53 protein-coding genes (1 of these 53 cut by a window edge) are annotated in these 57,671 nt (G+C 50.2%); 43 read left to right on the top strand and 10 right to left on the bottom strand.

Annotation, left to right across the window (positions count from 1 at the left end):
- Nucleotides 1-94: 94 nt before the first annotated feature.
- From BUB81_RS03440 to BUB81_RS03390, 11 genes are all read left to right on the top strand, one after another.
- On the top strand, nucleotides 95-1,027 hold the full coding sequence (locus BUB81_RS03440; RefSeq protein ID WP_073318179.1) for a branched-chain amino acid transaminase: 933 nt from the start codon (nucleotides 95-97) through the stop codon (nucleotides 1,025-1,027).
- A gap of 23 nt (nucleotides 1,028-1,050) precedes the next feature.
- Complete coding sequence (gene ilvD / locus BUB81_RS03435; RefSeq protein ID WP_073318176.1) at nucleotides 1,051-2,901, top strand: dihydroxy-acid dehydratase; 1,851 nt, start codon at nucleotides 1,051-1,053, stop codon at nucleotides 2,899-2,901.
- Nucleotides 2,898-4,442: a threonine ammonia-lyase, biosynthetic gene (gene ilvA / locus BUB81_RS03430; protein ID WP_073318173.1), complete on the top strand. Its 1,545-nt coding sequence runs from the start codon at nucleotides 2,898-2,900 to the stop codon at nucleotides 4,440-4,442. The genes ilvD and ilvA overlap by 4 nt, the downstream gene beginning before the upstream one ends.
- 219 nt (nucleotides 4,443-4,661) lie before the next feature.
- Nucleotides 4,662-5,651, top strand: a complete 990-nt coding sequence (locus BUB81_RS03425) for a glycoside hydrolase family 43 protein (RefSeq protein ID WP_139241486.1) — start codon at nucleotides 4,662-4,664, stop codon at nucleotides 5,649-5,651.
- Nucleotides 5,652-5,886: 235 nt separating this feature from the next.
- Nucleotides 5,887-6,888 carry a GDSL-type esterase/lipase family protein gene (locus BUB81_RS03420; protein WP_175555761.1) on the top strand — a complete coding sequence of 334 codons (1,002 nt, stop codon included), beginning with the start codon at nucleotides 5,887-5,889 and terminating at the stop codon, nucleotides 6,886-6,888.
- A 28-nt stretch (nucleotides 6,889-6,916) separates the two neighbouring features.
- On the top strand, nucleotides 6,917-8,488 hold the full coding sequence (locus tag BUB81_RS03415) for a rhamnogalacturonan acetylesterase (protein WP_073318167.1): 1,572 nt from the start codon (nucleotides 6,917-6,919) through the stop codon (nucleotides 8,486-8,488).
- Nucleotides 8,485-9,339, top strand: coding sequence for a sugar phosphate isomerase/epimerase family protein (locus tag BUB81_RS03410; protein WP_073318164.1), 855 nt, complete (start codon nucleotides 8,485-8,487; stop codon nucleotides 9,337-9,339). The genes BUB81_RS03415 and BUB81_RS03410 overlap by 4 nt, the downstream gene beginning before the upstream one ends.
- Before the next feature lie 381 nt (nucleotides 9,340-9,720).
- A complete protein-coding gene (locus BUB81_RS03405) occupies nucleotides 9,721-12,723 on the top strand; it encodes a TonB-dependent receptor (RefSeq protein WP_073318147.1) in 3,003 nt (1,000 codons plus the stop codon).
- 95 nt (nucleotides 12,724-12,818) lie between these two features.
- Complete coding sequence (locus tag BUB81_RS03400; protein ID WP_084526180.1) at nucleotides 12,819-14,954, top strand: beta-galactosidase; 2,136 nt, start codon at nucleotides 12,819-12,821, stop codon at nucleotides 14,952-14,954.
- Nucleotides 14,955-14,956: 2 nt separating this feature from the next.
- Nucleotides 14,957-15,271: an L-rhamnose mutarotase gene (rhaM, locus tag BUB81_RS03395; protein WP_073318145.1), complete on the top strand. Its 315-nt coding sequence runs from the start codon at nucleotides 14,957-14,959 to the stop codon at nucleotides 15,269-15,271.
- A 64-nt stretch (nucleotides 15,272-15,335) separates the two neighbouring features.
- A complete protein-coding gene (locus BUB81_RS03390) occupies nucleotides 15,336-15,713 on the top strand; it encodes a hypothetical protein (protein ID WP_073318142.1) in 378 nt (125 codons plus the stop codon).
- Here the strand turns inward: BUB81_RS03390 and BUB81_RS03385 are convergent.
- The gene (locus tag BUB81_RS03385; RefSeq protein ID WP_073318139.1) at nucleotides 15,700-16,473 is read right to left on the bottom strand and encodes a DUF1961 family protein; all 774 of its coding nucleotides are present in this window, start codon (nucleotides 16,471-16,473) and stop codon (nucleotides 15,700-15,702) included. The two genes, BUB81_RS03390 and BUB81_RS03385, sit on opposite strands and share 14 nt — an antisense overlap.
- Before the next feature lie 222 nt (nucleotides 16,474-16,695).
- On the opposite strand from BUB81_RS03385, the gene BUB81_RS03380 reads away from it, so the two are divergent.
- From BUB81_RS03380 to BUB81_RS03345, 8 genes are all read left to right on the top strand, one after another.
- Nucleotides 16,696-19,416, top strand: coding sequence for an exo-rhamnogalacturonan lyase family protein (locus BUB81_RS03380; RefSeq protein ID WP_073318136.1), 2,721 nt, complete (start codon nucleotides 16,696-16,698; stop codon nucleotides 19,414-19,416).
- 292 nt (nucleotides 19,417-19,708) lie between these two features.
- Nucleotides 19,709-20,815, top strand: coding sequence for a beta-galactosidase BglB (bglB, locus tag BUB81_RS03375; protein WP_073318134.1), 1,107 nt, complete (start codon nucleotides 19,709-19,711; stop codon nucleotides 20,813-20,815).
- 23 nt (nucleotides 20,816-20,838) lie between these two features.
- Entirely contained in the window at nucleotides 20,839-22,335 is a 1,497-nt protein-coding gene (locus BUB81_RS03370) for an MFS transporter (RefSeq protein ID WP_073318131.1), read from the top strand.
- 1 nt (nucleotide 22,336) lies between these two features.
- Complete coding sequence (locus BUB81_RS03365) at nucleotides 22,337-23,737, top strand: oligogalacturonate lyase family protein (RefSeq protein WP_217653441.1); 1,401 nt, start codon at nucleotides 22,337-22,339, stop codon at nucleotides 23,735-23,737.
- Nucleotides 23,738-23,859: 122 nt separating this feature from the next.
- Nucleotides 23,860-24,624 carry a 2-dehydro-3-deoxy-D-gluconate 5-dehydrogenase KduD gene (gene kduD, locus BUB81_RS03360; RefSeq protein ID WP_073318128.1) on the top strand — a complete coding sequence of 255 codons (765 nt, stop codon included), beginning with the start codon at nucleotides 23,860-23,862 and terminating at the stop codon, nucleotides 24,622-24,624.
- A gap of 21 nt (nucleotides 24,625-24,645) precedes the next feature.
- Nucleotides 24,646-25,494, top strand: a complete 849-nt coding sequence (gene kduI, locus BUB81_RS03355) for a 5-dehydro-4-deoxy-D-glucuronate isomerase (protein ID WP_073318125.1) — start codon at nucleotides 24,646-24,648, stop codon at nucleotides 25,492-25,494.
- A 56-nt stretch (nucleotides 25,495-25,550) separates the two neighbouring features.
- Nucleotides 25,551-26,327 carry an IclR family transcriptional regulator gene (locus tag BUB81_RS03350; protein ID WP_073318121.1) on the top strand — a complete coding sequence of 259 codons (777 nt, stop codon included), beginning with the start codon at nucleotides 25,551-25,553 and terminating at the stop codon, nucleotides 26,325-26,327.
- Nucleotides 26,328-26,340: 13 nt separating this feature from the next.
- Entirely contained in the window at nucleotides 26,341-27,294 is a 954-nt protein-coding gene (locus BUB81_RS03345) for a sugar kinase (protein WP_073318118.1), read from the top strand.
- A 4-nt stretch (nucleotides 27,295-27,298) separates the two neighbouring features.
- Here the strand turns inward: BUB81_RS03345 and BUB81_RS03340 are convergent, their stop codons facing one another.
- Nucleotides 27,299-27,802, bottom strand: coding sequence for a WbuC family cupin fold metalloprotein (locus BUB81_RS03340; protein WP_073318115.1), 504 nt, complete (start codon nucleotides 27,800-27,802; stop codon nucleotides 27,299-27,301).
- Complete coding sequence (gene plsB, locus BUB81_RS03335; protein WP_073318113.1) at nucleotides 27,783-30,266, bottom strand: glycerol-3-phosphate 1-O-acyltransferase PlsB; 2,484 nt, start codon at nucleotides 30,264-30,266, stop codon at nucleotides 27,783-27,785. Before plsB ends, BUB81_RS03340 begins: the two co-directional genes overlap by 20 nt.
- A gap of 390 nt (nucleotides 30,267-30,656) precedes the next feature.
- Between plsB and BUB81_RS03330 the strand changes: the two genes are divergently transcribed.
- Complete coding sequence (locus tag BUB81_RS03330) at nucleotides 30,657-31,214, top strand: hypothetical protein (RefSeq protein ID WP_073318111.1); 558 nt, start codon at nucleotides 30,657-30,659, stop codon at nucleotides 31,212-31,214.
- Nucleotides 31,215-31,319: 105 nt separating this feature from the next.
- On the opposite strand, the gene BUB81_RS03325 is transcribed toward BUB81_RS03330, so the two are convergent.
- Nucleotides 31,320-31,730: a DUF2177 family protein gene (locus BUB81_RS03325; RefSeq protein ID WP_073318109.1), complete on the bottom strand. Its 411-nt coding sequence runs from the start codon at nucleotides 31,728-31,730 to the stop codon at nucleotides 31,320-31,322.
- A gap of 308 nt (nucleotides 31,731-32,038) precedes the next feature.
- Between BUB81_RS03325 and BUB81_RS03320 the strand changes: the two genes are divergently transcribed.
- From BUB81_RS03320 to BUB81_RS03265, 12 genes are all read left to right on the top strand, one after another.
- Complete coding sequence (locus BUB81_RS03320; protein WP_139241485.1) at nucleotides 32,039-32,587, top strand: hypothetical protein; 549 nt, start codon at nucleotides 32,039-32,041, stop codon at nucleotides 32,585-32,587.
- Nucleotides 32,580-34,001, top strand: coding sequence for a PepSY-associated TM helix domain-containing protein (locus BUB81_RS03315; protein ID WP_073318105.1), 1,422 nt, complete (start codon nucleotides 32,580-32,582; stop codon nucleotides 33,999-34,001). Before BUB81_RS03320 ends, BUB81_RS03315 begins: the two co-directional genes overlap by 8 nt.
- Before the next feature lie 166 nt (nucleotides 34,002-34,167).
- Entirely contained in the window at nucleotides 34,168-35,475 is a 1,308-nt protein-coding gene (locus tag BUB81_RS03310) for a GGDEF domain-containing protein (RefSeq protein ID WP_139241484.1), read from the top strand.
- Nucleotides 35,476-35,492: 17 nt separating this feature from the next.
- On the top strand, nucleotides 35,493-35,822 hold the full coding sequence (locus BUB81_RS03305; RefSeq protein ID WP_073318100.1) for an antibiotic biosynthesis monooxygenase family protein: 330 nt from the start codon (nucleotides 35,493-35,495) through the stop codon (nucleotides 35,820-35,822).
- A gap of 142 nt (nucleotides 35,823-35,964) precedes the next feature.
- Entirely contained in the window at nucleotides 35,965-36,948 is a 984-nt protein-coding gene (locus BUB81_RS03300) for an alpha/beta hydrolase (RefSeq protein WP_073318099.1), read from the top strand.
- A gap of 75 nt (nucleotides 36,949-37,023) precedes the next feature.
- Nucleotides 37,024-37,659 carry a thiopurine S-methyltransferase gene (gene tmpT, locus BUB81_RS03295; protein WP_073318097.1) on the top strand — a complete coding sequence of 212 codons (636 nt, stop codon included), beginning with the start codon at nucleotides 37,024-37,026 and terminating at the stop codon, nucleotides 37,657-37,659.
- A complete protein-coding gene (locus BUB81_RS03290) occupies nucleotides 37,656-38,183 on the top strand; it encodes a YcxB family protein (protein WP_073318093.1) in 528 nt (175 codons plus the stop codon). The genes tmpT and BUB81_RS03290 overlap by 4 nt, the downstream gene beginning before the upstream one ends.
- Before the next feature lie 95 nt (nucleotides 38,184-38,278).
- Nucleotides 38,279-38,902 (top strand): transcriptional repressor LexA, encoded by a 624-nt coding sequence (gene lexA / locus BUB81_RS03285; RefSeq protein WP_073318090.1) that lies wholly within the window; start codon nucleotides 38,279-38,281, stop codon nucleotides 38,900-38,902.
- Nucleotides 38,903-39,329: 427 nt separating this feature from the next.
- Nucleotides 39,330-40,451, top strand: a complete 1,122-nt coding sequence (gene coxB, locus BUB81_RS03280) for a cytochrome c oxidase subunit II (protein ID WP_245819116.1) — start codon at nucleotides 39,330-39,332, stop codon at nucleotides 40,449-40,451.
- Between the two features lie 9 nt (nucleotides 40,452-40,460).
- Nucleotides 40,461-42,074, top strand: a complete 1,614-nt coding sequence (gene ctaD / locus BUB81_RS03275) for a cytochrome c oxidase subunit I (protein WP_073318087.1) — start codon at nucleotides 40,461-40,463, stop codon at nucleotides 42,072-42,074.
- A gap of 10 nt (nucleotides 42,075-42,084) precedes the next feature.
- Nucleotides 42,085-42,660 carry a cytochrome c oxidase assembly protein gene (locus BUB81_RS03270; RefSeq protein ID WP_073318084.1) on the top strand — a complete coding sequence of 192 codons (576 nt, stop codon included), beginning with the start codon at nucleotides 42,085-42,087 and terminating at the stop codon, nucleotides 42,658-42,660.
- Between the two features lie 17 nt (nucleotides 42,661-42,677).
- Nucleotides 42,678-43,559: a cytochrome c oxidase subunit 3 gene (locus BUB81_RS03265; RefSeq protein WP_073318081.1), complete on the top strand. Its 882-nt coding sequence runs from the start codon at nucleotides 42,678-42,680 to the stop codon at nucleotides 43,557-43,559.
- A 3-nt stretch (nucleotides 43,560-43,562) separates the two neighbouring features.
- Here the strand turns inward: BUB81_RS03265 and BUB81_RS03260 are convergent, their stop codons facing one another.
- On the bottom strand, nucleotides 43,563-43,772 hold the full coding sequence (locus BUB81_RS03260; RefSeq protein ID WP_073318078.1) for a DUF2909 domain-containing protein: 210 nt from the start codon (nucleotides 43,770-43,772) through the stop codon (nucleotides 43,563-43,565).
- On the opposite strand from BUB81_RS03260, the gene BUB81_RS03255 reads away from it, so the two are divergent.
- Genes BUB81_RS03255 through BUB81_RS03230 form a run of 6 tightly spaced genes read left to right on the top strand, consistent with a single transcriptional unit; the run spans nucleotide 43,771 to nucleotide 48,281 of the window.
- Entirely contained in the window at nucleotides 43,771-44,550 is a 780-nt protein-coding gene (locus tag BUB81_RS03255) for an SURF1 family protein (protein WP_073318075.1), read from the top strand. The genes BUB81_RS03260 and BUB81_RS03255 overlap by 2 nt on opposite strands.
- Complete coding sequence (locus BUB81_RS03250; protein WP_245819105.1) at nucleotides 44,516-45,088, top strand: hypothetical protein; 573 nt, start codon at nucleotides 44,516-44,518, stop codon at nucleotides 45,086-45,088. The genes BUB81_RS03255 and BUB81_RS03250 overlap by 35 nt, the downstream gene beginning before the upstream one ends.
- Nucleotides 45,089-45,097: 9 nt before the next feature.
- Nucleotides 45,098-46,075, top strand: a complete 978-nt coding sequence (locus BUB81_RS03245) for a COX15/CtaA family protein (RefSeq protein ID WP_073318072.1) — start codon at nucleotides 45,098-45,100, stop codon at nucleotides 46,073-46,075.
- 9 nt (nucleotides 46,076-46,084) lie between these two features.
- A complete protein-coding gene (gene cyoE / locus BUB81_RS03240) occupies nucleotides 46,085-47,017 on the top strand; it encodes a heme o synthase (RefSeq protein ID WP_084526174.1) in 933 nt (310 codons plus the stop codon).
- A complete protein-coding gene (locus BUB81_RS03235; protein ID WP_073318069.1) occupies nucleotides 47,014-47,667 on the top strand; it encodes an SCO family protein in 654 nt (217 codons plus the stop codon). The genes cyoE and BUB81_RS03235 overlap by 4 nt, the downstream gene beginning before the upstream one ends.
- On the top strand, nucleotides 47,667-48,281 hold the full coding sequence (locus BUB81_RS03230) for a GNAT family N-acetyltransferase (RefSeq protein ID WP_073318067.1): 615 nt from the start codon (nucleotides 47,667-47,669) through the stop codon (nucleotides 48,279-48,281). The genes BUB81_RS03235 and BUB81_RS03230 overlap by 1 nt, the downstream gene beginning before the upstream one ends.
- A gap of 9 nt (nucleotides 48,282-48,290) precedes the next feature.
- Here the strand turns inward: BUB81_RS03230 and BUB81_RS03225 are convergent, their stop codons facing one another.
- Complete coding sequence (locus BUB81_RS03225) at nucleotides 48,291-49,376, bottom strand: polysaccharide deacetylase family protein (RefSeq protein WP_084526172.1); 1,086 nt, start codon at nucleotides 49,374-49,376, stop codon at nucleotides 48,291-48,293.
- Nucleotides 49,377-49,472: 96 nt separating this feature from the next.
- Here BUB81_RS03225 and BUB81_RS03220 point away from each other — a divergent pair, with 96 nt between their 5' ends.
- Nucleotides 49,473-50,735, top strand: a complete 1,263-nt coding sequence (locus BUB81_RS03220; protein ID WP_084526170.1) for an MATE family efflux transporter — start codon at nucleotides 49,473-49,475, stop codon at nucleotides 50,733-50,735.
- On the opposite strand, the gene BUB81_RS03215 is transcribed toward BUB81_RS03220, so the two are convergent.
- Together BUB81_RS03215 and nfuA are read right to left on the bottom strand one after the other, a co-directional pair.
- Nucleotides 50,713-50,937 (bottom strand): hypothetical protein, encoded by a 225-nt coding sequence (locus BUB81_RS03215; protein ID WP_073318061.1) that lies wholly within the window; start codon nucleotides 50,935-50,937, stop codon nucleotides 50,713-50,715. The genes BUB81_RS03220 and BUB81_RS03215 overlap by 23 nt on opposite strands.
- A 21-nt stretch (nucleotides 50,938-50,958) precedes the next feature.
- Nucleotides 50,959-51,537 (bottom strand): Fe-S biogenesis protein NfuA, encoded by a 579-nt coding sequence (gene nfuA, locus BUB81_RS03210; RefSeq protein ID WP_073318724.1) that lies wholly within the window; start codon nucleotides 51,535-51,537, stop codon nucleotides 50,959-50,961.
- A 121-nt stretch (nucleotides 51,538-51,658) separates the two neighbouring features.
- Between nfuA and BUB81_RS03205 the strand changes: the two genes are divergently transcribed.
- Nucleotides 51,659-54,325 (top strand): M14 family zinc carboxypeptidase, encoded by a 2,667-nt coding sequence (locus BUB81_RS03205; RefSeq protein WP_245819104.1) that lies wholly within the window; start codon nucleotides 51,659-51,661, stop codon nucleotides 54,323-54,325.
- An 86-nt stretch (nucleotides 54,326-54,411) separates the two neighbouring features.
- Here the strand turns inward: BUB81_RS03205 and BUB81_RS03200 are convergent, their stop codons facing one another.
- The gene (locus tag BUB81_RS03200; protein ID WP_073318059.1) at nucleotides 54,412-55,194 is read right to left on the bottom strand and encodes a ComF family protein; all 783 of its coding nucleotides are present in this window, start codon (nucleotides 55,192-55,194) and stop codon (nucleotides 54,412-54,414) included.
- 30 nt (nucleotides 55,195-55,224) lie between these two features.
- On the opposite strand from BUB81_RS03200, the gene bioH reads away from it, so the two are divergent.
- The 3 genes from bioH to BUB81_RS03185 all read left to right on the top strand — a co-directional run bounded on the left by bioH (nucleotide 55,225) and on the right by BUB81_RS03185 (nucleotide 57,428).
- Nucleotides 55,225-56,040, top strand: a complete 816-nt coding sequence (gene bioH, locus BUB81_RS03195) for a pimeloyl-ACP methyl ester esterase BioH (RefSeq protein ID WP_073318056.1) — start codon at nucleotides 55,225-55,227, stop codon at nucleotides 56,038-56,040.
- Nucleotides 56,041-56,175: 135 nt separating this feature from the next.
- Nucleotides 56,176-56,508 carry a hypothetical protein gene (locus tag BUB81_RS03190; RefSeq protein WP_073318053.1) on the top strand — a complete coding sequence of 111 codons (333 nt, stop codon included), beginning with the start codon at nucleotides 56,176-56,178 and terminating at the stop codon, nucleotides 56,506-56,508.
- A gap of 5 nt (nucleotides 56,509-56,513) precedes the next feature.
- Nucleotides 56,514-57,428 (top strand): putative metalloprotease CJM1_0395 family protein, encoded by a 915-nt coding sequence (locus BUB81_RS03185; protein WP_073318050.1) that lies wholly within the window; start codon nucleotides 56,514-56,516, stop codon nucleotides 57,426-57,428.
- A gap of 62 nt (nucleotides 57,429-57,490) precedes the next feature.
- Here BUB81_RS03185 and BUB81_RS03180 read toward each other — a convergent pair whose 3' ends face one another.
- Nucleotides 57,491-57,671, bottom strand: partial view of a Tex family protein gene (locus BUB81_RS03180; RefSeq protein ID WP_073318719.1) — the end only. It continues 2,153 nt past the right edge of the window; 181 of the gene's 2,334 nt are visible here — the last part of the coding sequence; its start codon lies beyond the right edge, outside the window; it ends in the stop codon at nucleotides 57,491-57,493.

Below are 57,671 nucleotides of genomic sequence, written 5' to 3'. Positions count from 1 at the left end.
TATCATTTGACGCGGTATTAATTTGAGCGGTTTGCCCCGTGCAGGCTGCGCTTACAGAGTGAAGACAACACTCGTATTTTTTTAAGGAAACGTCATGGCTAAGCAACTTGCTGAACTTATTTGGTTTAACGGTAAACTCATTCCGTGGAAAGAAGCTACTGTGCATGTAATGTCACATGCAATCCACTACGGCTCATCGGTATTTGAAGGTATTCGTGCCTACAACACGCCGGATCAGGGTACCTGTGTTTTCCGTCTGAACGAGCACAACCAGCGTCTGTTTGATTCAGCAAAAATCTATCGCATGACGATCCCGTTTACCCTTGATGAAATCAATCAGGCGACCATCGACACCATTGCTAAGAACAACCTGAAGTCTGCCTATATCCGTCCTATCGCGTTTTATGGCGATATTGGTATGGGGTTGCAGGTGCCATTTGGTCAGGAAACTGAAGTCACTATCGCGGCGTTTGAGTGGGGTGCGTACCTGGGTGAAGAAGCACTGAAAAACGGTGTGAACGCGGGTATCTCTTCATGGAACCGTTTGGCAGCCAACACCATGCCTACTGGTGCGAAAGCCGGTGGTAACTACCTGTCTTCGCAGCTGATTTCAATGGAAGCGCGTCGTCACGGCTACGGTGAAGGTATTGCACTGGACCGCAACGGTTACATCAGTGAAGGTGCGGGTGAAAATATCTTTGTTATCCGCAATGGCGTGATCAGCACCACACCGAAAACAGCGGCTATTTTGCCGGGTATCACGCGTGACACCGTGATCACACTGGCGAAAGATCTGGGTTATGAAATCCGCGAAGAAAACATTCCGCGTGAAGCCATGTACCTGGCCGACGAAATCTTAATGTGCGGTACAGCCGCGGAAGTGACCCCTGTGAGCAGTGTAGACGGCATCACAGTGGGCAAAGGCGGTCGTGGGCCAATCACGAAAGAAATCCAGGACATGTTCTTTGGTCTGTTCAACGGAACTACCGAAGACAAATGGAACTGGTTAACACCGGTTTATAAATAATTACCCCAACGGGACGAAACGCTATGCCTAAATTACGATCTGCAACCACAACTCAAGGCCGCAACATGGCGGGTGCGCGCGCGCTTTGGCGTGCTACCGGCATGAAAGATGGAGACTTTGGTAAGCCTATTATTGCCATTGCGAACTCTTTCACTCAGTTTGTGCCTGGCCACGTTCACCTTAAAGACATGGGTCAACTGGTCGCTCGCAGTGTCGAAGCTGCCGGGGGCGTTGCAAAAGAATTTAATACTATTGCGGTCGATGACGGTATCGCAATGGGGCATAGCGGTATGCTTTACAGCCTGCCGTCCCGTGAAATTATTGCTGACTCGGTTGAGTACATGGTAAATGCCCACTGCGCAGATGCGATTGTGTGTATTTCTAACTGCGACAAGATCACCCCGGGAATGCTAATGGCGTCAATGCGCCTGAATATTCCGGTGGTGTTTGTGTCGGGTGGTCCCATGGAAGCCGGTAAAACCAAGCTGTCAGATCAGCTAATCAAACTGGATCTGGTCGATGCCATGGTGGCGGCAGCCGACGACAAAGTGTCTGACGCCGATACCGACGAAATTGAACGCTCTGCGTGCCCTACCTGTGGTTCATGTTCAGGTATGTTTACTGCCAACTCCATGAACTGCTTAACGGAAGCGCTGGGCTTGTCACTACCGGGCAATGGCTCAATGCTGGCCACGCACGCTGATCGTGAGCAACTGTTCAAGAAAGCCGGTGAGCTGGTAGTGGAACTGTGTGAGCGTTGGTATAAAAACGACGACGCCAGTGCGTTGCCGCGCAACATTGCGAATTTCAGCGCGTTTGAAAATGCCATGAGCCTGGACATTGCCATGGGCGGCTCTACCAATACCATTCTGCACTTACTGGCTGCAGCAATGGAAGGCGAAGTGCCATTCACGATGGACGACATTGATCGCTTGTCTCGAAAAGTACCGCACTTGTGTAAAGTGGCCCCTTCAACGCAGAAGTACCACATGGAAGACGTTCACCGTGCCGGTGGCGTACTGGGTATTTTGGGTGAACTGAATAAAGCGGGCTTATTGCACGGCGACTGTTCTCACGTGTTAGGTAAAACTATTAGTGAAGTGATCAGTGACTGGGATATAACGAACCCTGAAAACGCCGATGCGATTAAGTTTTATCGCGCAGGCCCAGCGGGTATCCGCACTACCAAAGCGTTTAGTCAGGATTGCCGTTGGGATGAAGCTGACGCCGATCGCAGTGAAGGCTGTATTCGTGATTTAGAACACGCTTACAGTAAAGACGGTGGACTGGCTGTACTGTATGGCAACCTGGCAGAAAATGGCTGTATCGTGAAAACGGCGGGGGTCGATGAGTCCATTCTGAAATTCACCGGTCGCGCGCGTATTTTTGAAAGCCAGGACGATGCGGTTGCGGGTATTCTGAATGATCAAATTGAAGCGGGTGATGCGGTCATCATTCGCTACGAAGGGCCGAAGGGTGGCCCGGGTATGCAGGAAATGCTGTATCCCACTTCCTACTTAAAGTCTAAGGGCTTAGGTAAAGCTTGTGCGTTGATCACCGATGGCCGTTTCTCTGGCGGTACGTCAGGCCTATCGATTGGCCACTGTTCGCCGGAAGCAGCGAGTGGCGGAGGTATTGGTTTGGTGCAAGAAGGCGATACCATTGAAATTGATATCCCTAATCGCACTATCAACATTGCCATTACCGATGTTGAGCTGGATGCGCGAAGAGCCGCAATGGAAGCCAGCGAGCGTCCATGGCGCCCTGTGAGCCGTCAGCGTGAAGTGTCCCTGTCGCTGAAAACCTTTGCTATGTTAGCCACCAGTGCCGATAAAGGCGCGGTGCGCGACCCGTCGAAACTGGAAGATCTATGACCGTCAGTGATATCGACTATCTGAAAAAGATCCTGCTGGCACCGGTATACGATGTCGCGGTAAACAGCGATCTGGTGTTGTTGTCGCGATTAACCGCCGAACTGGGCAACGAGGTATTCCTGAAGCGGGAAGATCAGCAACCGGTTAAGTCGTTTAAATTGCGCGGTGCTTATAATCGTATCGCCAATTTAACCGAAGCGCAGTTGAACGCCGGCGTGGTAGCGGCCTCCGCAGGTAACCATGCCCAGGGCGTGGCGTACTCGGCGAACATGAAAGGCGTTAAGGCAACGATTGTCATGCCGGAAACTACACCGGATATTAAAATTGAGGCGGTGCGCCGTTTTGGTGGTCAGCACGTTAATATCGTACTGCACGGTACTAACTTCGACACCGCCAGCCAACATGCTCGTACGCTAAGTGCTGAGCATGGCTACACGCTTATCCCGCCTTTCGATGACCCGGATGTGATAGCGGGACAGGGCACAGTTGCCAGAGAGTTGCTTGAGCAAAACCCTAACATCGATACCTTGTTTATCGCTGTTGGTGGTGGTGGTCTGGCAGCCGGCATTGCGGTGTACCTGAAGCAACTAAAACCAGACATTAAATTGATTGCGGTCGAGTCAGAAGAGTCGGCGTGTTTTGCTGCAGCAAAAGCAGCAGGCGAGCCGGTCAGTTTACCTACGGTGGGTATTTTTGCCGACGGTGTCGCGGTAAAACTCATGGGCAGCGAAACCTTCCGCCTGTGTAATCAGTACATCGACGAAGTGATGACGGTCACCAATGACGAAATCTGTGCGGCGATCAAAGATATTTTTGATGACACCCGTGTGATTGCAGAACCTGCTGGCGCAATGTCGATTGCAGCTATTCGCAAATACGTGAATGAGCACAATATTTCCGGCCAGAAGCTGGGCGGTATCCTGTGTGGTGCTAATACTAATTTCCATACGCTGCGTTATGTGTCAGAACGGTGTGAATTAGGTGAACAAAAAGAAGCGGTGTTTGCAGTCAAAATCCCGGAACGTCAGGGCGCGTTTAAGCAGTTCTGCGAATACCTGGGCGGCCGTACGATCACCGAATTCAACTACCGATATGCCAGCGAAACGGAAGCGCATATTTTTGTGGGTATTAAGTTGCGCGGTGGCCGCAAAGAATTCGAAGCACTTTCTGCTGACTTAACCAGCAAGGGCTACGAGTGTTTTGATCTGTCAGACAACGAACTGGCAAAACTGCACGTACGTCACATGGTGGGTGGTCGTCCGCCTACGATCCTGAACGAGGTTGTATTCAGCTTTGAGTTCCCGGAATACCCTGGTGCCCTGCTTAACTTCCTGAATACGCTGGGTGAGCGCTGGAACATTACCTTGTTCCATTATCGCAATCACGGTGCGGCTGAAGGCTTGGTGTTAGCAGGATTCGATATTCCACCAGAGAGCCGCGAAGCGTTCGACGAACATGTTGCGGCACTCAACTACGAGTATCAGGACGTCACCGCTAACCCCGCATACCGGTTTTTCTTGTCTGAGCCTGAGAAAGCATAATCAGGACGGGCGTGGTAAATCATGCGCCTATCTTTATTACCGAACAGTGAAGTATTGCTTCCTGTTCGGTAACTTCAATCAACATTCACGCTGCTTATAGTCAACTTAAATCATATCTGTTCATTTCTGAAACAAACTTATTATTAGTTTTGACAACTTTGTTAAATACGTAAAAATATTGCTATATTTAATTGTATTACAAATTGTTCAGGGACAGGTATGTGGCGCGGTTGTAATAGCGGTTGTATTAAAGGAATCAGTAAGTTACCTGGCATAGGCCTGGCTATGCTGTGTTGGTGCTTGTTAACAGCTTGCGGTTCGTCCGACAAACACACGGTCAGTTCCACCGATGACGAGGTACTGATATTTGCGTCCTTTCGCGGTAATGGTCAGGACGGTCTGCATCTGGCTGTGAGCGAAGATGGTCTGAATTGGCAGGCTCTCAATCAGGACGAAAGCGTCCTGACGCCCACGGTTGGCACGAAACTGATGCGCGATCCTGTCATTATTCAAGGCCCGGATGAACAGTACCATATGGTATGGACCTCAGGGTGGGAAGACCCAGGCATTGGCATTGCGCATTCTGCTGATTTAAAAAACTGGAGTGAGCAACAATTCTTGCCTGTTATGGCGGATTTCCCGTCGGCAAAGAACGCCTGGGCACCTGAAATATTCTACGACGAGCCAACCCAACGTTATTGGATCTACTGGGCTTCAACGCTGCCAGGTCAATATCCCGATACAGAGAAACAAGCAGACAAAGGCTGGGATCATCGCATTTACGCAACCAGCACCAAAGACTTCAAAACCTATACTCCTACTCAGTTGTTTTATGAACCCGGCTTCAATGTAATCGATGCGGCAGTAGTAAAAACGGCTCACCACTACGTCATGATCGCCAAAGAGGAAACCCGTTATCCGCCAGCGAAGAATCTGTTTGTGACCCGAGCCGATGACATAGAAGGTCCATGGCAACCCCGCTCTGCGCCTTTTACGCCGGACGGCGTATGGGTGGAAGGGCCTGCCATTGTGTTTTGGCAGGGCTGGTTTTACGTGTACTTCGACCAATACATTGATCACAGCTTTGGTGTCATGCGAACTCAGGATTTTTCAGAGTGGGAGAACCTGACACCTCAACTCAATTTGCCAACGGGTACCCGTCACGGATCCGTGCTGGTGGTACCCCGACGTTTGGTAAACAACCTGTAACCCCACAGGTACGCTTTCAGTTTGTTTCAAATACGGGACATTTTTTTGATATATGGAGCTTAACGCTGTGACGGTATTTGAGGGTTTTCGCTCGGGTGTTAAGGTTTTTACATCTTGTTAATTAGGGTTTTACATGATGTGGCGAAAACCGCTTCAATATTCAGCTTCTTTGGTCGCAATTGTCAGCAGTCTTACGGCATGCAGCACGGGAACCAAAGCGCCTTCTGAGCTAACAATGAATTACAATGCCGCTGAGTTGAAGGCTATGTGTTTGCCTGCGTCGGGTGATACACCCCTGGCATGCCATTTTCCGGAATCGGGGACTGACAATGCACCACTCCACTACGCGTTTAAAATTACCCACAGCAACGTGAACGATTTATCGGTGTACGCGGAATCACGTCGTCTAATGTTCGATAGTGAACTTAGCGGTGCAGCAGTGAACAGCGGGTCACAGGTACTTAGCTTTACAGTCAACACGCGCCAGCCTGACGGTCAGCCTATCCAGCATGACACCTACGAAGGCTTGCCGGGTGCCACGTTGTGGCTACCCAATGGGCTGGATGGCATCGAAAACATTGAGGTTACTCCGGTCACCCCCATTCAACAGGTGTTTGTAATTGGCGATTCTACGGTGTGTGACCAAAACCCTCAGTGGGACAAGCCTGCCATGAATCGCTTTAGCGGTTGGGGACAAGTACTGCCAGCGTATTTCAACGACACGGTATCGATTGTTAATTATGCCGATTCTGGTGAAGGCACTGAAGCGTTCAATACCCTTGATGGCGAGTTACTCAAGCCAATTGCTAATCAGCTAACCCGCAACGATGTGGTACTGATACAGCTGGGTCACAACGACAAGAAAACACCCCAAAACGTGTATGAGCAGCGCCTTGAAGACCTTATACACTTCATTCGTTCAAGGGATGCGCAGCCGATACTGATTTCGCCAATGATCCGCAATCATGGGATTGCCCTGGAAAAACAGCATCAGTGGCCTCAACTGGATATTCCCGCCGCGCTGGCTGGTATAGCGAAGCGGGAAAATGTGCCCTACATCGATTTGCTTACCCTGTCCAACCGCTGGGCAGCGCCACTGGGCCAGGCGAAGGCGCAGGCCTATTTCGTTTCCAAAGACCGCACGCATACCAACGAAGCAGGTGCGCGGGTGTTTGCTGATCTAATCATTGATGCAATTAAGCAACAGGACTTACCGCTTGCGCAGGCGTTGCGCTAGAGCGGCAGGAAAAAGGACAACAATCATTATGAAGTCAATGTTAATTAAGGCGCTGTTTCTGCCTTTGTTATTCATCAGTGGCGTAAGCGTGGCAAAAGAACACGCAGAACTGAAGCCTGCCACTATTTTCATCGCGGGAGACTCCACAGCCGCCAGCTATAGCAACGCCGATCATCAGGGTTGGGGTGAACCCTTTAAAGCTTACTTTGACAGCAAAACGGTAACGGTAGATAACCGCGCTCGTGGCGGACGAAGTACACGTACGTTCATGGCGGAAGGTTTGTGGCAGGCGTTGATTGACGATGTGCGCGCAGGGGATGTGGTAATTATTCAGTTTGGCCATAACGATGGCAGTCCGGTAAACGACAACCGCCGTGCGCGAGGCACGCTGCCGGGTATTGGTGACGACTTCGTTGATATCGTTAATCAGCTAACAGGTAAGCAGGAACGTGTATTCTCTTTTGGTCATTACATTCGTCAAATGGTGGCTGAAGTACAGGCGAAACAAGCGATACCCGTGTTAGCGTCTCTGACAGTGCGAAACCTGTGGCAGGGTCACAGAATTGAGCGTGGCTCGGGCCAGTACGGGTATTGGACATATCAATTGGCCTGGGAACTGGGTACACCCTTTATCGATTTAACCAATGCAGCTGCAGACGAACTGGAGTTACTCGGTAAAACGGCAGCAGCGGCATTGTATCCCAAAGATCATACTCACTATCACAATGAGGGGGCTGACTTGCACGCCCGTTTGGTCGTGGCTGCACTCAAAGGCATGCGCCCTACACTTGCAGACGACTTGTATTCAGACAAAGGCAAGGCGGTTACGGCCTATGACTGGACGTTTGTGCGCTTGCCGGTGGTACCTGATGCCCGTCGCCGCAGCGTATTTATGGTCGGGGATTCCACCGTACGCAACGGCTGGGGCGATGGTCGCGATGGCCAATGGGGCTGGGGCGATTTTGTTGCCGACTGGCTGGGTCATCCGCCTGTTAATTTTGTAAATCGCGCGGTCGGTGGGTTGTCCAGCCGCACCTTCATTACCCAAGGGCATTGGCAACGGGCCCTGAATATGATGAATCCCGGCGACATCGTGTTAATTCAGTTTGGTCACAACGACGCAGGGGCATTAAATGACGACAGTCGCGCCCGCGGCACAATTAAAGGTATTGGTCACGAGCAGCAAACCATCGACAACATGCTGACGGGCCAACGTGAAACCGTTTATTCCTACGGTGCTTACCTACGCAAAATGGTTGGAGAAGCCCGAGCCAGAGGCGTTATCCCGGTTATTTGCTCTCCGGTTCCCCGCAAGGTTTGGCTGGACGATAGCAAGCGCATTGCAAGGGCTGAAAACAGCTACCCCCAATGGGCCGCGCAGGTAGCCCGACAAAGTCAGACTCCATTCATTGATTTACATGCGCTGGTTGCAGCGCGCTATGACGAACTCGGTCCGGAAGCAGTGGATGAAATGTTTGGCGATGCACGCACACATACCAGCAAAGCCGGTGCGATAGACACGGCTGGCATTGTTGCGCGTCAACTGGCGCCCATGCTTGGCCTTGATGTTGTAGAAGCTGTATCGGTGGAGGCAAAATGAGTCAGATCAATATTGGGGTGCGCGCCCATGACTACGGCCAAGGCAGCGTGAAAGAGATAGCAGAGCGCATTGGTCAATACCCGGTGAACTGTGTGCAGTTGGCGCTGCCAAAATCTTTTCCGTTCATTTTAGAGCAGCCCGGTCAAATCAGTCCGGGATTCGGCAACTATGTTCGTGATGTGTTCGCCGAGCAGGACATTAATATTGCCGTACTGGGGTGCTATATCAACCCTATTCATCCTGACCCGGTAGAGCGCGAGTTGTCTCTTCAACGTTTTGAAGAACATCTCCAGTTTGCGCGGGACTTTGGTTGCGCCATCGTTGGTACCGAAACCGGTTCGCGCAATGCTGATTGCACCTATCATCCTGACAATCACACCCAGGCCGCATTCGACGAATTGGTCGTTAGCGTAAAGCGTCTGGCAAGCGTTGCTGAGCGTCATGGCGTATTTGTCGGCATCGAAGGCGTAGCGCATCACCATACCATTAACACTTATGAGCGCATGACCGCCTTGCTGGATGCGGTTGACTCCCCGAATGTCAAAGTCATTTATGACCCGGTGAATTTCTTTCCACTTACGGAATGCGATGAACAACAGCGGTTAATGGACGATGCCTTCGACGCGTTTGGCGACCGTATTGTTGCCATTCATTGTAAGGACTTTGTTAAAGAAGACGGCCAAAAAGCCGGCGATCTTCCGTCTGGTACCGGCGAGATGGATCACGTGCATTTATTCAGTCTGTTGAAGCAAAAAAAGCCTCATGTGCATGTGATTTTAGAGAGTACTAATCAGCAAAATGTGGGGCAAATTCTGCACTTTATCGCAGAGGCAGAGATCCAAACTGACTAATCATGCGCACAAGCCATTGGAGAAAGGTTTGTGCGTACTTCACCTGAAATGTGGCAATGGATGAAGGTAAAAATCCCCGTTTTATAAGGGGTATAGCAATATAACCATAATGATTTTATGGAAATGCAGGAAAGCGAAATAGAACAAAAACAAGGACGAGATCAACAAATTTTACGATGGATTTACGGTTTTATCGAAGCGATAAATTCAAATATGAAATTTTTTGATTATAGGTGCTGAATCGTGACTGAATTTGAAGGTTTTCGTGTTGACGGAATACACCCCCAGTCACTAGCATGCAAAACAGATGTAAACAAAAGATTAAAAATATGTTTACTCGGGTTGGTGCAAACCAGTCTTTGAATAGAGAACGAGGTCACAATGAAAAACGTCACGGAACGCAACATCACATACACGCAAGGTTCACTACCTGCAACGCGTAAGCTTATCGCGAATAGCATTTCTACTATCCTGCTTACCGGCGCTTGTTTTGCAAGCGCGCCTGTTTGGGCTCAGGAAGCGTCAACGGCTACCAAACCTGCCGCGCAAGCAGCAGAGCAGCAAGAGAATGCAGAAGAAACGACAGAAGTTATCGAGGTTAAAGGTATTCGATTCAGTCAGCGTAGCGCTCTGGATCGTAAAAAAATGGCCGGTACTATCACTGACTCGCTGGTAGCAGAAGACATTGGTATGTTCCCAGACAAAAACGTCGGTGAAGCCTTGCAGCGTATCCCTGGTGTTCAGCTGGACCGTGATTTTGGCGAAGGTCAGCAAATCAGTATTCGTGGTGTAGAGCCAGGCCTGCTTCGCGTAGAAGTAAACAACGTCACTGCACAAGGTTTTGGTGGTAGTCGTGCGGTAGACTTCCGTGACATGGCCGCTGAGCTAATTAAATCACTGGACGTAATCAAAGGTTCAGAAGCCCGCCTTACAGAAGGGGGTATCGGTGGTACGGTTCAGGTAAATACCCGTAAGCCAAACGAATTCAAAGAAAACTTCCTGTCAGCTTCTGCTGAAGGTCAGTTTAACGATTTGATTGATGATCCAAGCAACAAATTTAACGTTACTGGCGTGTATAAATTCAACGATGATCTGGGTGTACTGGTAAACGTCACAAAGTCGACTAAAAACACAATGATCCATGCGTTGAGAAACACGGAATGGGCGAGATTTGCAGACTACGATAATTCTCCAGAGAAGACTTATAACGACGCCGCATTTGCAGATATTACCGATCAGGCAGATTGCGTTAACTCATCTGATCAAACAGCATGTGAAAGACAGTGGTATGACTTTTCTCCTCGGTTACCTCGATATGGTATATGGGGTCGTGAAGAGGACCGCCTGAGTAGCAATGTTGTTGTTCAGTATCGATTCACCGACAACCTACAGGTTCATGCTGGTTACACTTACAATACGCGTGATAAGGAAGCCAGAGACTTAAACTTGCACCTCGAATCTCAATCTGCTGCTCGGGTCGATCCTGATTCAGTAATTGTAGATGATCAACATAATGTCACTTATTTTGAGACACGCGCTGCAGGCGTTACCAACCGTACTTTGCAGTTTGGCTGGGACCAGACGACACAAATGTACGAAACAGGTTTTGAATACGATGGTGATGCATGGCGTCTTGAAGGCCTGGTTGCGCACTCGAGTTCAGAGCAGGATATCGATTCAAAAGATACACACGTAACAGCAAGCGGTATAGCAGGTGTTCAAGTTGATCTAAATGCGAAAGGTTTGCCGGAGTGGGATTTCAACACCGGTTATTTCTATAACCCAGATGACCCGACTGATACGTCTGACAAATTCGACGTTAATGATCCGGCCAGTTATCGCTCACGTGCTCGCTATAAGTATGCACCGTCACATGACGAATCCGAAGAAACCATGGCTAAACTCGATTTCAGCTACATTCCGGATTCAGATTTTGTAACCATGATTAGAGCTGGTGTGCAGGTTCGCTCACAAGGCTATGAAAACGCAAATTATCAGTACAACATCATTCGTGATGTAGGCCGTACTTATACTAACCCGGAAACGGGTGAGAGCATGGAATGGACCATGGATGACCAAATTGCCCTTATCACGGGTAATACCTTTCAGTCTCCTCAATTGTTCGACGGCTATAGCCTGGGTGTAAATACCATTGGTACGTATCAGGCAATCAATACCTATCCGTTCATTGAAGATATTCAGGCGGTAGCAAACGACTTTACTACCCGTGAAGATTTGGATGTTCGCTCCGGTAACTACGATGTTCAGGTAGACACACAAGCGGTTTATCTGCAGGCAAACTTTGAGACTGAACTGGCTGGCATGCGTTTATGGGGTAACATAGGTGCCCGTTATATCGAAACGCAAACGGCAGCGAACGGTGATGTTTTTGAACGTATTATTGTTGACCAGGTAGATGAAGACGGCAACGTCTTGGTTGATGAAGTAACTGGCGAGCCATTGCCAGGCGTGGAAGATACCGATCACCCTGATACGTTCAACGGCCGTAAAACCGTTGAGGAAGACTACAATGACTTCCTGCCAAGTTTGAACCTGAACTTAGGCATTATTGAGGATGAATTAGTACTATACATGGGTACTGCCAAAGTAATGTCGCGTCCTAAAATCACCGACCTGAACGTGAATGCGAGCTGTACTATTTACCGCACATCGCGTAACGAGCTGGACGATTTACGCGATTACTGTACAGCAGGCAACCCTGCACTGCAGCCATACCGTGCAAATCAGTTCGACGTAGCATTGAACTGGTACCCGGATGAAAACTCCATTATCTCTGGCGCGTACTTCATAAAAGACATCACCAGTTGGGTAATTAACGCGGAAACCCGCTTTGACATTGATTTCTTTAACGACGGTCGCAACTTCGACGTTCGTCAGAAAATCAATGGCTCAGGGGTCACCACTAAAGGGATTGAGCTGCAAGCGTCAACCATCTTCACCTGGTTACCAGAGCCATTCAATGGTCTGGGTGGTGCAATCAACTATACCCGCATGAGTGCAGATGATGTTGGCCTATTCAACGCGTTAACTGGCGAAGAGTTGCCGTTCCCGTCGCAGTCTGAAAACAGTTATAACCTGACTGCGTTCTACGAAACTGACGACTGGAGTTTCCGTATGGCTTACAACTACCGCGACGAGTATCTGGTTCGCGCAGCGGATAACTCGGGTAACCCGGTATTTGTAGAAGACTCAGGTTATTTGGATGCCAAGTTTATCTATAACTTCAACGAAAACTTCCGTGCCTATGTAGATGGTCGCAACCTGACAGGTGAAGTGAAAGCTTACACCGCTGGACCGCGCCGTCTGTCTGACCTGCAATGGTCTGGCCGTGAGTACTCAGTGGGTGTGATTTACCAGTTCTAACAAGTAAATCCGATACCAACGATTTGTCGGCAACGACTACTTAGTAAGCAGGGGTGCGATGTCGGCACCCCTTTTGTTTTTGAAAGGATATCTTCATGTCATCAATTTCCCGACGAGGGCTATTTTCTTTAGCAGGTAAAAGTGCTGCGCTGGGAGCAGTCAGCCTGCCTCTTGGCAGTCTTGCCGGGCCAGTAAATGCCGCTGAGCCTGCGCCTTATTATCGTCAGAACAAACTGATTCACGGTGTCGCCTATTATCCTGAACTCTGGCCTGACGCCGATATTGACGCCGACATTGCAGAAATGCAGTCACTGGGCATTAATGTGGTGCGCATGGCCGAATTTGCCTGGTCCACCATGGAGCCTACACAAGGCAATTTTGATTTCTCGGTGTTCAAAAACGTCATGGACAAAATGCATGCCGCGGGTATTCAGGTTGTGTTGTGCACCCCAACCGCTACCCCGCCTGTCTGGCTAACTCACGGGCATCCGGAACGATGTCATAAGAACGACAAAGGGGAAATCATGAGTCATGGCGCGCGTCAGCATGCCAGCTATGAACATCCGGCCGTGCGCAAAGCCTGTTTTACCATTATTGAACGAATGTCGCGCGAATTAGGGCGTCATCCGTCGGTGATTGCCTGGCAGCTCGATAACGAAATGAAAGCGCATGTTAGTGAAGACTACAGCGATGCAGCCATTGCTAACTGGCATAAGTGGTTGAAGAAGCGGTTTAAGCATATCGACGCGTTGAATAAAGCCTGGGGCACGCATATCTGGAGTCAGTACTACACGGCGTTTGAACAAGTCCCTGCGTCAGTCACTACACCGTTTTTGCACAACGCATCGCTTATCACCGCGTACAAAATGTTCTGCCGGGAAAGCGTGGCTGACTTTATGGTGGCCCAACGTGATTCTATCCGAAAATACTCAGATTTACCCATCACTCACAACGACAATCCGGCGTTTAATATCCATCATGAGCGCTCTATGTTGGCTCAGGACTTTGCGTCTTATGATGCTTATCCTACGGCGGCACAGTGGTCTGCTCTGGCCTTTCGTTCAGACTTATACCGCGCGGCTATTCCGGGTAAACCCTTTTGGCTAATGGAAACCAGTGTCGCCCACAACGGTTGGCTGGGCAACCATCAACCCATGCACCCGGAAGGCTTCCTGGCAGCGGAAGCAAGCCTGATCTACGCGTTGGGCGGTGAAGGCTTCTGTTATTGGTTGTGGCGACAACAGCGCACCGGTGCTGAGCTGCCCCACAGTGCAGTAAAAAGTGCCTGGAATGCGCCTTCTATTGGCTACGGTGAAGTGAAAAAAGTCGCCGCTGCCAAAGATCGCCTTGAGCCTATTTTACTGGACACAACCCTGGATGCGCCGCCAATTGCCATTACCTATTCAGATCACGCCAGGGCCATGATTGAAACTGAAGGATTGGATAAACGCAGTGGTTTTCCGTCACGCTATCGAGGTGTGATTGAAATGTGGCACAAACAGGTGCTGGATTTGGGCTATCACCGCGAGGTGCGCTTTGAAAACGCTGAGTTGGACGGCCTGAAGTTATTGATAACCCCTGCTATGCCCTATGTTAGCGATAGCTTTCTGCTAAGGGCAAAGGACTTTATCGAGCAAGGCGGTGTATGGATAGCCGGACCGGTTACCGGTACGCGGGGCAAAGAACATACGGTGCCTACCGATGCTGGATTGGGCTTACTGGAAAAACTGGCCGGTGTAACCACACAGTATGTCATGCCGCTCACGGGCACCGGCGCAACAGGCGAATTGTTAGGTGTAAGCAGTGAATTAAGTGGCTGGTGTGCCGCTATGACTGCCCACGAAGGTACACAAGTAGTAGGAACCCTTACCGCAGGTCGCGGCAAAGGGCTGGCTTTTGTCACCGAGCGCAGAATTGGCAAGGGTAAGCTGGTATTGCTAGGCGCAATGCCACACGGCGACAACAAAGACGGCATGCTCAATACCCTGATTCACCATTATGCCGGCGAGGCTGGTATTTCGCGTCTTGCAGATACGCCGTCAGGCGTAGTGATTGTGCCGCGCACGAATAATCGGGGGCAAAAGATCTGGATCGTTCTGAATATGCTGGCAGACAAACGCAGCGTATCGCTACCAAAGGAGGCCATTGATGTGTTCACGGGCAAGTCACTTGGCGGAACATTGAGTTTGGACGGTTATACACAGCATGTCATTCAGGTAACAGGAGTCTGATAATGGAAAAAATCGCGTTTGTAATGCAGTTAAATCCCGGTTGTGAAGCCGAGTACGAAAAACGCCATGATGAAATTTGGCCAGAGCTGGTAGATGAGCTAAAAAAAGCGGGTATCGAAGACTATTCTATTTTCCTGCATCCAGACACATTACAGCTCTTCGCCGTACTGTGGCGCAAAGATGATCACACTATGGATGCGCTGCCCGCTACAGCGGTAATGCAAAAATGGTGGGCTTATATGGGCGACATTATGGCGCACAACCCGGATAACAGCCCGGTGGTAACACCACTCACAAAGGTTTTTCATCTCGAATAACCCTTGTATAAATAATAAACAGTATGCGCTACAATCCGGGTATAACCCATATGGAGTGTGGCGCATGAAAAGTCTGACTAACCCTTTTTCGTTTAATCCGTTTATCTGGCACTGGCCACTCAGTGGCGATGTAAAAGACATCTCTCCAACAACGACCTGGTTTTCCCCGCAATACGAAATTAACCTGGCTGGCGACTCTGCAATTGAGAAAGCCGTGGTTACCCAGGTGGCCAGCTATGGCAGGCAACTGGGTAAGATCACACAGGCGGTACTGGAGCTGGCCGACGGTGAGTCGGGCGACGCGATTGCATCATTGCGTAAAATGGCTGACGACATCAATGCCATCAAGCAGCACACCCTGGCCGAGAAAATTGAAGCTGACTTGATGCGATTAAAGCAGCAGGACAACGCCGCTTACGAGGCGCTGCTTAAGCGTCTGTAAGCGTCCAGATGCGGAGTGACCGATACTGAAAGTCAGTCCATTTCATTTGCCTGAATCCAAGCCAGCCGTTGGTTAAGGCGGGGCCGGTATCAACCCCGTCAACAACCGGTTGATTGTCTGTGTAATCGATTACCAGGCGGTCATCAACGTACAGCTGAATATGGGCCTGACGCTTAATCAAACGAATCTGATGTACTTTCGTTGAGTCGGTTGGGATCCCTACCTGCCCCTGCTGTAGCAGGCTAAACGTATTGTTTTTACGCAGGTTAGCATGTCCCCTATCCGGGTTGTGCGCCGCATTGGCGTAATAGGAAATGTGGTAGCTGCGTATAGCGCCCTCGGTGTACTGGGTAAACGTCCCATCTCTGGCAGGCAAAGCCGGGTCGAAGATGTTTTCCCCGTTCTCTCCTTTTGCCGCAAAGAACACAATCACCAGCCCGGCTTCGTCATTGAGTGACTGTGCCTGCCACTCGGCAACAAAGCTGTCTGGTAGTTGCACTGGCGCCCAAAAAACGTGATGCATGGCCTGATCAGGCGAATACATACGCATCCAGCCATCACTAAACGTAACTTCACCCGGCCCTTCCATTATCCAGTCGGCAACGGCCTCAGGTGCATTCATTGGGTTGTGATATATCAACCTGCCTTTGTGCGGATTGTTCTCAGTGCTGGCCATTGCATTGGTCGACGCAGACTGACAACCAGCCAGGCTACCGATTAATAAAAATGCAGAAAATAGACGGCTAATAGGTTGTCGCATTTGGAATATCCCGTTGTTGTTTTTGGGCACTGTGAGCCAGTTTCATATCTGAATCAATCAAACCAATTTATTCATCGCAAAATACCGTTGTTTGATTCTTTTATGGTACAAATTAATCATAAATTAACAAATATTTAAAAAGTCGCTCAACTTCATTCATAGTGTCAATCACAGAATGACGATTTAAGTCGATAACCAAGAACAAGCAGTTGGAGAACAAATATGGATAGACGTGCCTTTTTGAAGCAAAGCGGTATTGCTGCGTCTTTGCCGTTGGCGTTATCGGCCACAGGGTGTGCGGTAACCTCTGTAAATGACATGCCACTGCCAACAGTTAAGCGTATACCTGGCACACTGAGTTGGGTAGACGGCAACGCGCCGGATTATCAAGGCGGTGCCACCTGGGGTCATCCCTGGGCAGAAGGTGAATTGAAAAAGGGCGAACCTTTAACGCTAATTAGCGAACAGGGGACTCCCATTCCGCTGCAGAGCTGGCCGACGGCATATTGGCCGGATGGCAGTATTAAGTGGACGGCCCACGCTATACCCGCTGGCAGTCAGCCAGGGGAACAGTTCAAAATTATTAAAGGCAAGCCGGCTAGCCCAAAAGCCGCAGTGAGTGTTGTAGAGCAGGCTGGTAACGTCGTGGTGAATACCGGTGTGATTAGCCTGCACATCGCCAAATCCGGCCAGGACATCATTAGCGAGATGCACCGCAATGGCAGCGTCATAGGCCGGTCTGCCCGACTGGTTGGCCTGGTACAGGACGCACCGGAAAATACACCGGAATCACCAGCCAGTGTAACGGCGTTTACGTCTTCTGTTGATGCCGTCACGATTGAACAGCAAGGCCCAGTGCGCTCAGTCATTAAAATCGAAGGTAAGCAAACTACCGAGTCAGGCCGAAGCTGGTTGCCGTTTACGTTACGTATTTATGCATATGCCGGCGCGGAAACCGTAAAAATCAGCCACACGTTTATTTACGATGGCGATGATCAGAAAGACTTTATTCGCGGCCTGGGCCTGCGTTTTAACGTGGTACAGCGCGATGAATTGTATAACCGCCACATTCGTTTTGTGGGTCAGAATGATGGCTTGTGGGGCGAAGGTGTAAAAGGCATCACTGGTCTGCGTCGTGATCCGGGGCAATCAGTACGCGATGCGCAAATTGCGGGTGTAGCTACCCCGCCGCTCAGCGAATGGGATGAACGGGTTAGCAGTCGAATGCACTACATTCCGGTGTGGAACGACTTTACGCTCTCGCAACTGTCGGCCAATGGTTTTGCCATTCGTAAACGCACTAAACCTGGTCATGCCTGGATTGATTCCGATCAGGGGCAACGTGCCAATGGCACAACTTATATTGGCGGTACCTCTGGTGGCGTATTATTTGGTATGCGAGATTTTTGGCAGCTTCACCCGGTACAGGTGGATGTGCGTAACGCGGGCTCCGACCTGGCTGAAGCGACCCTGTGGTTCTGGTCGCCGGAAGCCCCTGCAATGGATGTGCGTTTCTACCACGATGGCATGGGCCAGGATACTTACGACAAGCAGCTTGATGCCCTGAACATTATTTATGAAGACTATGAGCCGGGTTTTGGTTCGGCTTACGGGGTAGCGCGCACAACTGACTTCACGCTTGGCATCATGGATAGTACGCCTTCTCGCGAGCAAACCGTTGCCATGGCAAGGTATATCAGCCAGGCGCCTCAGGTGGTTGCGGCGCCGCAAGATTACCTGAATGCCGGTGTGTTTGGCGGCCTTTGGACCCTACCCGACCGCTCGTCACCAGCGAAAGCAGCCATTGAAGACCGCTTGGATTTTCAGGTGAAGTATTATTGCTCGCAGGTTGACCAACGTCATTGGTACGGCTTCTGGAATTTCGGCGATGTCATGCACACTTACGATACTGACCGTCACGTGTGGCGCTATGACATAGGGGGTTATGCCTGGGACAACTCCGAGCTATCGCCTGATTTATGGCTGTGGTATTCGTTCTTGCGTACCGGCGACCCAACCACCTTCCACCTGGCAGAAAATATGACCCGTCACAATCGTGACGTGGATATTTATCACGCGGGGGAATTCAAAGGGTTAGGGACACGCCACAACGTACAGCATTGGGGTTGTAGCGCCAAACAGTTGCGTATTAGTACCGCTGCATACCGCCGCTTCCACTACTACATTACCGGTGATGATCGCACCGGGGATGTGTTAAATGAAGTCATTAATGCAGACAAGGCGCTGGGCGTATTAAATCCTACCCGTAAGGTAGCCCGGGAAAATCCTATGCCGGGTATGGCCAAGATTGGTGTGGGTACCGACTGGGGATCAACGGCAGCAAACTGGCTGACAGCCTGGGAGCGCACCGGTGATACGCAGTATCGCGATCGTCTGGTGGCCGCTATGAAGGAAATCGGTGAACACCCGCTAGGCTTCTTTGCCGGGGCTTTTGGCTATGATGTCGATGCGCAAAAACTGCTGTCCTACGACCTGGATAAACCGTCTATATCGCACTTGAGCTCGGTATTCGGACTCATGGAAATAAACACTGAACTCAATCAGCTCATTGATATGCCTGCTTACAAACAAGCCTGGATGGAGTATGGCCGTTTGTACAACGCCGATGCGCAAACTCAGGAAGCAGAGTTGGGCATGTCCAAGCGACCTAACCTCAAAGCGGCGCATTCCCGCTTGACGGCTTACACCGCGTACCATTCTGGGGATAAGCAACTCGCGAAGCGCGCCTGGAAAGAGTTTGACGCCAAGCAGGAGTTTGCAGGAAAAACGGGTATTTCCAGCCGCTTGCAAACAGCTCACGTAAAAGGGCCGGATGTACTCAATCCCATCGATGAGGCGCCATGGATTTCTACCAATGATGCATCACAATGGGGGCTGGCTGCCATTCAGAACTTAGCCCTGGTTGGCGATGCACTGGACTAGCGTTGTGCCCGCTGCAGGCGCTGTTCTGCACGAACAGTTAGCCTGTGGCTTCCCTGCGTTTTGCAGGGCTTACGCAGTCACTACGTTTATCGAAAAGTTCAATCACGAAAAAGAATTTCGCATATGAAACAAAAACGTTAAACGACGTTAACAATATGTGAATTCGTGTAGAGTTAACTTATTGAAACAGATTCACCCTATTTGAAACTTTTAGGTGACGTGTCGCGTGTTCTCTCTTTTTCCGACACTGACCCTGATACGCATTAACACTTTGTAAGGTAAAGGATTCAACATGCCAGCAACAGCCCACGATATTGCCTACGCAACGGTTCGTCAAAGCATAGATAAACTCATCGACAACCTGGTAAATATTACCGATGAAACCGGTGAATTTCTGTTAAAACTGGAAGACGGTCGGGTTATCGATACCAAAGGCTGGAACGACTGGGAATGGACCCATGGCGTTGGTTTATACGGCCTTTTAAAGTACTGGGATATCACCGGTGACGACAAGGCCCGCGAGATCATTGAAGAATGGTTCAAGAACCGTTTCGCAGAAGGTACTCCAACCAAAAATGTGAACACCATGTCGCCGTTTTTAACCCTGGCTTACATGCAGGAACGCAGCGGTAACCGCAGCTATTTGCCGTACCTTGACGTGTGGGCTGAGTGGATCATGGACGGTATTCCGCGTACCGAAGAAAACGGTATTCAACATATCGTGTTCAACTCTGAAAATTATCAGCAAATGTGGGATGACACGCTAATGATGAGCGTGCTGCCGCTGGCCAAAATTGGCTTGTTGTTAGACCGCCCTCACTATGTTGAAGAAGCTAAACGCCAGTTCATGCTGCACATCAAATATCTGGCCGATCGCAAAACGGGCCTGTGGTTCCATGGCTGGACCTTTGATGGCCGCCATAACTTCGCCGACGCTTTGTGGGCGCGAGGTAACTGCTGGGTCACTATCGCTATCCCTGAATTTATTGAATTGCTGGATCTGCCAGAGACAGACGGTCTGCGTATGTTCCTGATTGAAACGCTGGAAGCCCAGGTTAAAGCGCTGGTGGAAACACAACACGAGGGCGGCCTTTGGCACACATTGCTGGACGACCCGGACTCGTATCTGGAGGCGTCAGCGGCAGCCGGTTTTGCCTACGGCATTTTGAAAGCGGTTCGCAAGGGCTACATTAGCGACGAGTACGCCCCATGTGCCATAAAAGCCATTAAAGCGGTATTGGAAAACATCGACGAAACCGGTGAATTACAGCAGGTGTCATTTGGTACTCCGGTGTTTGATGATCTGCAGGGTTACCGCGATATTCCGCTGACTTCCATGCCGTATGGCCAGTCCATGGCGATCCTCGCCCTGGTTGAATTTATGAACGCCTACATTTAAAGACCGATCAGGGAGGAGCAGTCATGACCCGACGTCAGCTTAAACCGGTAAACTACGTAGCCTATGGCCTGAATGATATTTTGGGCGCCGGCTCAATGGCCGTGATCAGTGGGTGGATTTTATTTTTCTACACCACGTTTTGTGGCTTGTCAGCCGTACAGGCCGCGTCGATTTTTGCCATTGCTCGAATTTTAGATGCCGTTGCCAGCCCGTTGATTGGCCATATCTCAGATGGTCTGGGCAGCACTAAAATCGGTCGTAAATTTGGACGTCGCCGGGTCTTTTTGATTGGCTCCATTCCCCTGTTGCCCAGCTTTGCCCTGATGTGGGTAAGTGGGCAGGAATATTGGTATTACCTGGTCACCTACGTGTTCTTTGAACTGGTGTATGCGTCGGTAATTATCCCTTATGAAACCCTTGCGGCTGAAATGACCGATGACTACAAGCAAAAAGCCAAACTGGCGGGTGCGCGTATTCTTACCGGTCAAATCTCTGCGATTTTTGCCGGTATCCTGCCAAGCTGGATTGTCACGGTAGTGGGCGGTAAAGAGTCTGCTGAAACTTTCCTGATCATGGGTTCTATTTTCTCTGCTGTGTTTATGCTGGTGGTCTTCACCGTGTGGTTCTTCACCTGGGAACGCGATATTAGCGAACTCAGTGAAGAAGAGGTCAAACGCGACGACAACTGGTCAGTGGCAGGCACACTAAAAACCCTGTTTAAAAATCTGTCCTCTACGCTGCGTATTCGCGCTTTCCGACTGCATTTAGGCATGTATCTGGGAGGGTATATCAGCCAGGACGTGTTTAACGCTGTCTTCACTTACTTTGTTGTCTTCGCCATTGGTGGTTCGGTTGTGATTGCGTCTGAGATGATGGCGATCACCTATATCGCCCAGTTAGTTGCTGTTGCCGCTGCTATTCCTCTGGTGATGCGCTTTGGCCCGGCATCTATGTATCGCATTGCAATTTTGCTGTATATCGCCGGTATTATCGCGCTACTCACCTTGTACCTGACCACAGAAAGCTTCAGTGCACTGTGGCTGGCTGTCGGGGTCATTGTGGCCGGACTGGGTCGTGGCGCACTTAACTATATTCCCTGGAATACCTATAACTACATGGCCGATGTCGACCAAATCGTAACTGCGCGTCGTCGTGAAGGTAGCTTCGCCGGTGTAATGACCTTTATTCGTAAGGCCACACAAGCGGTTGCGGTTATGTCTGTGGGTATCATTCTGGAGGCCGGAGGCTTTGTTTCAGGGGCAGATGTACAGGACCCGCAGGCTATCACCACCATTATGGTCATGTTGGTAGCAGGTCCGCTGGTAGTGCTGCTATTCGGATTCTACGTGTCGACCAAGTTTAAGCTGAACAAAGAAACTCATGAAGTACTGATGACCGAGATTGAACGCTTTAAGTGTGGTCAGGAAACACCGCCAACGGCTGAACACAAAGCCATTGTTGAAGATCTCTCAGGTTGGTCTTACGACCAGCTGTGGGGCAAAAACCCGGTGGGCCGTTAAGATGAAGCCAGCACGTATGAAGTATTCCTGGTTAGCTGCGCTGGTAGCAGGAGTTGCACTGGCAGGTTGCCAGCCAGCGGCTGAAACGACTGTCGCTTCCACGGTTACCGCGGAAAAAGCCACACTGGAAGGCGAAACGACGCCTATTCCCAAAGACTGGGTTGACCCTGATACCGGGCACCGCATTGTGCGCCTGTCAGAAGAGCCGGGCTCTCGTTCGCTGTATTTTCACCAGAACGCCTATACGGCGGAAGGCGATAAAATGGTGATCTCGGTAGACAACCCTCGCGGTGTGGCCGTGGTGGATTTAACCGACCTGTCAGTAAAGCGTATTTATGAGCACCCGGATGCAGGCATTCTGTTTGTAGGTAAACGAACCCGCAGTGTCTACCTGACCCAAATTGCCCGTCAAAACGGCGAAGTGGTGCACCCTAAAAATGAGTTACAGACGCCAACGCAGTTGTTGCGCGTGAGTCTGGATACCGGCGAAGTCACTGAGTTGGGGGCCATTCCAAAAGGCAAAATTCACTCTATCAATAGTGATGAAACACTACTGATTGGGGCATTTGCAGAACACGCCTACAACATGGAGGCGGGCCCACGCGACAGCCGTTTTGAAGCCCGCTACGAAGCCGTAGGCCCTGATGGTAAGCCGCTGACCTTTGCTGAGGCAAAAGAAGTGCGTATCAACGAGCGCCTGGAAGCCCGTATTCCCATGGAAATGTTTACCTTTAACATTGAAACCGGTGAGCAGAAAACCATTCACAAAGCCACAGACTGGCTGAATCATATTCAGTTTTCGCCCAATGACCCGGAACAAATCATGTATTGCCATGAAGGGCCCTGGCACAAAGTTGATCGCATCTGGACTATTCGCGCAGATGGTACGGGTCAGCAAAAAGTCCATCACCGCAGCATGAATATGGAAATTGCCGGGCACGAGTTCTTTGATGCCAGCGGCGAGCGTATTTTTTATGACTTACAAACGCCTCGCGGTGAAGTGTTCTGGCTGGCGAGTTACGACCTAAAAACCGGTGAGCGCGTATGGCGTCATATGCCCCGCGATTATTGGTCGGTGCACTTCAATATTTCACCAGACGGCAGCGTATTTGCCGGTGACGGTGGCGATCATGAAATGGTCGCCCGCGCTGAAGACGGTAAGTGGATTTACCTGTTTCGCGATGAACCTATCAACGATGTTGCGGGCATTAGTGCGCCCAATGCCGCGGAGTTAATTAAGCCTGCGGTGTTAAAAGCAGAGCGCTTGGTGAATATGCAGCAGCACGATTATCGATTAGAGCCCAATGTCACCTTTACGCCAGATGGAAAATGGGTGGTATTCCGTTCGAATATGCATGGGCCGGTACACGTGTACGCGGTAGAAGTTGGCGTGGCAAATTAAGTTTCACATTTGAACATTATTGCCGGTTTTGGCGTGTTCAATAGCGGTTTTCTTGCTTCACATTTGGAGCAGCGACCACACTATCACCACTCACAATACGGTAAAGAAAGGAGTGTGCATCAATGAGTAAGCCAGACTTTGGTTTAGTCGACAAGGTAGCCCTGGTAACAGGAGCCAGCCGAGGTATTGGACAAGCATTAGCGATGGGACTGGCAGCCGCCGGTGCCAAAGTAGTATGTGCAGCCAGCCGTGTTGGAGGGTGTCAGGAAACAGTGAGTAAGATTGAGCAGGCAGGTGGCACTGCAACCGAGTTGGCGGCTGATTTGTCAGACGCCAGTGCAGTGGTTGCCCTGGCTGAACAGGCACAAGCGGCCTTTGGTGAGATTGATATTTTGGTAAACAATGGCGGCACAATATACCGTAGCCCGGCCGTAGAGTATCCGCTGGAAGCCTGGCAAAACGTATTACAGGTAAACCTGGATGCGACCTTCATTTTATGCCAGCAAATTGGCAAATCCATGGTCGCGCGCCAGCAAGGAAAGATCATCAATATTGCGTCTATGCTGAGTTACAGCGGCGGTATTACCGTACCGGCTTACACAGCCAGTAAACACGCAGTAGCAGGACTCACCAAGGCGTTGGCGAATGAGTGGGGACAGCACAATGTGCAGGTCAACGCGATTGCGCCTGGCTATATCCGAACCGACAACACCCAGGCCCTGCAGGACGATCCTGAGCGTAGCACGGAGATTCTGAAGCGAATCCCGGCCGCACGTTGGGGAGAGACTGCGGATTTGCAAGGGGCTGCTGTATTCCTGGCAAGCAGTGCAAGTAATTACATCAATGGCCATATTCTCGCCGTAGACGGCGGATTCCTGGCCCGATAAACCATTTGAGGAACCGACATTATGTCAAACAAAACTGAGTACGAAGTCAGGTATGCAGTAGGACAGCGTGAAGTAAAAGGCTATGACACCACTGAACTACGCGATACCTTTCTGGCCGACAAACTCATGCAGCCAGGTAAAGTGTATTGGATCTACAGTCACTATGAGCGTTTTATGGTAGGCAGTGCCGTACCTACAGACAGCCCGCTGGCGCTGGAAACACTGGATGCATTGAAAGCTGAACATTTCCTGGATCGTCGCGAGCTGGGTATCATTAACGTGGGTGGCGACGGCACCGTGGTAGCCGATGGCGAAGAGTTTGCGTTAGCTGCTGAAGAAGCCTTGTACCTGGCAAAAGGCAATAAGTCAGTCACGTTTTACTCCAATGACCCGGCTAAGCCTGCGAAGTTCTACCTGAACTCGGCACCGGCACATCATGCCTTTACCAATAAAAAGATTGGTCGTGAAGACGCTAAGGTCCTTCACTTAGGCAGTCAGGAAACCTCTAACGAGCGTGATATAAACCAGCTGATGATCAACACCGTGGTTGAAACCTGTCAGCTGCAAATGGGCCTGACCCGTCTGAATCCGGGCAGTGTGTGGAACACCATGCCGGCTCACCAGCACGATCGTCGCAATGAAGTATACTTTTACTTTGACTTAGATGACGGTCAGGCGGTGTGTCACTTTATGGGTGAGCCTCAAGAGACCCGTCATATTTTTGTACAAAACGAACAGGCTGTGCTGTCTCCACCGTGGTCAATCCACTGTGGTGTAGGCACGTCGAACTACGCATTTATTTGGGGAATGGCTGGGGAAAACCTGGACTATGGCGACATGGATAGCTTCCCGCCGAATGAATTGCGATAGTGAAACTGTTAAAAATATAATACAATATTAACAATTGTGTAACCCTGGAAGTGATTATGGAACGTTACCTGATACCGAGTGTTAACCATGCCTGTCAGATTTTCCGCTTGCTGGCCAACAGCGAAAACGGAATGACAATGCATGACCTGGAAGTGGCACTGGATTTACCGCGTACAACGCTTTTCAGGCTATTGCGAACCCTGTGTAACGAGCAAATGCTGGAAAAGCGTGGAAAGCGTTACTACTGTGGTACCGACCTCATGAAACTGGGGTTACACATTATTAATTCTGATCGTATGCACCAGCTTGCGATCCCTCACATTCAGCGCCTGGCGTTGAAAAGTGGCCATACTGCTCACCTCGCTGTACCCAACAATGGCAGTATTTTAATTGTAGAAGTCGTCGACAGCCCTAATCCCCTGATGGTGTCAAAGCGGCCAGGCGTGCAGGCACAACTGCACTGCTCCGCCGGCGGTAAAGTGTTCCTGGCTTTCCTGTATTACGACAATCTTGAATTGTTATTGCAGGAACACCCAATGGAAAAACACACTGAATACACCATTACCGACATTGATGATTTACGCGAAGAACTCAAGCGGGTTGAAGCGCTTGGGTACGCGGTAGACGAACGCGAATACAATAAAGATGTGCGTTGTCTTGCTGTGCCGGTTCGCGACAATCGCGGTGTGGTGGTGGCGTCCGTGGGAGTAACTGCGCCCGCAGTGACCTTCCCTAAATCACAAATTCCGGTGGTTGCTGAGTTTGCGAAAGAGGCTGCTCGCGGCATTTATCGCGATACCTATCAGCTCAAAGAAAGTCGACTGAAAGCCTAAGCGGAAACCCGTTATGCCAAGTTGTTTAATCATTGGTGAGTGCATGGTAGAGCTCTCGCCACTGGATGCGAATACCCTGAATAAACGCTTTGCCGGTGATACCTTTAATACCGCGGTGTATTTGAAGCGTAATCTGCCCGACTGTGTGGTGACCTATGTCACTGCGGTGGGTGCCGATGCCTTGAGTCAGCAAATGCTCGATGTCATGCAACTGGAAGGACTGGATACCCGCTATGTGGCAAAGAGTCAGACGCATACGGTTGGTATGTATCTGGTGACTACCGATGCCAGTGGCGAACGCAGCTTTGCTTACTGGCGCAATAATTCTGCAGCCCGTAACGTGATGGCGTTGGTGACGCTGCCGGAAACCTGTTTTGATGTAGTGTATGTATCGGGGATCACGGTTGCGATTCTGGATGTGCCGCAACGCGAGCAATTGTTAAGGGCGTTAGCGAGCTATCGGGAACGTGGGGCGACTATCGTGTTTGACCCAAATTACCGCCCGTTATTGTGGTCATCGATACAGGAAGCAAGGGACTGGACTACGCGGTTTTACGCTGCCTGTGACATTGCGTTCCCCGGGGGTGACGACCATGCAGCACTCTACTTGCACAAAGACGAAGGCGCGATTGTTGGTTTTCTGCAGTCAATGAATATAGGCGAAATTGTACTGAAGCGCGGCGCCGACAATGTTGAGATTTACCGCAATAACGAGCACGTCAGTGTAGCAGTCACGCCGGTGCAGACCGTGGTAGATACCACCTCAGCAGGTGATGCGTTTATTGGTGGGTATCTGGCGGCAAAGCTGGCGGGTTTCACGAGTGCCGATGCGGCTGCAATGGGCGCTGAAGTGGCCGGTGTGGTAATCGGCGCAAAGGGCGCCATTGTGCCGGCCGACTATTATCAATCCCGTCTGGCAAACCGCACTCACCGCAATGCGCTGGGGGAAGTGTTACCTGTAGAGTAACCGTTCAGGCTTGCTGAGCGAGAGTAGACATACGCTCTCCCGGGCGCAATAGCTTAAGCTCAGCTAAAAACGCAGGTACCTCGTTGGTGTTTTCTGCCGGTGCCCATTGAGCAAAATCCTTATCATCACTGATTTCGTATGGGCCTTGCTTCACTTCTACGAACGTTACTGGCGCATGACACACTGTGGCGTGCCAGGTATTCGGTGGAATTTCGACGCCGAAACAATCGCTATTCGGGCTCAACGCTATACGTTCAGTGAGTTCGCCCTGCTCATCAAAAAATAGCAGCTCTAACATGCCGTCGATTACCAGAAAGAATTCCCATTTGGTTGGCTGGCTGTGACGGTGCGGGCGCACATAGGAGTCTGGCAGCATACTGACAAACAGTCTCTGAACAGGTTGTTGGTAATCAGAATGAATATTCTTGTGTGCTCGGCGGCGCGGGCTGGCTTCTGCCTGGGCCCGCATTTCGGCGATCATTTCCTGATCAAAGCGCTGAACTGTCATTGTCTGCCTCCTTGGCATCGGCGTGCAAAATGTCCTTCTCTAAATGCTGAGCAATCTCTGGCCACACTAACGCAATAATATCGCGTCGCAGTGCCGATGCTTCTTCCGAATACTTCAGGCTACCGCCGTCGCCACTGTCCAGCCAGTGATTGTCGCGTAGTGCGCTAATGAAGCTCGACAGTACGTTTTTGTCGTAAAATTCCGGTGAGTGCATGCCATAGAGTTTAGACAAGCGCTCAGCCACCGTTTTGCTTTCGCGTTCCAGTTCGCCCCGGCTAATGACCTTTTCGCGTTTAAGTAGTGTGAGCACCACCGCATAACGCTGGAAAGTTTCCTGCATGCAGCGGCTTAACAACCAGCTTGAATGGAAATGATCGCTGTTGGCATCGGGTGGCGTTAAATAGCGACCGCCTTGCACCAGCATACCGGACTGTTTAAACGCATCAATGAGTGTTGAAGTGTAAGCCAGGGCTTCGTCTTGCGAGAAATGCAGAAACAGCTCGCGCTGCAGCAATGGGTAAAGCGCAGCCATTAATTGAAGAATAGCTGTTCTTTCCATTTTTTGGTTCGCGAAGACGGCGGTCATGATCACGCCGGGTAGTGCAAACAAATGAATAATGTTGTTGCGGTAGTAAGTCAGGTATACCGCGTTACCCGGCTGGGGACCAATTAGCGTGCCATAGCTGTCTTCAGTGACCTGCAAACGGTCGAGTTTTAAGGTATTGGCGAGCAGGGCTGTAGCGTCTTCTTCCGGCAAGGTTGCATCGCTGCTGTACGGTGCGTTGGCTAACAGCGTCAGGTAGTCCCGCATGGCTTGTTCCAGCTCTTGTTTGCTCATAGTCTGGGTTTTTGAGGCCAGTAAGCATAGCGCAGTCAGTGTCATTCCGTTAATCGCCGCAGCGCTGTTGATCCGGGTCATTAATTCTGATGCTAAACCATTCACGGTTGGGGTTAACCAGGCTGGCTTTTTGTCCGGGTTATCCAGCTGGCTTTTACGCCATTCCGGGGCCTGGGAATCCAGAAACTGAGTCAGGCTCAGGGGCTCCCCAAAGTTCACAAAGCCGTGGCCGTAGTTTTTCAGCTTACGGATGGCTGAAAACACCTGCAGGTTGGACTCTTTCTTCTTAGAGCTACCCTTTAATTCATTCAGATAACTCTTCACCTCCATGACGTTTTCGTAGCCGATATACACAGGTACCAGACTAACCGGGCGATTTACGCCTTTTACCGCGGCCTGAATGGTCATGGCCAGCATGCCGGTTTTAGGCGGGATCAACCGACCCGTTCGGCTACGACCGCCTTCCGGGTAGTATTTCACGGCATAGCCTTTTTTAAACAGCAACTCCAAATATTCACGGAAGACGGCTGTGTAGAGTTTGTTGCCGGCAAAGCTGCGTCGTAAAAAGAATGCGCCGCCGCGACGGAAAATCCCGCCAACCGGCCAGAAGTTCAGGTTGATACCTGCCGCAATGTGCGGTGTCACCAACCCTTCGTGATAAATCACGTAAGTCAGTAGCAAATAATCCATGTGGCTGCGGTGACACGGCACGTAAATGATTTCGTGGCCATTATTCGCTAGCTCCCGAATACGATTGGCGTGGCCGACGTTAATCCCGTTGTATATCTTATTCCAGATACGGGTGAGCAGGCGGTCACCAAAACGAATTAAGCCTTCTCGGTAATCCGCGGCAATTTCCTGTACGTAGCCACTGGCCAGTGACTTTGATTGGTCGGCAGACAGGTTTTTACCGCGACACTCTTCAGCCATCGCTCGCTTAACGCTTTCTGAACCCAGTATGGCGTTGTTCAGCTGCTGACGGTCCAGCAGGGTCGGCCCGGTCATCGACTGTCGCTTGCGTTGGAAATGCGTGCTGGCGACGCGAACCAGTTTGTGGGCGACGGATTCGTCACTGCCATGCTGATTCGCCATAACACGAGAGGACACGGCTTTGCTGTAGCTGATAAAGTTGTCGCGACCCAAAAACAGTACGATGAAGAACTTTCTGAACCAGCTCGGGGCAGCGACATGCGTGATCAGGTCGGCAAAGCCCGGTTTGCCTTTGTCTGGCGCACGGCCCCAGGACACAAACACTGGCACTACCTGAACGTCTATCTCGTCGTGTTCCCGGTGTATATGAAACAATTCAGCAAACACATGCTCGATGTCCGTTTCTTTGGCGTGCTTGCGGAACAAAGGATCGGTGCGGCGCAAAAATAAACTGGCGGGGTAGTCCTTGCCAGCAAGCGTGACTTGCCCCATTGGATTGGGCAGCCCTAATTTTTCCGCCGACATTTGCAGCGCCAACTGATCGGTAATGGAATTCGTTGGCAGTAAGTAAATGATTGGCCGTGATTTGTCTATGCCCAGCTCCGCTTCAACATTGGCGGGGGTACTTTTTGTGCTAACCAGCCATTTTACCGGTAAGCGAAACACGTTAAGCAAAGCCTGACGCATCCAAGACATGAACAATTAATCCTGTGCAATAAAAAACCGAATTATTGTATCACGAATTCATTCGGCAATGCGCCACCGGTTCGCTTACCGGTCAGGCGGGCATTTGAACTGTAAGCCCTGTGCTCAACAGGCAGCTGGATCACCACGTGGGCAGAGTGCAGTGAAGAACGGGTTGATGGATTTTTGAACTAATTTATTGATTTATTTGACTATGATGAAGGGGCTCGATAACAATGACGCCTTGCTTTAAGTGGTCCGCCCACTAAGGGCAGCGTGTTAACAGGCGCCAGTTTGACTAACAAGGAGGTGTATCCAGAAGACGTTAATTTCAATTTTCTCGGAGCAGGACTGCCCGATATGCTTAATTTTTGGATTTAAAAAAGTAGTAATGGACCAACAATGAAAAAATATATCCCACTCTTACTCTGCGCAATCAGCTTCCATACAATGGCCCTCGGCGGGTTTGAGTCATTGACAGAAACCCAACAGAACGTCACTAAGTCAATTGTAAATCAGCTGGGTGTGGACGACCCGGATAACACCATCAAAAAAGAAATTTACGACACGTCTTCCTGGGCGTTTGATGGCCAGTGGGGCTCTTACTGGACAGGTTTGAATGAGCTGGCTTCTTCGAAGTACAAAGATGGCAAAGAGAAAGGCGTCATTGAGATCTCGTTGAACAATGCGAAAAGCGGCACTATTTTTCTGACCTACGTCTATAAACCAGAGGCGCGCCAAATTGTGATCTTCCAAAAGCAGATCCGCCATGGCAGCAAAAAGCTTCTGTTAGATGAGTTTGCCAAACGCAAGGCAGACAAAGAAAAATATGAATTGCGTCACGAGGAAGACAACTACGGTTTGCTACAGGAAACAGGCAAGGTAGAGTTTGAGTTTTACCATGTCTCAGGTGATACAGGGTCACTGGTGTATTCAAACCAGCGAATCATCAACTTGTAAAGCGATTCAAACAAGTGGGTGCGGGTTGTGTGAGCCGGCACCGCTTATCTTTCTTTACTAAAAGCTAACTTTAGCGATGAAGGGTCGGCGCGCGAACGCTATCTGTCAGGAGTCAGTGTAGCGAAATGTCATGGCGCCGGATATGCTTACCAGGGCTGTTGCCGTTGTACCCCACATCCAGTCAATCAGCGTAATGGGCATTGGCCAGTCGGCGATAATTGAATAGCAGGTAAGGTTGTACGCCCCGTAAGCCGCGGCCCCTAGTACTGCACCACGAACAAAAGCGGTCAAGCGGTAACGCTGGCTAGGGATCACTGCCAGATACAGAATGGCGCCGCAATACCCCAAGTAAAACAGAACCCATGGCCAGACTATAAACTGGTCTCTCAGCAGGCCAGATAAGCTATACGTGTACAGGTTTTTTGCAACCAAACCGAGCCAAATTCCATCTAAAACAGCAAAGGTCAGTAACATTACGCCATACGCCATTAAAAAGCGCTGAGAAGGCTTGTTCATCCAACATTCCTTATTTGAGCCGAGGCAAGATTGTGTAGAAAGTATTCACTGAGTGAATTGACTGGCAAATCTTTATCAGAATATAGCCAAAATACCTGATTATTGGGAGATTTTAAACGGTTAGTGTCGTTGAATGTTCGGTAAATGTAAATTATTATCGTTACTGTTTTTGTCTGGTGAGTCAAGGTGTGTATGGCTGGTGTAAGTAAACTACGCGCTCTCCGATTTTGAGCTGGCACCAGTTGGCCAGTGTTACCGATGTACATCACGCCACCACCGTATTGTGTTCACAGGTCTATAGAGAATTTATGACTACAACGATTATCATATCCAGCGCGCTCACCGTGCTGGCGTGCTATGCCATTTATCTTGGTTGGGCAACACAAAAACGGCGCTGGGCCTATGCGGGCTGGACGGGAATACTGCTCAGCATCGTGACCTGGTGTTTAGCGCTAGGGGTTGAGTTTGGCGCGTTGATTGGATTGTCTTTACCCGCCATCGCAGTGTGGATTGGCATTGCCCGGCATGCTAAGTCTGAAAAAGTAAAATCAGTGATCATCAAGCCGCAACATATATGGCGCTGGCAGGGCAAGACCGTTGTACAGCAAGTCTGGCACATACTGTTTGTTCTGCTAATCCAACTGTTTGCATTCAGTGTGATTGTGGTTGCAGCGATGTATCAACTGCCGGTCTCGGAGCCCAAGCAAATGGCAACGGGGGCTATTTTGTTGCCGTTGGTTTGGGGCGTCTTTGCGTATTGGTACATGATGTCTGAACGCAAAGTTTGGCATGTGGTTGCGCTGGTTGCCTCGGCAGCGATTGCCGGACTGTATTTATTTGGAGTAACCCATGGCTAAATCCCCTGTCTCGCAAAGTCTGAGTAAACGTTCGCTGGCTTCTCATGCCTGGTTGGGGTTGGTAGTCAGCGGGTTTATGTACCTGATCTGTTTGTCTGGCACCATTGCCGTGCTGCACCTTGAATTTGAACGTTGGGAGCAGCCGTATGTTGAAGAGACCACTGCGTTTTCAATTGAACAAGTAGAAAAAGCCTACACGCAGTTTACCGAGCAGTATGATAATGACACGCATCACTACTACTTTGTGTTCCCCGGCTCAGGTATTCCCCGGTTAGTAATGGAGGACGACAACAACGCACACTTTGTGGATGCGGAAGGGAATCTGGGGGCAAAAGAATCGGTAACCTGGACCCGCATGCTGGGCGACCTGCATATGTTTCTGCACTTGCCCATGTCGTTTGGCATGATTGTAGTGAGTGCCTTTGGCGCATTGCTGTGCGCACTCATTGTGTCTGGCCTGTTGGCGCATCCGCGTATTGTAAAAGATGCATTTCGTTTCAGAGCCGGCGGTGATGGCCTGAAAAGCAATATTGATTTACACAACCGACTGAGTGTTTGGGGTACGCCTTTTCACCTAATGATTGCCATAACGGGTGCGTACTTCGGCTTAGCCGGCATTTTGGTAACTATTATTTCCCAGGCATTTTACGACGGGGATGATCAGGCGGTTTACGACAAGGTATTTGCCCCCGAGCCCGTACTGGAACAAGCGGTTGTTCGGCCTGAAATTGGCAAAGCAATGACGGACTTGTTTACCCGGATTGATCCGGAAAATCTGATATTTTTCACGATCCACGAACCAGATTCGCCCCAACAGTTCATTGAGTTTTACGTGAGGACCCCCGCCCATTTTACGTATTCTGAAAATTACCGCTACAACACGTCCGGCGAATTTCTGGAAACCGCAGGCTATTTAGGAGACGATGGTGGCAAGCAGATCCTATGGTCTGTATACCGGCTTCACTTCGGTGATTTTCTTGGCATGCCAGGTAAAGTCCTGTTTGTTGTGCTGGGCATGATGCTCACCATCATTTCAGCAACCGGTATGAATATTTGGCTGAAAAAGCGTAAAACACAGGATGCCCTGAACCGCCTCTGGCCCGGATTAGTATGGGGAACACCGAATGCACTGGTTGTCAGTGCCATGGGGTATTTCGCCTTTGGGTTGTCGCCAACAGTGTGTTTTTGGGTCGCGTTATTGGGGATTACCGTGGCAGCGCTGAAAGCCACAACGCAGGAACGGGTTACCCGTTACTTGAAGTATGTCTTTACCCTGGTAACCTGCGCCTTCCTCATTGTGTACTTTGTTGAATTCGGGCCTGCAGCGCTGAACTTTGCGGCACTACAAATTAACGTGCCTTTGTTACTCGTTGCGATATGGACTGGTTATTCTGCTCGCAAGCAGCAAGATTAATAACATACTGCCTGCGCGATAGCGCAGGCAACTTTCCATCATTCAGCAGAATTGGTTTCCTGCGAATTTGACAAACTTTCAACGTTAGGCAAGAGTTACCCGATAATCGTTTTTTGTTTAAGGTTGGCAAATACACATTTTTCGTGTGTTTGTTTATTGTCAAAATATGAATGATCAACCGTCGCATCGCACAGATAAAACCTACTCCTTTGGTCTGTACCGCTTTCTGATTGTATCCACTCTCAGTGCCATTGCTGCTTTGTTAGGTCATCAGTTACTGCCGGAAAAAACGCTACAGCTACTTCCTTATTATATCCATGACAGTTATGTTTTTTATGACGGGCAGGCTGGCGGCGCAACGCGAGCAAACTGGCAGTCACAGCAGGACCTGAGCTTCTTTTGCGATGCTCCCTCGGTTAGCAACAATAGTTATTGTGGTGCGAGCTTAAAAGTTAAGCCACCTGAAGCTGCCAAAGACTATGCTGATTACAGGACCGCAACGTTTAGTCTGCGTTACAGTGGGCCAAATGAAAGGCTGCGGGTCAAGCTGCACGCATATGTACCGCCACAAAACCCCGAAAGCGCAAACGAGATACTAACGGGGCTTGATTACATAGTCGCAAAACAGACGCTGGACGAGCAATTCACTATTCCTGTTAATGCATGGCACGTGTCAGATCCGGATTTGTATTCGGGAGAACATGGTGCTGTGCAACTTGACGTGGTATTCGATATTGTCCCACCGCTACAGACTGGGCAACATGCCTTGCAAGTCAGCCAGATTACGCTGCGCGGAGACTGGTTGCCCGTAACCTACTGGTATGGTGTGGTGGGTGTTGTCTGGCTGATGTTCAACATCGTGTTTCTCGGTAAGCTGCTAAAAGTCCAGCAAGCCCGTATTATGAATGATGCTAACAGGCTTTCTCAGCTCACGCACTTTTCCAGTCATTTAAAAGAAGAGTCTGAACACTATAAAACGTTATCGAGTCATGACCCACTCACGGGGGCGCTGAATCGAAGCGGTTTTGCACAGGAGTTTCGGCATTTGTTTCCGGACAATCGTTTGAAGATGAACTCCGCTTTACTCGTGATAGACTTAGACCACTTCAAGCAGGTAAATGATACACACGGGCATGATGTGGGTGACAAAGTGTTGCAGTGTTGTGCCGAAACCTTGTTTAAAAATGTACGTCTGAATGATCGTTTGGTGCGCTGGGGAGGAGAAGAGTTTATTCTATTGTGTGTGGATACCAGTCTTCAGCAAGCGCAGCTCATTGCCGAGAAAATCAGAGCAATGATCGAAGAGATGAAGATTGATGCCGAGCAACAGTCTCTGTCGGTGACGGCAAGCATTGGCGTTGCAGTTTCTCATCATTTAGAAGATTTTGATGGGCTGTTTCAACGTGCAGACAAAGCCTTGTATAGTGCTAAGGAACTTGGCCGTAATTGTGTGGTGTTGGCAGATAATACGTAATTCAAAGGGAAGTGAAGATGTACATCGTGATGTTTGAATTTGTGGTCAAGCCGGGTAAAACCGAGGCCTTTCTGGCGGCATGGCCAAAAGTAACCCAGGGGATTTACCTGTTTAAGGGTAGTCTGGGCTCACGGCTGCATAAATCCGATGAGGGTAAGTGGATTGCTTACGCACAATGGCCCAGTAAGCAAGTCTACGAACAGGCTGCCAGTATCTCTATGAGTGAAGATTACGAAGCACAGCGTGCAGCGATGCACGATGCCCTGAATCTGGAGGACACCAAGACCCTCTATCAAATGGACGTTGAGGTCGATTACCTTCAGCGCAGACCTTTCGCCGTAGCATAGCCACAAAATACCCGGCAAATTTGCTGAATCGGCGCTACAATTCAAAGCGCTGATACAGTGAAACTCAACATAACCAGGCAAGGATGTCATACCTTATTTGCAGTGGTATAGCGCCTGATACAACAGTACCAAGGAGGCGACTATGCTTTTTGCAACCAACCGCACCCCGAAGGGGTCATCCCGCACCAAAGTAAACCGTAAAATTGCGTTTGACCGTCAGGTTACCCGACCAGGCTCTGATATGTATTTTTGTGAGCGCTTGGGGAAAAATGACTACCGGGAAGTAGGCAGCAAAACGTTTTTTCAACGGTTAAAAGAACTGGATAGTGACACTCAAATACTGCTTTATATTCATGGTTTTAATAACAATATGGAACCGGAAATTTTCGAGCGGGCTGAGGATCTACAGCGCCTGATCAATCAAGGCAAAAACAAAAAACTGGCTTTGGTTGTGCCGTTGATCTGGCCGTGTGACGACGACCCAATTATCAGTGTGCTCGACGACTACTGGGACGACCAGAAGGCCGCAGATTTCAGTGCTAATGCGTTTTCGAGAATGTTGTCGAAATTCGATACCTGGCGCAAAGCCGAGGCTGCCAGACCAGAGCCGTGCATGCGGCGCATTAACGTGCTGGCTCATTCCATGGGTAACCGGGTGCTGCGCAATGCCATCCACTACTGGGGCCGCAATGATCACGCCGGAATGGTGCCGCTCCTGTTCAGAAATGTATTCATGGTGGCTGCAGATGTGGTGAATCACTGCCTTGAACCTGGACGAAGCGGTGCATTGTTACCCAGAGTCACCAGAAACTTAGTGGTGTATTTCGCGAATGATGATCTCGCGATGCCGGCCAGCAAAGTGGCCAATCTGAAAAACCGCCAGCTATCCAAACGTCTTGGTATGACGGGGGTAGAAGAACTGAGTAAGGTGCCCAGGAACGTTTACGAGGTAGACTGCGACAACTTCAACAACACGTTTGATAAGCCGAAAGGACACAGTTATTTTACTGAAGTCAAAGGGGTTATCAGTCCGGCATTACAGCATATGATGGAGGCCATGGACGGAGGTCGGGTACAGCCGGCATTACGCACGCATGTACTGGACAACCCTTTCAAAAAACAATAACAATGCAATGAGCAGGTATGCCTGGAGGATAACCCCAGGTATAACCTAATCGCAATTTGCGCAGTAGGAGGCGGCATGCAGCATGCGTTTTGGCACGACAAATGGGAGCGGGGGGAAATTGGTTTCCACCAAAAAGACATCAATGCGTTTTTAGTTCGATTTGCTGAAACTGCTGGTCTAACCGACGGCAAGCGCGTGTTAGTGCCATTGTGCGGTAAATCTCAGGATATGACCTGGTTGTTGCAACGGGGTTGTGAGGTGATAGGCGTTGAGCTGAATGAATCTGCTGTTCAACAGTACTTTGCTGAATTGGGTATTACGCCTACGGTGTCTGACGTTGATGATTTTACTTGTTACCAGGCCCCCGATATTACACTGTATTGTGGCGACATCTTATCGATAACCCCCAAATTACTGGGTGACATAGACGGAGTTTATGATCGTGCTGCGCTGGTGGCCTTGCCCGAGGACATGCGCCGTGCCTACGTTAAGACGTTGAAAGCCGCGGCCCCAAAAGCACAACACCTGCTAATCACATTTGAGTATGATCAGGCACTGCACAGCGGCCCGCCTTTTTCGGTAACAGAAGCCGAATTAATTGAGCTCTATGGCAGTGAAAGGCTGCAGCCAGGACTGGCGAGTGAACCACTTGAAGGCGGCTTGAAAGGCAAAGTACCGGCAGTAGAGTCGGCGTGGCTGGTGAATAAATGACAGCGCGTATTTCTACCATAGAAACCTTTATTACGCGTGCGGACTTGGTGAGATTCAATGTATGGTTTCTTGCCACGGCGCCGTTTACCTACAAATACATGCTGTGTATCGCCCTGGGCGTTCTGAGTTACCTGGTGTATGACCGCGGCATGCCGGATGATGTCGTTGTCTGGATGGTGATGGTTACAGGGTCATTATTGACCGGATTTGTGGCAACACTGGTCTATTTTCTCTGGTGTATTGCGACAGTACTCATGGTATCCAAAGTATCGAATGGGATATTGGGAAAGCACGAATACCAGTGCCAGCAAGACGGCCTGTTTGAAAAAACCATAGCCAATGAAACACTGCATAAGTGGGGCGCGCTGGGGCATGTTCGGCAGGTCGGATCGCTTTTATTGCTGCAGGTGTCAGGCTATCAGTATCACGTATTTCCCCGCCATAGCTTCGAGAATCAAGCACAGATGGATGCGTTCAGGCAACAGTTGCTCAATCAGGTGAACCAAGCAAAGCAACTGGCATAAACTGCCGTCTAACGCAGAATTTATACAAAACCCGGTTGTCATTTGTGTAAACCTGTATATACTCACAGTTAACTGTATGGAAAAACAGGCTGTTTATGCGTCCATTAACTCCCCGACAACAAGAAGTACTCGACCTCATTAAGTCAACCATGACGGATACCGGCATGCCGCCAACGCGTGCTGAGATTGCCCGTGAACTGGGATTCCGCTCCGCAAACGCAGCGGAGGAGCACTTAAAAGCGCTGGCCAAAAAGGGTGTGATCGATATTCTGCCGGGCACATCCCGCGGGATTAAATTAAATATTCCGTTGGACGATGAAGCCGAAGAAGAAGGCCTGCCGTTGATTGGCCGGGTTGCTGCGGGTGAACCCATTCTTGCGCAGGAACACGTTGAAATGCATTACAAAGTGGATCCCGCTTTGTTTCATCCAAAAGCCGACTTCTTGCTGCGCGTTAATGGCATGAGTATGAAGGATATTGGCATTTTGGACGGTGACTTGCTGGCCGTTCATCGCACAACCGATGTGCACAATGGTCAGGTGGTTGTCGCGCGTGTCGACGAAGACGTTACCGTAAAGCGCCTTGAAAAGCGTGGGCGTGAAGTGTTGCTACACGCTGAAAATGAAGAGTTTTCACCTATTAAGGTCGATCTTGCTAATCAGCCCTTCAACATCGAAGGTATCGCGGTAGGTGTCATTCGGAACGCAGACTGGATGTAAAGAACTGCACCATAATAACGCATTTAAAAACCGGCTTAGCGCCGGTTTTTTTGTATTTGAAGGGCATAATCCTATCAAACCGCTCTTTTACCTTGCTAAATCTCTCTCATCGCCATCAATTTTAGTTAATAAACACTCACTCACATGAATGCAGTATTTTTTGCCTGATTGGACGAAAAATAGCCAGTAATCCAGATTTTAGCGAAAAAGGACTGGACGCAAAACACACAATGAGTAATTCTTATACAGTGCTTAACAAATAAATAACATAAGAAGCACAAAATATTAAAAGGCTAGTTCAAAAAACAACCATAAAGGGCCTGGAAGCTTATTCTCGCAATGGGGCGTTCTGTGAGACGCTGGCGGGCCTTAACGGAGGTGTTGAGTGAAGCAACTCGAGAGATGCGTACTGAAAGCCTGTACTGCATTGGTTCTGTTAGTAGTCGGAACGACAGCGATTGCTGCGGGAAGTAACGACGTATCGTCATTAAATTTACGACGCGGCGCGACGGAAATCAGTGGACAGGTATACGATCTCCACATGCTGATGTTCTCTATTTGCGTAGGGATAGCAGTAGTGGTGTTCGGAGTCATGTTTGTTTCTATGTACCTGCACAGAAAATCCCGCGGTGCCAAACCCGCGAATTTTCATGAAAACGTGAAGGTGGAAATTGCCTGGACGGTAATTCCTTTTCTCATTCTTATATTCATGGCAGTGCCTGCCGCGAAAACCCTGATAGCCATGGAAGATACCACGGAAGCGGATCTTACGGTGCTGGTTACCGGGTCGCAGTGGAAGTGGCACTACAAGTACATGGATCGTGAGGTGGAGTATTACTCCCTGCTCGCCACACAGCGTGAACAAATCAATAACCGCTACAACAAAGGCGAAAACTATTTGCTCGAGGTTGACCGTCCACTGGTGATCCCAACCGGGCAAAAAGTCCGTTTCCTGATCACTTCTGACGACGTTATCCACTCCTGGTGGGTTCCTGATTTTGCGGTGAAGAAAGACGCAAACCCCGGTTTTATTAATGAAGCCTGGACCAAGGTTGACGAGCCGGGCATTTACCGCGGCCAGTGCGCTGAGCTATGCGGTAAGGACCACGGATTTATGCCTGTGGTCGTTATAGCCAAAGAGCCTGCTGACTACGAGGCGTGGGTGAGTGAGCAAGAATCTATTCAGCGCCAAGCACGCGAGGAAGAGCAACGTTTGCTGGCGATGAGCATGAGCAAAGAAGAGCTCATGTCTGAAGGCGAGCGCGTCTACAACGCCGCGTGTGCCGCCTGTCATATGCCAAACGGTGAAGGTTTACCCGGTGTGTTCCCTGCCCTCAAAGGAAGCGTGCTGGCTACCCAGAATGACCCCACCGCACATATCGAGATTGTGTTAAACGGTAAAACCGGTACCGCAATGCAAGCGTTCGGCAAAATGCTCAGTCTGAAAGAAATTGCAGCAGTAGTGACTTACGAGCGTAACGCCTGGGGTAATAACACGGGCCAGTTAATTCAACCCAAAGACGTCAATGCCGTCGCAACGGGTCAATAGGAGCGGATCATGAGTAAAGCAACCGACATTGTCAGCCCTGATCACGCAGCGGCAGACCATGATGATCATCACGATCATCACATACCCAAAGGCTTAATGCGTTGGGTTCTTACCACTAACCACAAAGACATTGGTACTTTGTACCTGTGGTTCGCCTTCATCATGTTTTTAACCGGTGGTGCAATGGCGATGGTGATTCGGGCTGAATTGTTCCAGCCAGGATTACAAATTGTCGACCCTAACTTCTTCAACCAGATGACCACGGTTCACGGGTTAATCATGGTATTCGGTGCAGTGATGCCCGCCTTTACCGGGCTGGCCAACTGGCTGGTGCCAATGATGATTGGTGCACCGGATATGGCGCTGCCACGCATGAACAACTGGAGCTTCTGGATCCTGCCATTTGCCTTCAGCATTTTGTTGGCATCACTGTTCCTTGAAGGCGGCGGTCCGGCTTTCGGCTGGACCTTCTACGCGCCGCTTTCAACGACCTACAGTGGTGACAGTACCGCATTGTTTGTGTTCTCGGTGCACATCATGGGTATCTCTTCCATTATGGGGGCCATTAACGTGATTGTGACCATCTTCAACATGCGTGCGCCTGGCATGACATGGATGAAGATGCCGCTGTTTGTGTGGACCTGGCTGATCACGGCGTTCTTGTTGATTGCCGTTATGCCGGTGCTCGCAGGGGCCGTTACCATGGTGTTAACCGACAAGTTCTTTGGTACCAGTTTCTTCGACGCCGCAGGCGGTGGTGATCCGGTAATGTTCCAGCACATCTTCTGGTTCTTCGGACACCCTGAGGTGTACATCATGATACTGCCCGCGTTTGGTATTATTTCGCAGATTGTACCTACCTTTGCGCGTAAGCCGCTGTTTGGTTATGCCTCCATGGTCTATGCCACAGCTTCAATTGCACTGCTGAGCTTTATTGTGTGGGCCCACCACATGTTCACAACTGGTATGCCGGTGGCCGCTGAAATGTTCTTTATGTTCGCCACCATGCTTATATCGGTGCCAACCGGGGTAAAAGTCTTTAACTGGGTGGCCACGATGTGGCGAGGGTCCATGACCTTTGAAATCCCCATGATGTTCGCACTTGCCTTTATTGTGCTGTTTACCATTGGCGGGCTTTCGGGATTAATGCTGGCCATCACGCCGGTAGATTTCCAGTACCACGATACTTACTTTGTGGTGGCGCACTTCCATTACGTGTTAGTAACGGGGGCGGTGTTCTCCATTATGGCGGCGGTGTATTACTGGCTACCGAAATGGACTGGCCGCATGTTTGATATCACGCTCGCCAAATGGCACTTCTGGTGTTCGCTGATCTCGGTCAATCTGCTGTTCTTCCCCATGCACTTTGTTGGATTGGCGGGTATGCCGCGTCGTATTCCGGACTATGCGTTGCAGTTTGCCGACTTCAACAAGTGGATCAGTATCGGCGGTTTTGCGTTTGGGTTGTCTCAGCTGATCTTCCTGTGGGTGATGATCAAAGCTTGCCGTAAACAGGGTGAGCCGGTCAGCAGTCAGGTGTGGGAAGGCGCTGAAGGTCTGGAGTGGGAAATTCCGTCGCCAGCACCTTACCATTCGTTTGAAACACCACCTGTAGTGAAATAGGCAGAACGTTATGGCAACGACTTCCCACACCGCACTGGTAGGAAAGTTAGTCCTGGTCGTGGTGGCTATGTTTGGATTTGGTTTTGCACTTGTGCCGTTGTATGACGTGTTTTGCGACATTACCGGCATCAACGGCAAAACCAACGAAACCGCCGCCACGGTATATGCTGGTGAGGTTGAAGAATCCCGCACGGTAACGGTGGAATTCATTACCCGCACACATACAGGTATGCCATGGGAGTTTCGGGCTCAGACGCACAGGGTAAAAGTACACCCTGGCGAACTAAACACCGTGGAGTTTTATGTCAGGAATCCGGCTTCAAAAGGCATGGTGGCACAGGCAATTCCGTCTGTGACACCGGGTCAGGCTGCGCTGTTTCTGAATAAAACAGAGTGTTTTTGCTTTAACAGTCAACCGCTCAATGCGGGGGCGGAAGCACTCATGCCCATGCGGTTTTACGTTGACCCGCAAATTCCGGACGACATTCATTTTTTCACTGTGCAGTACACGCTATTTGACGTGACCGGCGGCAACGACGGTGACAAAAAAACTAACCCTTTCCTGACCTCGTTTGTTGAGAACTGAGGTCGAAGGAGAACACTATGCAACATCAAGAGTATCAAAAGTACTATGTTCCTGCGCAAAGCGTGTGGCCCATTGTGGGCGCGGTTGCGCTGTTTTTGATTGCCGTCGGTGCCGGCAACTTTGTCATTGAAACTACGCGCGGCGAGAGTGGCTACGGCGACAACATTCTGGCTGTGGGGATTGTGGTGTTACTGGTCATGCTATTTGGCTGGTTCCGCGATCAAATCAATGAATCGATGAGCGGACTTTACAGCGACCAGCTGGGTCGTTCCTACCGTCAGGGGATGAGCTGGTTTATCTTCTCTGAAGTCATGTTCTTCGCGGCCTTTTTTGGCGCGTTGTTTTACGCCAGAGTAATTGCGCTGCCCTGGCTATCGGGGGAGTCAAACAACGCCATGACCAACGAAGTGTTGTGGCCGGGCTTTGAGGCTATGTGGCCATTGATTGAAACGCCGGGAGGCGTAAGCACGACCGCTATGAGTTGGTCTGGTCTGCCTACCATCAATACAGTGATCCTGCTTATTTCGTCAGTCACCCTGCACTTCGCGCATGTGGGTCTGGAACAAGGCAAACGCAAGCAGCTCACCGCCATGTTAGGGATAACTATCCTGCTGGGATGTGGCTTCCTGTTTTTACAGGTTGAAGAATATGTGCACGCTTATCGGGATCTGGGCCTGACCCTGCAATCCGGTATCTATGGCAACACTTTCTTCTTGTTAACCGGTTTCCACGGCATGCACGTAACGCTGGGGACCATCATACTGATGGTGCTGTTCCTGCGCGTGCTGAAGGGGCACTTTACCCACGACAACCACTTCGCCTTTCAGGCCGGCAGCTGGTACTGGCATTTCGTAGACGTGGTGTGGGTCATGCTCTACGTGTTTGTTTACGTCCTGTAAGCGTTAATACGGGCGCGGGTTAGGTGTAATGAGACCGGTAGAAATTGCCAGCAAAATGATCACCACAATGAGTGCTGACGTCATTACCCTGCGCCCAATGTATTTGCTCATGGGTTGGTGTTTCGGGCTGTTGCCTAACATGGCTTTCATCGCCAGGAACAGGTTAAACACCATAAACAGCAACAATCCAACAATGACGATTTTGACTAACATGCAACTTACTCCTGCCAACGACAAATCCGAGCGCGTATCAGGGTCATCCTGGCCGGTTTTGGCAACCCTCATTACCCTGGTGGCGGTAGCCGTCATGGTGTCATTGGGTTGTTGGCAGCTTGCGCGTATGGATCAGAAACAACAACGTTTACACAGCATAGCGCAAAAAGAGGCACAGGCGCCAATGCAGGTGTTTGAGGCGTTACAATCGTTTAGTGAAGTCCGGGATGTGCCGGTGCGGTTTGTGGGTCAGGTCGATGCTACGCGAGTCATTTTGCTAGATAACCAAATTTACCAGGGAAAACCCGGTTACGGTGTTATTGTGCCGGTTCGCTCGGAAGGCCAACAGTTCCTAACCAACCTCGGGTGGGTTGCAGCACCCAGCCAACGAGACCAACTCCCGGTTATTCAGCTTCCTTCACAGCCCGTTACGGTTGATGGGGTCATTTCTGTACCGGGCAACAACCGATTAATTTCCGAAACCGCAACGCAGTTCAATACATTTCCGTTGCGACTGCAGCAAATTGATATAGCAAAGCTCAATCTTCAATGGGGCACATCCATGCCCAATATTCTCGTACAGCGAATAGCGTCCACGCCGGACCTAGCCGGGTTCACACCCAACTGGCAGGCGGTGGTAATGCCACCTGAAAAGCATCTTGGTTATGCGATTCAATGGTTTGGCCTGGCACTTGCCGCTGTCGTTATCTTTTTTTCAGTGTTACTGCGGAGAGTAAAAAATAATGACAACCATGGTACAAACACAAGAAAGACCTAAGCGCTCCCTTCTAATTATTTTTGCGGTATTTGTATTGCCTGTTGTGCTTGCCAAACTGGCGCTTGACGGGAACTGGTTTGAACGCGGTGCAACTAACCGGGGTGAATTATTACAACCGGTCGTGTCATTAACTAGCATGTTGGACCAACAGGCGCCGAGCTGGCGAGTGATGTATGTCGTCCCCGCTACCTGCAACGCCGAATGTGAAAATGCATTGTATGCCATTCAACAGGTGTGGATTGCGTTGGGTAAAGAGTCTGATCGAGCCAGGCCTGCCGTATTTATGGCACCTGACAGCGACCCCGGTGCCGCAGCGGTACTGGCTGAATACACCCATATCGAAGCGCTGGCTGTGTCGGAAGAGCAGGCAAGCACGTTAAACAAAAGCGCATTGGCTAACCATCTATTTATTGTGGATACTCAGGGCAATGCCATGCTGCGTTACCCGGTTTATGCCTTACGCCAGGATGCCGTGATGGGCAGCCGGGATGTACTGGCTGATCTACGTAAGCTCCTGAAACTCTCACGTATTGGTTAAGGAGTGGTTATGCGAAAACTGGTTGGTTTCAGCATCATACTTGCCGTTGTGGTGATTGTACTGGGCGCATACACACGATTGACCGACGCGGGCCTGGGTTGCCCGGACTGGCCGGGTTGTTACGGGCACTTAACTGTTCCGGAAGCCGAGCATCACGTTGAGGCGGCTAACGAAGCATACCCAGAGCGTCCGGTTGAGGCACACAAAGCCTGGAATGAAATGATTCACCGCTACTTTGCGGGATCCCTGGGGCTTTGTATTCTGGCGATTGCCATTATTGCCCTGATTAAACGTGAGCCAGACAGACCGCTCAAGTTACCCATGTTGTTACTGGGGCTGGTAATTTTTCAGGCGTTACTGGGCATGTGGACAGTGACACTGAACTTATTGCCAGTGGTGGTCATGGGGCACCTGCTGGGGGGCTTTAGCGTGCTCACCTGTTTGTTTCTGCTATACCTCAGGCTGTCGGCATTCCGCATTGGCTATGTTAATGAACGCGTGAAGCGCTACGCAGGCTTTGCGGCCCTTGGCGTTGTAGTACTGGTTACTCAAATTGCGCTGGGCGGCTGGACGTCAGCAAACTACGCCGCCCTGGCTTGTACTCAGTTCCCGGTTTGCGAGGGCGACTGGATGACCAATATCGACCTCAATGGTGCTTATAGTGTGCCTGAAGCCGACAACTACGAATTTGGCGCTCACAGTTATCCTGAACGCATGACCATGCATATAGTGCATCGCTTCGGGGCTATTGTAACCCTGCTGTACCTGAGCTGGCTTGCATTTACGTTGTACCGCCGTTCTGGTTCACGTGTGATCAGACAAGCGGTTACTGTAATGAGTCTGGTACTGGCGTTACAGGTAGGGCTTGGCGTGAGCAATGTGGTTTTCAGTCTGCCACTGAGTGTTGCGGTGTTGCACAACGCAATTGCCGCCTGTCTGTTAATGGTGTTGGTGATGATCACCTATACCTTGTATCGAAAAGTGTAGGAGGCTGTTATGGCTAAATCCACAACTCTGTCCAACAGTAGTTCATCTGTAAAGCCTGCCTCTACCGGGTGGCGCGCATCCTGGCGTAACTATTATGAAATGACCAAACCCAGAGTCGTTATGCTGTTACTACTCACCGCATTGGTGGGAATGTGTCTGGCTACGCCCGGATGGGTGCCGCTGAGCACGCTAATCGCCGGCCTGGGAGGTATTGGGCTGTTGGCGAGCGCTGCGGCGGTCATTAATCACGTGGTCGACCATAAAATAGACAGCCAGATGGCGCGCACGTTTAATCGCCCTGTGGCGAAAGGCAAAGTCAGTGTCAACAATGCCCTGTTGTTCTCATTCGTACTCGCTGCGGTGGGTTATGTTGCGTTGGAACTATGGGTTAACCGCTTAACTGCCCTGCTTACCCTGGCTAGTCTCGTTGGTTACGCAGTGGTGTATACCATGTTTCTTAAACGCGCCACGCCACAAAATATTGTGATTGGCGGCCTGGCAGGCGCAGCACCGCCCTTATTGGGGTGGACAGCGGTAACCGGACAAGTCGATGCCTATGCATTATTGCTGGTGCTGATTGTATTTACCTGGACGCCGCCTCATTTCTGGGCGCTGGCAATACACCGGGAAAAGGACTACGCCAAAGCCAAAGTGCCTATGTTGCCAGTGACTCACGGCGTAGAATTCACCAAAACATGTGTGCTGCTATATACGGTATTGCTGTGCCTGGTGTGTTTGTTGCCGTATCTGATTGGTGAAGCGCAATTGTTGTACCTTGTTGGTTCATCGGCGCTGAATGCGGGCTTTATGTATTATGCACTTAAGCTGAAATACGCGGCGGATCAACACACTGCAATGGCAACATTTAAGTTTTCAATTATTCATCTCATGGTATTGTTTGTGGTATTACTGGCTGATCACTACATACCGCTAACACTATGAGTCAAAAAATTTGGATCGTGCTTGCAGGCATCGTTGCCTTGTCTGCAGGTGCGTTTGTTGCTGTTGTAAAACCCTTTCAACCTTCCACCCCCACCCCGGAATACTTTCAGTATTTCCCTGAACCACGGAACCTCGCGGATATAAGCCTGGTTGATCAAACAAATACGTCAGTTGATAACACAGTATTCAATGGGCGCTGGAGTTTGCTGTTTTTAGGCTATACTTACTGTCCGGATATCTGTCCTACAACCATGGCGTCGCTTGGCAGGGTTTATCCGGAATTAAAAAAAATTGGTTCTGATAATGCAGTTCAGGTAGTGTTTGTGTCAGTGGATCCGAATCGGGATACACCCGAACGACTGGCTTCTTACGTTGAGTATTTTAACGCTGAGTTTGTGGCCCTGACCGGTGAGCACGCTCAGTTGTTTCCGTTTGTACGTTCCCTTGGCCTTATGTATGCCATTGCCGAAAGTACAGACAATCCTAATTACCTGGTAGACCACAGTGCATCTGTGGTGGTCGTTGATCCACAGGGGCGGGCTTTGGGACGATTTAAACCAAAGTATACTCCCGGTGAGCTTGCTGTCAGTGATAGCATGCAAATTGCTAAAGATTTGCCTTTAATAATAGGTAATTACAAGAACAATTAATGCCATGTCATAGTGTAGTACGTAACGCCAGATTGGATGATGGCGGCGTTACCGTCCCACTTCTGTTTGCTGCAGGTAAGCGCTTACTCACAGAGGTATTTGGTCTGGGTGACCCCCAAGTCGCTCTGGATTACCTTGCTTTTGCCTGGCAAAAAGGCGGGGGACAGTACGGTTGTGACAATCACTGGGTAGCAGAAACTGATGGCGAAGTGACCGGTCTCATAAGCTGTTGGCACAGCCACCTTCCCGAAGAGTTTGACCGTGTTACCCTCCAGTCTATAGTCGACTTCTACGGTATTGATACCGCGTTGGATGTCGTCCTGAAATCGCAGATGTACATGGCTGTTATCGAACCTCCAATGTTTTTAGAGATGGGGGTGGGCCACATTGCTGTCGTTGAATCCGCGCGGCGTAAAGGCGTTGGCGCGGCGTTGATTAAATTTATGGAAGAAAAGGCCCGTGAATTGAAAAAGAATGCCGTGGTACTCAACTGCGAGCTTGATAATCATGGCGCTATTCAGTTTTACCAGAAACTGGGATATGCGGAGCATCGCGTTAACGACAGCTTCATGCAAATGATCCGCGCTATCCCTCTCAACCGCTCTTCGTTGTAATCCTGCTCATCAATCCGGGTATTTACCGTTTTTGTCAGCTCTGAAAAATGGAATTGAATACCAAAAGTAACGGCCAGCCATTGTTTTCGAAGGCGCTGTACAATTCACTCTGGAACGGCCTACCGGCAAGGCTTTATTCAAATCCACACTAAACTGACTGCCGTTTACCTCGACCGGCAATGTGTCACCCTGGTAATAGCAGGTTACCTGGTTGATGCGCAGCTGATTTGCCACGGTCGCATCCAGTGTCACTGTAATGGGTGCCGATAGGCTTGGGCTGGATAACTCGGGATTGGACAACGACATGTTTACCACCGGCATGGCAAAACTGGCCATTTTGGTTTTCAGTGTAGAGAGTTTTGCATAAGGGCCTGCAGCAGGAAAGCGCGGAATAGCAGCCAGATTTGAAAACGGCCCAACGGCACCAGAGTGCTGACCGAATCCGATATAGCCTTGCTCTTGCAGCTTGTTAGCCAGTACTTCGTTGTACTCGCCAAAAGGGTATGCAAGGTACTTTAATGATTCACCTACCTGGGCGGAAATTTGCGCCTCGGCGTCGGTGACGTTTTGCCACACCCGGTTTAGCCACTGCTTCTCGCTTTCGCCATCACGTTTTTCCAACATATGAAGGTGATCCAGCGTGTGGTTGGCAAACGTCACCCCTTCGTTGTGCATGGCCTTCACCGTGTCCCAACTTAGCTGGTTAGACTGAACGCCAATCACCGACGGATTGATAAACACGGTATAAGGAAAGCCGTATTCTTTTAGTAAAGGATGGGCGTTTTCATAAATATTGTTGTAACCATCATCGAATGTGATCGCAAGCGCATTGTCGGGCAACGGCGTATTGTGTTTGGCGGCCTCTACGATGTCTTTTAGCGGAAAGACAACATAGTTTGCTTTGATAAAAGCAAGGTGCTCAGCAAACTCATCCGGTGTAACAGACGTGCTGCGCGGCGTATTTTCTGCGACGTGATGGTAAAGCAGTATCACAGCACCGACATTCTTCATTTCTTTTGCCGGTGCTACGTTGAGAGCGGCGGTAAAACCCCATATCAACATCGAGATAACCAAGGCTCTCATGATAGACTGCATGTATTCTCCTTACTATTGTGGACTGTCGTGACCCGCGCAGCGTATTTACAACGGGGCTTGCCCGCACATTTCACTCTGCTGACCTTAGCGGTGCCGATGATTTTGGCTAACATTACCACGCCCTTGTTGGGTTTGGTAGACACGGCCGTAATGGGGCATATGGCGGTGTCTGCGCCGCTGGCCGGGGCCGCAATAGGAGGCTTGATTCTCACTCAAATCTACTGGGTTTGCGGTTTTTTGCGCATGTCTGCGACAGGGCTGAGTGCACAGGCAAGAGGCAAGCAAAGCAGTGAAGAAATCGCAAAAACCTTTTACCAGACGGCGTTTGTCGGCTTGGCGATTGGCCTGCTATTGCTGATTTTGCAGCAACCTGTATTGTGGGCTGGGCTGACACTCACCGCCCCCTCTGAGGTGGTTTCCAGGTTCGCGGAAACCTATTTTAACGTGCGTGTTTGGGGCGCACCGGCGGCGTTGAGCAATATTGCATTAATTGGCTGGTTGGTAGGGCAGCAGAAAACCCGTGCAGTGCTGTTCATTCAGGTAGTTGGCAACCTGCTCAATGCCGGGCTGGACCTGCTGTTTGTCTGGTCATTTGGTATGGGCGTTGAAGGGGTGGCACTGGCCAGCGTGATAGCAGAATATACCATGGTTGTAATGGGGCTCTGTGTCGCTATTCAACATGTTGATGGGGTGAAGCCAGTCTGGCAATGGTTTAGTCGCAGTGCCCAAAAAGTACTGATGAAGCTAAACGGCGACATGTTGCTACGCAATCTCGCATTGCAGGGTTGCCTTGCGTTCCTGACCATACAGGGTGCGCGTTATGGAGAGACCGCCACGGCAGTTAACGCCATACTCATGCAATTTTTTGTATTAATTGCGCTGGGGTTGGACGGCATTGCTTATGCGGTAGAGGCCACAGTGGGCGAAGCGGCGGGTGCAAATAGCAAGCAAGGCGTTGTGATACAAACGCACCGGGGGTTGATTTGGTCGAGTGTTGTTGCCATTGGCTACGCCCTGGCGTTTTACGGGTTGGGCGACAACATTGTGTGGATGCTAACCGATATTAACGCCTTGCAGACCGCCGCGATGCCCTACTTGCCACTGATGGTATTACTGCCATTATTGGCGCACTGGTGTTTTCTTTTTGATGGCGTATTTGTAGGGCTCACCAAGGCAAAATCAATGCGTAACACCATGATAATCAGTGCTTTGGTAGTGTATTTCCCGGTGTGGTTTGTACTGCGTGAGGCGGGTAATGAAGCCCTGTGGTGGGCGCTACTGGCTTTCCTGCTGGCACGAGGCGTTACGCTGGGAGGCAGTTTTTATCTGTACTATGTCAGGGCCGCCGACCAGGGTTAATGTTTTTTGTCAGTCTGAACCATAACAGTGCCAGGTAGCCTGACATGGCCCAGATAAAACCGCACAGCAGCGTGGCGATACCAACATAGTATAGTGGCAGCCACCACCAGGCACCGATTAGCATCATGCCAAACCCCAGAGCGAATATGAGTAAACCCCGGGTAAATCGGTGCCAACCTTTGGGTGGCGTTACCGTATCCATTGCCCAGCTATCACTGATGCATTAGTAGTATGAGTGCTCGCCCGCAGTGTGCTCAGTGGCATCGCGCACGCCTTTGATTTCTCCTGCAAACTGGTCGAGCATTTGCTTTTCGATACCCTCTTTCAAGGTAACGTCTACCATTGAGCAACCGTTACAACCGCCACCGAATTGCAGAATAACATACCCTTCTTCAGTGACTTCCAGCAGCACGACTTTTCCGCCGTGATTGGCAAGCTGAGGATTGATTTCTGATTCGATCATGTAATTGATACGTTCAACCAATGGGGCGTCATCGGCGACCTTACGTGCTTTTGCGTTCGGTGCCTTTAGCGTGAGTTGCGAGCCCATCTGATCCGTGACATAGTCAATTTCGGCCTCTTCCAGGTACGGTGCGCTTTCTTCGTCAACCACGGCATCAAAGCCATCGAAGGGTAAACGCATGTCAGTAGGTTCAACAGCATCTGGTGGGCAGTAAGATACGCCACACTCTGCGGTAGACGTACCTGGATTGACCACAAACACCCGAATATTTGTGCCAGACTCCTGGTTAGCCAGTAGCTTAACAAAGTGAGCCTGTGCCTCTGTAGATATTGAGATCATGATAGAGTCCTGCATAATCATAGAATTGACGGTATGATAACAAATTTACCTGAGTAAAACACTCGGGTATTAAAATAATCAGCCCAAATACACGACAGATAGTACAAGGCTAAGTATTACAATGATGAAAGTCTTTCGAACCGGTTTCTGGATGGGTATTCAGAAGGCAGTCCGGTGTGTAGTCACTCGTGATCGCGCACAGGATACATACGTTTTAACAGGCAAAACGTCTCTAAAACAGCATAGTTCCCAACGCCTGGCGCTGGCCATGCTGTTAATTTGCAGTAGCCCGTTTAGCTTCGCAGCGGGTAAGCCCGCGACGGATTACCTGCCGGTAAACAGTGCCCTTAATCCGGATATCCCCACGCCTGAGTCAGTGTTAGGTTACGATGTGGGTACCTGGCATGTCCGTCATGATCAGCTTGTGCGATACATGCAGGTGTTAGCGGAGTCGTCTGACCGTATCAGCCTCGAGGTGACTGGCTACACCCATGAACAGCGCCCGTTATTGTTGTTGACGATTACCGCTCCCCAGAATCGTGACAAATTGCCGCAGTGGCAAAAAGCCCACGTCGAGAATGTAACCCAAGGCACACGCGCAGAAGATGGCGCGCCATTGGTGCTATACATGGGATACAGTGTGCATGGTAATGAGCCTTCCGGGGCGAATGCATCGCTGTTGGTCGCCTACTACCTGGCGGCGTCGAACGACGCTCGGGTTACCTCGTTGTTAAGCGATAATGTAGTTTTGCTGGACCCGTCGTTCAATCCGGACGGGCTGTCACGCTTTGCGCAATGGGCCAATATGCATAAAGGCCAGGTGCTGTCCTCTGATCCTGAACACCGTGAACACAATGAGGGCTGGCCTAATGGTCGTACAAACCATTATTGGTTCGACTTGAACCGGGACTGGCTGATGCTGATCCACCCAGAGTCCCGGGCCCGAATTAAACAATTTCAAAAGTGGCGTCCTCATGTATTGACCGATTTTCATGAAATGGGGACCGACAGCACGTACTTTTTCCAGCCTGGCGTACCCAGCCGTAAAAACCCTTTCACACCAGAAGGGAATGTACGTTTAACCGAAGCCCTGGCAGACAGTTTTATTCAGGCCTTCGATGATCAAAAAAATCTTTACTTCAGTGAAGAAGGCTTTGACGATTTTTACTACGGCAAAGGTTCTACTTACCCGGATGCACAAGGCAGTATCGGAATTTTATTTGAGCAAGCCAGTAGCCGCGGGCATCTGCAGGATTCCATTAATGGGCCGGTGGCGTTCGCGCAAACCATTCAAAATCAATTTACGATGTCGTTGGCCGTGTTCGACGGTGCGTTAAAGAACAAAGCGGCACTTACAGAGTACCCCCGCCGCTTTTACAACGAAACGCAGTCGCTCATTAAAGACGACGATATTGCGGCTTATGTGCTACACGAGCCTAAAGATGCCTGGCGCTTAAAGCGGGCGAAATGGGTATTTGAACAGCACGGCATTGATTTTATTGTGCCTGAAAACGATGTATCGGCAGACGATAAAACGTTTGCTGCGGCGCATACGCTGGTTGTGCCACTGAACCAGCAAAAATACCGACTGATCAAATCGCTGTTCTCAACGCAGCAGCAATTCCCGGACAATACGTTTTACGACGTGTCCAACTGGAATTTACCGCTGGCGTTTGATCTTGGGTTTAGCTCGCTTACTGCACGTGAGTTGAAACGGGTAAAACGCGGTGAATTGCATCAGAACGAATTGCCTGCAGTTGCCAGCGACGCCTATGGATATGCGTTTGAATGGCATCACTTTACATCACCGGCGTTATTACAAGCGTTGCTCTCTGCGGGTGTCGATGCGCGCATTGCCACTACGTCGTTCAACGCCATGACAACCCAAGGCGAGAGAGCGTTTGAATTGGGCAGCATCGTGGTGCCAGCTGGCGTTGTGCAGCCTGAAAATGTTGGTGCCCTGATTGCTTCGGCCAGTGCTAAGCATCAGGTGCCTGTGTATTCCATTACCAGTGGTTCAACGTCGGTAGGCAGTGATTTAGGTAGCCGCAGCATGGTGCCCGCCAGAGCGCCCAAAGTACTGGTAATAGGCGGCGAAGGTACTAACCCTTATCAGGTGGGAGAAATCTGGCATCATCTGGATACCCAAATCGGTATGCCTGTGACACTGATTGAGCAGGAACGCCTTGGGCGAATTACCCTGGCGGACTATTCTCACATCGTATTCGCCTCCGGCCGTTATGATCTTAACGACAAACAAAGTAACGCGATCAGTGAGTGGGTGAAAGCTGGCGGTACCCTGATAGGACAGATGTCGGCCCTTTCTTTGTTTAGTAAGGAAAAGTGGCTGTCTGTGCAGGTATCCGACCGGAATGATGTTGACAGGCTGTTTGATGAGTCTGGGTTAACGTATGCAGATCGCTCTGCGCTTGCGGCTAAAAAGCTTATTGCTGGCGCGGTATACATAGCGAATATCGATGTCACACACCCGCTGTTTTACGGGTTTGATGAACCCTACTTGCATGTGTTTAAAACAGCCAACACGGTAGTTAGCAGCTCTCAGTCTCCATTTAATGTGCCTGCCCGTTATACGCGATCGCCGCTGGTGGCGGGGTACAGTGCCGATGTCTTGGCTGAAAAAATTGCCGGCAGTGCCGCTGTTGTGGCGCAACCAATGGGACGTGGCCGGGTAATTGGTTTTACCGATAACCCACAGTTTCGTGGCTATTGGTATGGCACCAGTAAGCTAATGAGCAATGCATTACTGCTGTCCGAAGCAATCCGTTAATCACCCTTCAGCACTGCGCTTTACCACCCTGGGTGAGGCGCAGCGTCATTTATCCCAAAGCATACACACGGTCCTAAAAATAGGGACTAATATTGCTGCAGCAACACACGTTGCTGACGGATCTGGCCGGATACCAGCGCACCAGGGTCGGCTTTGGCTGGTGTAATGGCAAGGGCCCACAGTGCTACTGAGGTTTCGGGGTAGGCTGAATAGATCATATTGCTTAATGCAGCGGCAGTTGCCCCGGTTGTCACTACATCATCCAGAATCGCCACTCGCGAGGGCAAAGGGTCCTTACTCAGGGCGAAAGCCCGTTTCAAATTGTTAAGTCGTTCCCGCCTTCCCAATGATTGCTGTTTACGTTGAAAGCTGCGTCTGGACGCCCAGTTGGCATGCACCGGAATGGATAAACGGCGTCCTATTGCATTCGCTAACAATAAGGTCTGGTGGTAGCGCCGTCTGGCAAAGCGCCAGGAAGAGGTGGGTACTGGCAGTATGCAGTCCGGCAGGAATGGGTCCGAGGGCAGTGCATAAGCGACAAACCAGTCAGCCAGCGTCTGGGTTAGCTGCGGGTGACCGTTTTTATACTGGTTGATAAGATGATCCATTGGCCACTGATAGTAACTACAGGCATGCACTGAAGTGTAGCGCCCTGATACCAAGCCTTTTTTGATTGGCGGCCAGAGCAGCAAATTATCAGGGAGTACCGGCGTATTAAAGAACAAACAGTCTTGTTCGCATACTTCACATATCAGCCTTTGTGTGGGCTGCTGGCACAGATAGCAATGGCTGTCCGGCAAGCACTGCGGAATGCGCTGAACCGATGAAGTGAAATCTTTTATTCCGCTTTTTAATTTGCTCAGGTACACTTTTCTAAACCTTCAAGAGGAAGCCATTGCGTGGTTGAGAATAACACTAATGTGAGGCTTGAAAGCCTGTCCCAGGGATCGGGAAAAGAACTGGTTTTTATACACGGTTGGGGTATGAACAGTGCCGTATTTACGGAGTTCTTGCCCTATTTCGAAAATCAATTTCGTATTACCCGTATCTGTCTACCGGGCTTTGGTACGAATGCCAACACATTGCCCAGTGAGTACACCCTGGAGCAGCTAGCAGATGCCGTGGCCCCTGCACTTCCTGACGATGCCGTTGTCGTGGGTTGGTCGCTCGGTGGGCTAGTAGCGCAACAACTTGCACTCCATCACAGTGAACGGGTAGCCGGACTTGTGACGCTAGCCTCTACCCCTTATTTTGTTGCTGATAAGTGCTGGCCAGGTATAGCGCCTGAGGTACTGGCGATGTTTCGTCAACAGCTGGCCAGAGATTACGACAAGACCCTTGATCGCTTTCTGGCGATCCAGGCCATGGGCAGCGCCACCGCAAAACAGGATGTAAAAACCATTCGTCAGCAGGTTAAAACACTGCCGAATCCGTCGGTGGAAGCGCTGGAGGCTGGTCTTCAGCTCCTGCAAAGCGTTGACTTGCGCGCCGATATTGGGCGCATCAGCCAGCCTACCTTGCGCCTGTATGGTCGGTTGGACAGTTTGGTACCCACAAGTGGTATTGATCGTATCCACGAGCTACAACCTTCTGCAGATACCGTTGTTATGCCGCATGCTGCACATGCCCCGTTTATTAGTCATCCCACGCAAACTGCAGATATTATTAGTAATTTTGTACATAACCTGGCGAGAATAGACAAACGCTGCAGTTAGCGCAGATCATCGGGGCTGCAATGTTGTAAAGAATACGCTGCATTCAGTGCAGTTTTACGCTCGATAAACAGACATAAAACTTTTCAAATGGCCAAAATTGATTAATAATTAGCCATGAGAGTGTAGAGGTAGTGTATGTCTGGGGTAATTGCGAATAATATTAATTCGGCCATCATTTCTGGTCAGTTTGGATTGCAGCGGTCGTTTGACGGCATGACGCAGTCTGCGCTTAATATTGCCCAGCGTTCGGCTCAGCAGGATGTGGCCGCCAACGGTCCTACTGAATTATTAGCCAATGCGGCAGTGCAGAGTCTGTCGAATACATCCCGCTTGTTGCCTTCTGGCGGCGATAGCCTCACCTCTGATTTATTGTCGATGCAGTTGTACAGTAAAAATGCGTTGGCGTCAGCCAAGGTGATTGATGTTGCAAACGACACCGTGGGTAAAATTATCGACACGCTGGCCTGATTATCATGAATATTGTCACGCCAATTCCTTCTACCTTTGCCATTCCTACGGCAAATCTGAATACCGAGGCAGCCCGGCGGGATAATCTCACCCGCGAGACCATTCCTCAGGCGTCTGATTCGAAACAAGGCAGTGCTGAGCAGGGCCTCGGCTCTGAGTCGGATAAATTAAAATCGTCGGTAAAAATAGCGCAGCCGCTCACGTATGAAAGACCGCAGCCTAATCAGGCTGCGCAAAGCCAAAACACGGCAGAGCAACAATTCGACAATGCGGATGATGAGAGTGCTGGTAAGGACGATGCACGCGATCGTCAGCAGCAACAAGCTGAACAACGCGAAATTGAATCACTCAAGCAGCGCGACCAGGAAGTGCGTGCGCACGAGCAGGCTCATGCCACCACTGGTGGCCAGTATGCGGGTTCACCGCAATACGAATTTCAACGAGGCCCAGATGGACAGCGCTACGCGGTAGAAGGTCAGGTTTCTATTGATATTTCTGCCGAATCAACACCAGAACAAACGATCCGCAAAATGCAGCAGGTGCGTGCTGCGGCATTAGCGCCAGCTGAGCCGTCACCGCAGGACTTACAGGTTGCTGCTGAAGCATCGCGACTGGCGTTTGAAGCCCGGGCTGAAGCGGCAAAAGAGCGCAATGACGAGGTTAGCAGTGATAGCGATGCTGCAATGGAGCCCCCCAGCCTTGAGGACATTGTGGATGTTGCTCCGGCTGACATTCCGACCCGTAAGCTGGATGAATTAGCGGTCGATAACGACATCGATCCGCGCAGTGCCGGCGGCAGACGTTCCTTAGACATAGAAAGTGTGAACGTGTCGCAGATGCAGCAACGCAATCAGGTTATCGCCGGTTTCTATAAATCGGTGTCTTCACCGATGACTGAAGGCTTCTCTGCCACAGCGTAATAGTGAATTTTGAACATAAAAAAACGGGCCGTATTTACGGCCCGTTTTTGGTTTATGTGTAACTATTTTTGTTTTGCTTTGGCAAACGCATCGGCAAAAGCATTACCCATCGCACTATTACCTTGCGAGGACGGTTTGCCCTGTCCGCGGTTGTTACTGGCTCTTGGCTTAGCGCCTGATTTGGCTGGTTTGCCACCTGGCTTGTTGCCTTTTGCCTGTGGGGCCGGCGTGTCATCCATTCGC

This window comes from Marisediminitalea aggregata (genome assembly GCF_900129565.1).
Classification (GTDB): domain Bacteria; phylum Pseudomonadota; class Gammaproteobacteria; order Enterobacterales; family Alteromonadaceae; genus Alteromonas; species Alteromonas aggregata.
Note: the sequence above shows the minus strand (reverse complement) of the source record. Positions and strands in the feature narration are given on the sequence as shown.

Excerpts from the sequence above, each read along its gene's own strand:
- BUB81_RS03440 (WP_073318179.1), top strand. The coding sequence starts at position 95 with ATGGCTAAGCAACTTGCTGAACTTATTTGGTTTAACGGTAAACTCATT.
- ilvD (WP_073318176.1), top strand. The coding sequence starts at position 1,051 with ATGCCTAAATTACGATCTGCAACCACAACTCAAGGCCGCAACATGGCG.
- ilvA (WP_073318173.1), top strand. The coding sequence starts at position 2,898 with ATGACCGTCAGTGATATCGACTATCTGAAAAAGATCCTGCTGGCACCG.
- BUB81_RS03425 (WP_139241486.1), top strand. The coding sequence starts at position 4,662 with ATGTGGCGCGGTTGTAATAGCGGTTGTATTAAAGGAATCAGTAAGTTA.
- BUB81_RS03420 (WP_175555761.1), top strand. The coding sequence starts at position 5,887 with ATGAATTACAATGCCGCTGAGTTGAAGGCTATGTGTTTGCCTGCGTCG.
- BUB81_RS03415 (WP_073318167.1), top strand. The coding sequence starts at position 6,917 with ATGAAGTCAATGTTAATTAAGGCGCTGTTTCTGCCTTTGTTATTCATC.
- BUB81_RS03410 (WP_073318164.1), top strand. The coding sequence starts at position 8,485 with ATGAGTCAGATCAATATTGGGGTGCGCGCCCATGACTACGGCCAAGGC.
- BUB81_RS03405 (WP_073318147.1), top strand. The coding sequence starts at position 9,721 with ATGAAAAACGTCACGGAACGCAACATCACATACACGCAAGGTTCACTA.
- BUB81_RS03400 (WP_084526180.1), top strand. The coding sequence starts at position 12,819 with ATGTCATCAATTTCCCGACGAGGGCTATTTTCTTTAGCAGGTAAAAGT.
- rhaM (WP_073318145.1), top strand. The coding sequence starts at position 14,957 with ATGGAAAAAATCGCGTTTGTAATGCAGTTAAATCCCGGTTGTGAAGCC.
- BUB81_RS03390 (WP_073318142.1), top strand. The coding sequence starts at position 15,336 with ATGAAAAGTCTGACTAACCCTTTTTCGTTTAATCCGTTTATCTGGCAC.
- BUB81_RS03385 (WP_073318139.1), bottom strand. The coding sequence starts at position 16,473 with ATGCGACAACCTATTAGCCGTCTATTTTCTGCATTTTTATTAATCGGT.
- BUB81_RS03380 (WP_073318136.1), top strand. The coding sequence starts at position 16,696 with ATGGATAGACGTGCCTTTTTGAAGCAAAGCGGTATTGCTGCGTCTTTG.
- bglB (WP_073318134.1), top strand. The coding sequence starts at position 19,709 with ATGCCAGCAACAGCCCACGATATTGCCTACGCAACGGTTCGTCAAAGC.
- BUB81_RS03370 (WP_073318131.1), top strand. The coding sequence starts at position 20,839 with ATGACCCGACGTCAGCTTAAACCGGTAAACTACGTAGCCTATGGCCTG.
- BUB81_RS03365 (WP_217653441.1), top strand. The coding sequence starts at position 22,337 with ATGAAGCCAGCACGTATGAAGTATTCCTGGTTAGCTGCGCTGGTAGCA.
- kduD (WP_073318128.1), top strand. The coding sequence starts at position 23,860 with ATGAGTAAGCCAGACTTTGGTTTAGTCGACAAGGTAGCCCTGGTAACA.
- kduI (WP_073318125.1), top strand. The coding sequence starts at position 24,646 with ATGTCAAACAAAACTGAGTACGAAGTCAGGTATGCAGTAGGACAGCGT.
- BUB81_RS03350 (WP_073318121.1), top strand. The coding sequence starts at position 25,551 with ATGGAACGTTACCTGATACCGAGTGTTAACCATGCCTGTCAGATTTTC.
- BUB81_RS03345 (WP_073318118.1), top strand. The coding sequence starts at position 26,341 with ATGCCAAGTTGTTTAATCATTGGTGAGTGCATGGTAGAGCTCTCGCCA.
- BUB81_RS03340 (WP_073318115.1), bottom strand. The coding sequence starts at position 27,802 with ATGACAGTTCAGCGCTTTGATCAGGAAATGATCGCCGAAATGCGGGCC.
- plsB (WP_073318113.1), bottom strand. The coding sequence starts at position 30,266 with ATGTCTTGGATGCGTCAGGCTTTGCTTAACGTGTTTCGCTTACCGGTA.
- BUB81_RS03330 (WP_073318111.1), top strand. The coding sequence starts at position 30,657 with ATGAAAAAATATATCCCACTCTTACTCTGCGCAATCAGCTTCCATACA.
- BUB81_RS03325 (WP_073318109.1), bottom strand. The coding sequence starts at position 31,730 with ATGAACAAGCCTTCTCAGCGCTTTTTAATGGCGTATGGCGTAATGTTA.
- BUB81_RS03320 (WP_139241485.1), top strand. The coding sequence starts at position 32,039 with ATGACTACAACGATTATCATATCCAGCGCGCTCACCGTGCTGGCGTGC.
- BUB81_RS03315 (WP_073318105.1), top strand. The coding sequence starts at position 32,580 with ATGGCTAAATCCCCTGTCTCGCAAAGTCTGAGTAAACGTTCGCTGGCT.
- BUB81_RS03310 (WP_139241484.1), top strand. The coding sequence starts at position 34,168 with ATGAATGATCAACCGTCGCATCGCACAGATAAAACCTACTCCTTTGGT.
- BUB81_RS03305 (WP_073318100.1), top strand. The coding sequence starts at position 35,493 with ATGTACATCGTGATGTTTGAATTTGTGGTCAAGCCGGGTAAAACCGAG.
- BUB81_RS03300 (WP_073318099.1), top strand. The coding sequence starts at position 35,965 with ATGCTTTTTGCAACCAACCGCACCCCGAAGGGGTCATCCCGCACCAAA.
- tmpT (WP_073318097.1), top strand. The coding sequence starts at position 37,024 with ATGCAGCATGCGTTTTGGCACGACAAATGGGAGCGGGGGGAAATTGGT.
- BUB81_RS03290 (WP_073318093.1), top strand. The coding sequence starts at position 37,656 with ATGACAGCGCGTATTTCTACCATAGAAACCTTTATTACGCGTGCGGAC.
- lexA (WP_073318090.1), top strand. The coding sequence starts at position 38,279 with ATGCGTCCATTAACTCCCCGACAACAAGAAGTACTCGACCTCATTAAG.
- ctaD (WP_073318087.1), top strand. The coding sequence starts at position 40,461 with ATGAGTAAAGCAACCGACATTGTCAGCCCTGATCACGCAGCGGCAGAC.
- BUB81_RS03270 (WP_073318084.1), top strand. The coding sequence starts at position 42,085 with ATGGCAACGACTTCCCACACCGCACTGGTAGGAAAGTTAGTCCTGGTC.
- BUB81_RS03265 (WP_073318081.1), top strand. The coding sequence starts at position 42,678 with ATGCAACATCAAGAGTATCAAAAGTACTATGTTCCTGCGCAAAGCGTG.
- BUB81_RS03255 (WP_073318075.1), top strand. The coding sequence starts at position 43,771 with ATGCAACTTACTCCTGCCAACGACAAATCCGAGCGCGTATCAGGGTCA.
- BUB81_RS03260 (WP_073318078.1), bottom strand. The coding sequence starts at position 43,772 with ATGTTAGTCAAAATCGTCATTGTTGGATTGTTGCTGTTTATGGTGTTT.
- BUB81_RS03250 (WP_245819105.1), top strand. The coding sequence starts at position 44,516 with ATGACAACCATGGTACAAACACAAGAAAGACCTAAGCGCTCCCTTCTA.
- BUB81_RS03245 (WP_073318072.1), top strand. The coding sequence starts at position 45,098 with ATGCGAAAACTGGTTGGTTTCAGCATCATACTTGCCGTTGTGGTGATT.
- cyoE (WP_084526174.1), top strand. The coding sequence starts at position 46,085 with ATGGCTAAATCCACAACTCTGTCCAACAGTAGTTCATCTGTAAAGCCT.
- BUB81_RS03235 (WP_073318069.1), top strand. The coding sequence starts at position 47,014 with ATGAGTCAAAAAATTTGGATCGTGCTTGCAGGCATCGTTGCCTTGTCT.
- BUB81_RS03230 (WP_073318067.1), top strand. The coding sequence starts at position 47,667 with ATGCCATGTCATAGTGTAGTACGTAACGCCAGATTGGATGATGGCGGC.
- BUB81_RS03225 (WP_084526172.1), bottom strand. The coding sequence starts at position 49,376 with ATGCAGTCTATCATGAGAGCCTTGGTTATCTCGATGTTGATATGGGGT.
- BUB81_RS03220 (WP_084526170.1), top strand. The coding sequence starts at position 49,473 with ATGATTTTGGCTAACATTACCACGCCCTTGTTGGGTTTGGTAGACACG.
- BUB81_RS03215 (WP_073318061.1), bottom strand. The coding sequence starts at position 50,937 with ATGGATACGGTAACGCCACCCAAAGGTTGGCACCGATTTACCCGGGGT.
- nfuA (WP_073318724.1), bottom strand. The coding sequence starts at position 51,537 with ATGATCTCAATATCTACAGAGGCACAGGCTCACTTTGTTAAGCTACTG.
- BUB81_RS03205 (WP_245819104.1), top strand. The coding sequence starts at position 51,659 with ATGATGAAAGTCTTTCGAACCGGTTTCTGGATGGGTATTCAGAAGGCA.
- BUB81_RS03190 (WP_073318053.1), top strand. The coding sequence starts at position 56,176 with ATGTCTGGGGTAATTGCGAATAATATTAATTCGGCCATCATTTCTGGT.
- BUB81_RS03185 (WP_073318050.1), top strand. The coding sequence starts at position 56,514 with ATGAATATTGTCACGCCAATTCCTTCTACCTTTGCCATTCCTACGGCA.